Source organism: Alysiella sp., assembly GCF_030525755.1.
Classification (GTDB): domain Bacteria; phylum Pseudomonadota; class Gammaproteobacteria; order Burkholderiales; family Neisseriaceae; genus Simonsiella.
Window position 1 is genome coordinate 1 of the sequence record NZ_JAUNEC010000010.1, and the last position, 41,521, is coordinate 41,521.

37 protein-coding genes and 1 riboswitch are annotated in these 41,521 nt (G+C 45.9%); of the genes, 22 read left to right on the forward strand and 15 right to left on the reverse strand.

Features of this window, described 5'->3' with window-relative positions; translation table 11 throughout:
- The 6 genes from Q4B82_RS03370 to gcvT form a co-directional block, all read right to left on the reverse strand.
- Window positions 1-1,006: UbiD family decarboxylase (locus Q4B82_RS03370; protein WP_303065024.1), on the reverse strand; the 1,006-nt coding region annotated here is incomplete at its 3' end.
- Window positions 1,007-1,030: 24 nt separating this feature from the next.
- On the reverse strand, window positions 1,031-1,681 hold the full coding sequence (locus Q4B82_RS03375; protein WP_303065025.1) for a hypothetical protein: 651 nt from the start codon (window positions 1,679-1,681) through the stop codon (window positions 1,031-1,033).
- A gap of 28 nt (window positions 1,682-1,709) precedes the next feature.
- Window positions 1,710-2,657, reverse strand: coding sequence for a DUF1176 domain-containing protein (locus Q4B82_RS03380; protein ID WP_303065026.1), 948 nt, complete (start codon window positions 2,655-2,657; stop codon window positions 1,710-1,712).
- A gap of 31 nt (window positions 2,658-2,688) precedes the next feature.
- Complete coding sequence (gene hemW, locus Q4B82_RS03385; RefSeq protein WP_303065054.1) at window positions 2,689-3,858, reverse strand: radical SAM family heme chaperone HemW; 1,170 nt, start codon at window positions 3,856-3,858, stop codon at window positions 2,689-2,691.
- Between the two features lie 111 nt (window positions 3,859-3,969).
- The gene (gene gcvH, locus Q4B82_RS03390; RefSeq protein ID WP_097114612.1) at window positions 3,970-4,353 is read right to left on the reverse strand and encodes a glycine cleavage system protein GcvH; all 384 of its coding nucleotides are present in this window, start codon (window positions 4,351-4,353) and stop codon (window positions 3,970-3,972) included.
- A gap of 248 nt (window positions 4,354-4,601) precedes the next feature.
- Window positions 4,602-5,699 carry a glycine cleavage system aminomethyltransferase GcvT gene (gene gcvT, locus Q4B82_RS03395; protein WP_303065027.1) on the reverse strand — a complete coding sequence of 366 codons (1,098 nt, stop codon included), beginning with the start codon at window positions 5,697-5,699 and terminating at the stop codon, window positions 4,602-4,604.
- A 154-nt stretch (window positions 5,700-5,853) separates the two neighbouring features.
- A riboswitch (glycine riboswitch) is annotated at window positions 5,854-5,942 on the reverse strand.
- 174 nt (window positions 5,943-6,116) lie between these two features.
- Between gcvT and efp the strand changes: the two genes are divergently transcribed.
- Window positions 6,117-6,677 carry an elongation factor P gene (gene efp, locus Q4B82_RS03400; RefSeq protein WP_303065028.1) on the forward strand — a complete coding sequence of 187 codons (561 nt, stop codon included), beginning with the start codon at window positions 6,117-6,119 and terminating at the stop codon, window positions 6,675-6,677.
- Between the two features lie 109 nt (window positions 6,678-6,786).
- On the opposite strand, the gene Q4B82_RS03405 is transcribed toward efp, so the two are convergent.
- Window positions 6,787-8,178: an acyl-CoA dehydrogenase family protein gene (locus Q4B82_RS03405; protein ID WP_303065055.1), complete on the reverse strand. Its 1,392-nt coding sequence runs from the start codon at window positions 8,176-8,178 to the stop codon at window positions 6,787-6,789.
- Window positions 8,179-8,383: 205 nt separating this feature from the next.
- Here Q4B82_RS03405 and uvrB point away from each other — a divergent pair, with 205 nt between their 5' ends.
- Window positions 8,384-10,417 (forward strand): excinuclease ABC subunit UvrB, encoded by a 2,034-nt coding sequence (uvrB, locus tag Q4B82_RS03410; protein WP_303065056.1) that lies wholly within the window; start codon window positions 8,384-8,386, stop codon window positions 10,415-10,417.
- Between the two features lie 15 nt (window positions 10,418-10,432).
- Window positions 10,433-11,077, forward strand: a complete 645-nt coding sequence (locus Q4B82_RS03415; protein WP_303065029.1) for a hypothetical protein — start codon at window positions 10,433-10,435, stop codon at window positions 11,075-11,077.
- Between the two features lie 28 nt (window positions 11,078-11,105).
- On the opposite strand, the gene Q4B82_RS03420 is transcribed toward Q4B82_RS03415, so the two are convergent.
- Entirely contained in the window at window positions 11,106-11,270 is a 165-nt protein-coding gene (locus tag Q4B82_RS03420; RefSeq protein WP_303065030.1) for a hypothetical protein, read from the reverse strand.
- Between the two features lie 144 nt (window positions 11,271-11,414).
- On the reverse strand, window positions 11,415-12,071 hold the full coding sequence (gene cmk / locus Q4B82_RS03425; protein ID WP_303065031.1) for a (d)CMP kinase: 657 nt from the start codon (window positions 12,069-12,071) through the stop codon (window positions 11,415-11,417).
- Window positions 12,072-12,217: 146 nt separating this feature from the next.
- On the opposite strand from cmk, the gene queA reads away from it, so the two are divergent.
- Both queA and Q4B82_RS03435 read left to right on the forward strand, forming a co-directional pair.
- Window positions 12,218-13,249 carry a tRNA preQ1(34) S-adenosylmethionine ribosyltransferase-isomerase QueA gene (queA, locus tag Q4B82_RS03430; RefSeq protein WP_303065032.1) on the forward strand — a complete coding sequence of 344 codons (1,032 nt, stop codon included), beginning with the start codon at window positions 12,218-12,220 and terminating at the stop codon, window positions 13,247-13,249.
- A 9-nt stretch (window positions 13,250-13,258) separates the two neighbouring features.
- A complete protein-coding gene (locus Q4B82_RS03435) occupies window positions 13,259-13,495 on the forward strand; it encodes a glutaredoxin family protein (RefSeq protein ID WP_303065057.1) in 237 nt (78 codons plus the stop codon).
- Window positions 13,496-13,614: 119 nt separating this feature from the next.
- Here the strand turns inward: Q4B82_RS03435 and secF are convergent, their stop codons facing one another.
- From secF to Q4B82_RS03460, 5 genes are all read right to left on the reverse strand, one after another.
- Window positions 13,615-14,553: a protein translocase subunit SecF gene (gene secF, locus Q4B82_RS03440; RefSeq protein ID WP_303065033.1), complete on the reverse strand. Its 939-nt coding sequence runs from the start codon at window positions 14,551-14,553 to the stop codon at window positions 13,615-13,617.
- Window positions 14,554-14,556: 3 nt separating this feature from the next.
- The gene (gene secD / locus Q4B82_RS03445) at window positions 14,557-16,413 is read right to left on the reverse strand and encodes a protein translocase subunit SecD (RefSeq protein ID WP_303065034.1); all 1,857 of its coding nucleotides are present in this window, start codon (window positions 16,411-16,413) and stop codon (window positions 14,557-14,559) included.
- Window positions 16,414-16,507: 94 nt separating this feature from the next.
- A complete protein-coding gene (gene yajC, locus Q4B82_RS03450; RefSeq protein WP_303065035.1) occupies window positions 16,508-16,831 on the reverse strand; it encodes a preprotein translocase subunit YajC in 324 nt (107 codons plus the stop codon).
- Between the two features lie 114 nt (window positions 16,832-16,945).
- Window positions 16,946-17,383: a large conductance mechanosensitive channel protein MscL gene (gene mscL, locus Q4B82_RS03455; RefSeq protein WP_303065036.1), complete on the reverse strand. Its 438-nt coding sequence runs from the start codon at window positions 17,381-17,383 to the stop codon at window positions 16,946-16,948.
- A 167-nt stretch (window positions 17,384-17,550) separates the two neighbouring features.
- Window positions 17,551-18,765, reverse strand: coding sequence for a uracil-xanthine permease family protein (locus tag Q4B82_RS03460; protein WP_303065037.1), 1,215 nt, complete (start codon window positions 18,763-18,765; stop codon window positions 17,551-17,553).
- Between the two features lie 149 nt (window positions 18,766-18,914).
- Between Q4B82_RS03460 and Q4B82_RS03465 the strand changes: the two genes are divergently transcribed.
- From Q4B82_RS03465 to Q4B82_RS03485, 5 genes are all read left to right on the forward strand, one after another.
- On the forward strand, window positions 18,915-19,379 hold the full coding sequence (locus tag Q4B82_RS03465) for a DUF494 domain-containing protein (RefSeq protein WP_303065038.1): 465 nt from the start codon (window positions 18,915-18,917) through the stop codon (window positions 19,377-19,379).
- 316 nt (window positions 19,380-19,695) lie between these two features.
- Window positions 19,696-20,010 (forward strand): hypothetical protein, encoded by a 315-nt coding sequence (locus tag Q4B82_RS03470; protein WP_303065039.1) that lies wholly within the window; start codon window positions 19,696-19,698, stop codon window positions 20,008-20,010.
- Between the two features lie 150 nt (window positions 20,011-20,160).
- Window positions 20,161-20,355, forward strand: a complete 195-nt coding sequence (locus tag Q4B82_RS03475) for a hypothetical protein (protein ID WP_303065040.1) — start codon at window positions 20,161-20,163, stop codon at window positions 20,353-20,355.
- A gap of 19 nt (window positions 20,356-20,374) precedes the next feature.
- Window positions 20,375-22,702, forward strand: a complete 2,328-nt coding sequence (topA, locus tag Q4B82_RS03480) for a type I DNA topoisomerase (RefSeq protein WP_303065041.1) — start codon at window positions 20,375-20,377, stop codon at window positions 22,700-22,702.
- Between the two features lie 161 nt (window positions 22,703-22,863).
- A complete protein-coding gene (locus Q4B82_RS03485; protein ID WP_303065042.1) occupies window positions 22,864-23,496 on the forward strand; it encodes a sel1 repeat family protein in 633 nt (210 codons plus the stop codon).
- Between the two features lie 106 nt (window positions 23,497-23,602).
- Here Q4B82_RS03485 and Q4B82_RS03490 read toward each other — a convergent pair whose 3' ends face one another.
- Window positions 23,603-23,890 (reverse strand): hypothetical protein, encoded by a 288-nt coding sequence (locus tag Q4B82_RS03490; RefSeq protein WP_303065043.1) that lies wholly within the window; start codon window positions 23,888-23,890, stop codon window positions 23,603-23,605.
- 70 nt (window positions 23,891-23,960) lie between these two features.
- On the opposite strand from Q4B82_RS03490, the gene murA reads away from it, so the two are divergent.
- The 12 genes from murA (at window position 23,961) to speA (ending at window position 41,276) form a co-directional block, all read left to right on the forward strand.
- The gene (gene murA / locus Q4B82_RS03495) at window positions 23,961-25,223 is read left to right on the forward strand and encodes a UDP-N-acetylglucosamine 1-carboxyvinyltransferase (RefSeq protein ID WP_303065044.1); all 1,263 of its coding nucleotides are present in this window, start codon (window positions 23,961-23,963) and stop codon (window positions 25,221-25,223) included.
- 275 nt (window positions 25,224-25,498) lie between these two features.
- Window positions 25,499-26,638, forward strand: a complete 1,140-nt coding sequence (locus Q4B82_RS03500; protein WP_303065045.1) for an ATP phosphoribosyltransferase regulatory subunit — start codon at window positions 25,499-25,501, stop codon at window positions 26,636-26,638.
- 27 nt (window positions 26,639-26,665) lie between these two features.
- Entirely contained in the window at window positions 26,666-27,025 is a 360-nt protein-coding gene (locus Q4B82_RS03505; RefSeq protein WP_303065046.1) for an MmcQ/YjbR family DNA-binding protein, read from the forward strand.
- A 244-nt stretch (window positions 27,026-27,269) separates the two neighbouring features.
- Window positions 27,270-28,202, forward strand: a complete 933-nt coding sequence (locus tag Q4B82_RS03510) for a DUF1887 family CARF protein (protein ID WP_303065047.1) — start codon at window positions 27,270-27,272, stop codon at window positions 28,200-28,202.
- A gap of 66 nt (window positions 28,203-28,268) precedes the next feature.
- Window positions 28,269-28,646, forward strand: coding sequence for an immunity 22 family protein (locus Q4B82_RS03515; protein WP_097115168.1), 378 nt, complete (start codon window positions 28,269-28,271; stop codon window positions 28,644-28,646).
- Window positions 28,647-28,741: 95 nt separating this feature from the next.
- Window positions 28,742-30,040, forward strand: coding sequence for an adenylosuccinate synthase (locus Q4B82_RS03520; RefSeq protein ID WP_303065048.1), 1,299 nt, complete (start codon window positions 28,742-28,744; stop codon window positions 30,038-30,040).
- A 90-nt stretch (window positions 30,041-30,130) separates the two neighbouring features.
- Complete coding sequence (locus Q4B82_RS03525; protein WP_303065049.1) at window positions 30,131-34,018, forward strand: translocation/assembly module TamB domain-containing protein; 3,888 nt, start codon at window positions 30,131-30,133, stop codon at window positions 34,016-34,018.
- A 71-nt stretch (window positions 34,019-34,089) separates the two neighbouring features.
- A complete protein-coding gene (locus Q4B82_RS03530; protein ID WP_303065058.1) occupies window positions 34,090-34,362 on the forward strand; it encodes a hypothetical protein in 273 nt (90 codons plus the stop codon).
- A gap of 205 nt (window positions 34,363-34,567) precedes the next feature.
- The gene (locus Q4B82_RS03535) at window positions 34,568-38,407 is read left to right on the forward strand and encodes a DUF3683 domain-containing protein (protein ID WP_303065050.1); all 3,840 of its coding nucleotides are present in this window, start codon (window positions 34,568-34,570) and stop codon (window positions 38,405-38,407) included.
- Window positions 38,408-38,554: 147 nt separating this feature from the next.
- Window positions 38,555-39,040 carry a putative molybdenum carrier protein gene (locus tag Q4B82_RS03540; RefSeq protein ID WP_303065051.1) on the forward strand — a complete coding sequence of 162 codons (486 nt, stop codon included), beginning with the start codon at window positions 38,555-38,557 and terminating at the stop codon, window positions 39,038-39,040.
- Window positions 39,041-39,064: 24 nt separating this feature from the next.
- Entirely contained in the window at window positions 39,065-39,292 is a 228-nt protein-coding gene (locus tag Q4B82_RS03545; protein ID WP_303065052.1) for a DUF1653 domain-containing protein, read from the forward strand.
- 91 nt (window positions 39,293-39,383) lie between these two features.
- A complete protein-coding gene (speA, locus tag Q4B82_RS03550; protein WP_303065053.1) occupies window positions 39,384-41,276 on the forward strand; it encodes a biosynthetic arginine decarboxylase in 1,893 nt (630 codons plus the stop codon).
- Window positions 41,277-41,521 lie beyond the last annotated feature (245 nt).

Sequence of the window (41,521 nt, forward strand, 5' to 3'; positions counted from 1 at the left end):
CGCCCAACACGGCAGGTTCATCGGGCGGTGCGCCTGTGTAGGTGCTGTGGTAAATGGGGTTTTCGCGCATGGTAATGCGTTCCACCGTGAACACGGGGAAGGTATCTTGCTCATTGTAATAGCCTGTGTGGTCGCCATAAGGTCCTTCCAGCGCGGTTTCATTGGGGTGAATCACGCCTTCCAACACGATTTCGGCACGCGCTGGAACGTGCAAATCGTTGCCAATACACTTGGTCAATTCGGTGCGCGCACCACGCAACAATCCTGCGAATTGGTATTCGCTCAAAGTATCGGGAACGGGCGTTACTGCGCCCAAAATGGTGGCAGGGTCGCAACCCAATACCACCGAAACAGGGTAGGGCTGGTCGGGGAACAGGCGTTTGTGTTCTTGAAAATCCAATGCGCCGCCGCGATGTGCCAACCAACGCATAATCAGCTTGTTTTTGCCCAATAATTGCTGCCTGTAAATGCCGAGATTTTGGCGTTTTTTGTTGTAACCGCGTGTTACGGTTAAGCCCCACGTTACCAATGGCGCAACATCGCCCGCCCAACAATGTTGAATCGGCAAATCGTACAAGTTTACATTTTCCCCTTCCAAAACAATTTCTTGGCAAGGGGCGTTTTTGACGATATTCGGTGCCATGCTCCAAATGTCTTTGAGCAAGGGCAATTTGCTGAATGCGTCTTTTACGCCTTTGGGCGGTTCGGGTTCTTTCAAATATGCCAAGGTTTTGCCGATTTCGCGTAATTGGCTGATGTCGCTTGCGCCCATGCCCATGGCAACGCGCTCGGTGGTGCCAAACAAATTTGCCAAAACGGGGTAGGGGTATTTGGTGCCGTCTGCTTTGACCACGTTTTCAAACAACAAAGCCGCTCCGCCAGCACGCAAAACGCGGTCGCTGATTTCGGTGATTTCCAAATAGGGCGACACGGGGGCGGTGATGCGTTTGAGTTTGCCTTGTTGTTCAAGGATTTGGATAAATTCGCGTAGGTCTTTGTATTTCATATTATTTCTTTCTGATTTGAATTTTCAGGCTGCCTGAAACTGATGAATCCATATTTCGCGTTGTGCAGGGTCTTGGGTGGCAATCAATTGTGTGAACAATTCGCCCAATTTCTTTTCATCCACCGCCAAATTGTTCAAAGATAAATAAGCATTTTGTTGTTTTAAATGCGTTTTGAGGTAATTTTTCAGATTTTGCCAATTGGATTGGGGGTTTTCAGGCTGCAATCGTTCGTCAGACGAAGTGGGACGGTAAACCAAAATGAGAGAAACATTGCCTTTGTAGTTGCGAAACTCAAACGAAGCAATATTGTCCCAAGCCATGCTGATTTGTTCGCGGTGGCTGCTGATGTTGTAGGCATTGATGGTGATTTGCGGCTTTTTCTGAAACAGATAGATGATATTCCAGTATGTTTGGCGGAATGAAGACAAAATGCCCCAAAGCAAATTCAAAACCAACATTCCAACAAAAATAAGGAATATGCCCCACTCTGTATCCCATATTTTTTGCAGCCATGCCAACCAATTGATTTCTTTGAGTATCGGCAACATTTCACGCGCCTGTTGCTGCCATGGGCTGCCGTCAAACCACCAATATAATCCAGCCAATACAGCATACGGCAATAAAATATCAATCAAAAGACTGATTTTGCTGTGGTAAATATGGATTTCTCTCATCAAAAAAACCTTTCAGGCTGCCTGAACATTATTTCACATCGCTCACAAAAGTCGGCAAATGCCACGCGCCGCCCGCAAAACCGCGACACATACCCGTTGTATGCGCTGACGTTTGCACAAAACGGCGACCATTCCAAACATATTTTGCGCCCGACCAACAATCGCCCATACCGCGACTTTTGTGGTAATTACTAATCACGCCCTTTGCATAATCCGAGCCGTCTGTGGTGGGGATTTGGTGGATTTGGCGGCGCGAATTGTCCAGCACCGCATACGCGTAGCCCACATTATACGCGCCGCGCCAACATTCTGTTTCGGCTAACACATTTTGCGCGTTCAGGCGATAGAGCGAGACGGGGTGGCTGGATTCGTGTAATTCGTGGCAGGTGTCGTTGTTGATTTTGCCGCGCAATAATTGGCGAATGGCGTTTTGTTCGGCTGAACTGATTTTCAGGCTGCCTGAAAGCGTTTTGGCTGGTTTGATAAGGGGTTTGGGCTGCGGTTTGAGTTTACCAAATTGTTGAAATTCATCGGCTTTCAACCAAACTGCCGCCGCGCCCACATTGGACAATGTAAATATTTCTTTGCCTGCTTGGATTTGCACCGTGTCGCGTCCTTTGGTGGCGGCAATCACCATTTGTGCGATTTGGGGCGAAAGGCGATAGCTGTCGTGTTGCAAAATCAGTTTGCCGATGATTTTTTGATTAATCAATAGGTTGATGGTTTTTTGTGGCACAGATTCGCCAGCATAACTCAATTCGCCCGAAACGGCTGACGAACCCGCCATGCGCGTAAACAGCACCGAAATCCGCTTGTCGTATTCCGATTCGTGATGATAGCCCGCCACGCGGCAAGTGCCTGTGTTGTCGCAAGCGGTTTCCCAATCTTTATGTTCAAAATGAATGCCTTGCATAGGGGCAGCTTGAATATTTGCACAAAATATACCACATAAAAATACCCAATATTTTGTTTTCATGATGCTTTTTCTTTTTTTAGGCTGCCTGAAATCATAAAAATAAGCCAATTAAGTCATTTAAAAATCGTCTGCCTAATGGTGTGGGACACAAAAATGCAGGGTTGGCATCAAGCAGACCTTTTTGTTGTGCATGTTGCAACTGTTGTGCGATGACCGCCAAATTTTGCCCTGTTCGTTCAGCAAAATAATGGCTGGGGACGCCATCTGTTAAGCGCAGTGCATTCATCATGAATTCAAATGGCAAGTCTTCACTCGCAATATTTTTGCGTTCTATTGCATCATCTGGATTACTTTGCATGGCATATAAATAATTGTTGGGGTGGCGTTTGCGTGTGGTACGCACAATGCCATTGTGGCTGCTGATTTTGCCATGTGCGCCTGCGCCAATACCAATGTAATCACCAAATTGCCAATAATTTAAATTGTGGTGTGCGCGTTGATGTGGGTGCTTAGCAAACGCGCTGGTTTCGTATTGCTGAAAACCAGCGGCAAACAAAGCACCATGTACTGCATCTTCAATGTCTTGCATGGCATCATCTTGTGGCAAACCTTGTGGTGGCTGATGCCCAAATGCGGTATTGGGTTCAAGTGTAAGCTGGTAGGCACTGATGTGGCTCACGCCTGTATCAATCGCAGTTTGCACATCATTTAAGGCTGCCTGAACCGTCTGATGTGGCAAAGCATACATTAAATCAATGTTTACGCGAGCAAAGATGTTTGCTGCTGTTGTAATGGCAGACAGGGCTTCTTGACTGTTGTGTATCCGTCCCAGCGCGTGCAATTTAGCATCATCAAAACTTTGTACGCCAATAGACAAGCGATTGATACCTGCGTCTTTAAATCCTTGAAATTTAATCTTTTCAAAAGTACTGGGATTGGCTTCTAATGTGATTTCTGCTTCAGGTGTAAGTTTAACCAAAGCACGCACACCTGATAATAAACGGTCTATGGCTTGGGCAGAAAATATGCTGGGTGTACCGCCTCCGATGAAAATGGTTTCAACTGTACGTCCCCAAATATGCGGTAATTCACATTGTAAATCAATCAATAAGGCATCAATATATGCTTTTTCGTCCAGCGCAGTTTTGATTTTGTGTGAATTAAAATCGCAATACGGACATTTTTGAATGCACCAAGGAATGTGAATGTAAAGCGATAAAGGGGGTAAGGCGGTAAGTGGTTTAGTAAAAAACGGCATCATGGGTTTCAGGCAGCCTGAAAAGCAATAAAGAACCGATTTTACTTGAAATCCAATGAAAAAGCTGCCTGAAAAACAATCATGCATTTTTCAGGCAGCCTTATTTATCTGTTATTAACCAATTTCAGCAGCGTATTGTTCTGCGTTCAACAAGCCGTCCAAATCGGCAGGATTGGCAGGTTTGATTTTGAAAAACCATGCCGCGCCATAAGGGTCGGAATTGGCGGTTTCGGGGGCATTGACCAAATCTTCGTTAATGGCTACCACTTCGCCAGCAATGGGCGCATACACGTCAGAAGCGGCTTTGACCGATTCCACCACACCCGCTTGGTCGTCTGCTGCCAAGTTTGCGCCAATTTCGGGCAATTCTACAAACACAATGTCGCCCAACAATTCTTGCGCGTGGTGGGTAATGCCTACGGTAACGGTGCCGTCAGATTCAGGGCGCAACCATTCGTGGCTGGCAACGTATTTCAAATCGGCTGGGATATTGCTCATGGTGTGTTCTCCATAAAGGTTTTAAAATAAAGGGAAAAGGGGTTTTCAGGCAGCCTTACAGTTCACGACAATTTCTGATGTTGCCACTAACCTGCCCCCTCCCCCTATGTAAGGGGGAGGGCTGGGGAGGGGGTTAGAAAGCCAACGCGCCACCCCCACCCTAACCCTCCCCCGCCAGCAGGGGAGGGAACAGATTTCAGGCAGCCAAACAATTTTTGTCGTATACCGTAAGGCAGCCTGAAACCAAATCAATCAAACTGCTTTTGCCCATTGCGAACAAAAGGCAATCTCAACACGCGCACATCGGTTAAAGTGCCGCGAATGTCCACCTGCGCCGAATTTTCGGTGGCAACAGGCACACGCGCAATCGCAATAGACTGTTTCAAGCTGGGCGAGAATGTGCCACTGGTAATCACACCAGTGCCATGTGGCGTAACCACTTCCATGCCTTCGCGCAACACACCGCGTGTTTCCAGCAACAAGCCCACTTGTTTCACATCAACACCTTGATTTTTCAACGCAACAAGCGGCGCTTTGCCCACAAAATCGCGGCTTTCATCTTTCAAATCCACCGTCCAGCCCATGCCAGCTTGCAAGGGGCTGGTGTCATCGTCCATGTCGTGTCCATACAAATTCATGCCCGCTTCCATGCGCAAAGTATCACGCGCACCCAAGCCGCAAGGTTGCACACCAACCGATTGTAATTGTTTGAAAAATTCATTGGCGTGGTTTTCAGGCAACATCACTTCCACACCGTCTTCGCCCGTGTAGCCCGTACGCGCCACAAACCAATTATCGCCCAAATCCACGCCCTGAAACGGTTTCAACGCACGAACTTGCTCCGCCCATTCGGGTTTCAGTTGCAACAATTTATCAATCGCTTTGGGGCCTTGCACCGCGAGCATGCACAAATCATGGCGAGGCTTGATTTCAATGCCAAATGCCGCACCAATTTTGGTAAATTGCGCCATATCCTTTTCGCGCGTGGCAGCATTAGAAACAATGCGATAAGCCGTTTCCGCCTCATTGGCGCGATACACGATTAAATCATCAATGACCCCACCGTTGTCGTTGAGCATGGCGGTGTATAAGGCTTTGCCGACAAACGACAATTTTGCCACATCGTTTGCCAATAATTTTTGCAACCATGCTTTGGCTTGTTCGCCCGTGATGTCAGAAATGAGCATATGCGACACGTCAAACATGCCCGCGTCTGTGCGAACGGCTTCGTGTTCTTGAATTTGAGAGCCGTAATTAACAGGCAATTCCCAGCCAGCGAAATCAACCAATTTGCCGCCAGCGTCTTTGTGGGCTTGATGAAAGGGGGTGGTTTTTGGGGCAGACATGAAAAATTCTCCAAAACGTAGATACAATAAAAGGGCTGCACAAAACGCGTTTGTGTAACCCTATCTGTCCGTTTTACCTGAGATTTTCGTTTTCAAGCAGCCTGAAAACTTTGCCCCTTCGGTGAACGCGTGTAGCGTTGCTCTCCAGATTTTTGCTACTCATGCAGTCCTTTTACCTGAACGATTTTAGGGTTTTTGCGCCTTCGGTGCTGCCTGAAAAACAGTCTCTCCTGCATGATTACAGATTATTACAGAAAGGTTTTTATTTAGCAAGTTTTGTTTAAATTCCGTTAATTTTGATTACAGCCCCCCGAAAAAACCATATTGTACACAATTTTAAAGTGCAAGCATTTGATTTTCAGGCAGCCTTACACTAAAATAATGCGTTTTGACATTCCTACAACGAAAGAATACAACATGAAAACCGCTCAAGAACTCCGCGCTGGCAACGTCTTTATGATTGGTAATGACCCTATGGTTGTGCAAAAAACCGAGTACATCAAAGGCGGTCGAAGCTCTGCCAAAGTTTCCATGAAACTGAAAAACTTGCTCACAGGCGCAGCTTCTGAAACCATCGTGAAAGCAGACGACAAATTTGACGTAATTATTTTGTCGCGCAAAAACTGCAAATACAGCTATTTCGCTGACCCTATGTACGTTTTCATGGACGAAGAGTTCAACCAATACGAAATTGAAGCCGACAATATTGGTGATGCACTGAAATTCATCGTGGATGGCATGGAAGATGATTGCGAAGTAACCTTCTACGAAGGCAACGCCATTTCCGTTGAATTGCCCACTATCATCGTACGCGAAGTGGAATACACTGAACCTGCCGTAAAAGGCGACACTTCGGGTAAAGTCATGAAAACCGCACGTTTGGTTGGTGGTACAGAAATTCAAGTGATGTCTTACGTTGAAAACGGCGACAAAATTGAAATTGACACGCGTACTGGCGAATTTCGCAAACGCGCTTAATTTTGCGTTCAATCTTGTTAAAAAGCTGCCTGAAAATTTTCAGGCAGCTTTTTAACAATCATCAAATCAATTTTTCAATTAGCCATTTTTCAGGCAGCCTGAAAATCATTTAGCAATATTCACAATCCAATATGTCTTTGCGAATGTTTTTTAATAAAAATGCCGCGGTGTCTTCTTTGGCGGTTTGTCCAAAAATAAACAATTTTGCGACAACTTTACCCAAAAAGACTTTTTTCAAAGCATCAGCATCACTTAAAGTGTAACGTGATAAAAATTCGTTGATGTCTTGTGGCAAAACACGTTCTTTTAAGGCGGTTAAAGTGAAACGCTGGTCTGATTTGATACGCTCCAAAAGGGTTTGATTTTTATCCAGTTTAACGCCCTGTTCTTTTTCTTGACTGGTAGCACGGGTAAATTGGTCGTAAATTTCGGCGTAAAGCATATCATTTGGACCTTCAAAAATCGTAAACGGACGAAAATCAATGGCAATATTGCTTGCCACATGACCGCTTTCAAAACCTTTTGCTCCCAATAGCTTTTGCAAAATTTGGGCAGCGTCGTAGGTGTATTCTGTAGACAAGGTTTTGATGATATTGGCTTCCATCAATTTATCGGAAACAGAAGCATCAGGTGAGACGTGTTTGCAAGTGTAATCATACAAGACCTGTGAAACGCCATAACGGCGTTCAATTTCTTGGCATTCAAATGCGACAAATTTGATGTCTTTTTTGGCAAATTTACGCATGTTTTCCACAATGGATTCCATAATGCCATGCGACATACCCACCAGTTGCAAACGACTGCGAATGAAAATGTTTTGAAATGCACGCAAACCCAAAGCATCGTTTTCCGATAATTTCATCACGGCGTTGGCAGGAATTTTTGCGGCAACACGGTTAATTGCGTAACGTACAGCACGCAAACCTTCTGATTTTAAAACATCAAATTGAATGTATTGCTTGGGAACAAACAATAAATTAATCATTTTGGATAATCTGCCGTTTTTGCGCTCTTTCGCTGCCACCAACAAAAATTCACTTTGCGAATTGCCTTGCCAGTATTTTTCAGCCTCAACATAAACTGTACCGTCGCCCAAATCTTCGTAATATGATTGCATTTCACGCGCAATCGCTGAACCCGATGTTTTCGGTTCGGTAATCGCTAAGCCACCACCTTCGCCATTGAACACCCAATTTAAACCTTGCTGGATTTGGTTTTCATCGCCAAATTCCAATAAGGGTTGCAAAACCAAAGCCCCTTCAATTCCAGTTCGTAAAGTAACGGGTACGCCATAATGCCCTGCAATACGCAAAACCTCTTGGATTTCAAATTGGCTGTTTTTGCGTCCACCGTGTTGTTCTGATAAAAATGGCAACAATAAACCTGCTTGTTTTAATTCTAGCCATTTATTTTCAGGTAGGTACTCCATTAGATTCACACCGTCAGCAAAAATACGTTCAAAAGATGCTTTAATGTGATTTAAAAAAGAAGTGGTATCCATTGCCAATAAGCTGCTGGATGGGGTGAAATAAGTCATGGTGCAGTTCCAATCATTTTTAGAGCTAATTTTCTAATTTATAGCACAATCTGATTGAAGCAGCAATATTGTGCGTACTTTGAAGAAACGGCATACAGCAAGCTGCCTGAAAGCATCCGACACAAAATGCTATAATTTCGCCCATTTTTCCCTTTCAGGCAGCCTGAAAATGCAAATTATCCAATACGAAAATTCCCCCTTCAAACTCCACCAACCCTTCCCCCCAGCAGGCGACCAGCCCACCGCCATCGCCCAACTTTTGGAAGGCTTGTCAGACGGCTTGTCTTACCAAACCTTGCTTGGCGTAACGGGTTCGGGCAAAACCTACACCATGGCAAACGTCATCGCCCAAAGCGGCAGACCTGCCATCATCATGGCGCACAACAAAACCCTAGCCGCCCAGCTTTACGCAGAAATGCGCGAATTTTTCCCCGAAAATGCGGTGGAATATTTTGTTTCTTATTACGATTATTATCAACCCGAAGCCTATGTGCCGAGCCGCGATTTGTTCATAGAAAAAGACAGCGCAATCAACGAACACATAGAACAAATGCGCCTTTCCGCCACCAAAAACCTGATGACGCGCAATGACGTGATTATCATCGCCACCGTGTCCGCCATTTACGGCATTGGCGACCCCACCGAATACCAACAAATGATTTTGTCCGTGAAAGAGGGCGACATCATGAGCCAGCGCGACATCATTTCCACGCTGGTTTCCATGCAATACGAACGCGGCGATGTGGATTTTCAACGCGCCAGTTTTCGCGTTCGCGGCGATGTGATAGACGTGTACCCAGCCGAAAGTTCCGAATTTGCCCTGCGGATTTCATTATTTGATGATGAAATTGAACGCTTGGATTTGTTTGACCCACTTTCAGGCAGCCTGCACCAGCGCGTGGGACGCTACACCGTGTTTCCGTCCAGCCACTATGTTACGCCACGCGAAACCGTACTCCGCGCCTGCGAAGCGATTAAAGCCGAATTGCGCGAACGCATTGATTTTTATACCAAAGAAAACCGCCCCGTAGAACAACAACGCATAGAACAACGCACCCGATTTGATTTGGAAATGCTGTATGAAATGGGCTTTTGCAAAGGCATTGAAAATTACAGCCGCCACTTTTCAGGCAAAAAAGAGGGCGAACCGCCGCCCACGCTGATGGATTATCTGCCCAAAAACGCCATCATGTTCATAGACGAAAGCCACGTTACCATAGGGCAAATTGGCGCGATGTACAAAGGCGATGCGTCTCGCAAACAAAATTTGGTGGATTACGGTTTCAGGCTGCCTTCCGCGCGGGATAATCGCCCCCTAAAATTCCATGAATTTGAACAAGTTATGCCGCAAACCATTTTCGTATCCGCCACCCCAGCGCAATACGAAGCCGACCACGCAGGGCAAATTGTGGAACAAGTCGTCCGCCCCACAGGATTGATAGACCCGCAAATTGAAATCCGCCCCGTTGCCACCCAAGTTGATGATTTATTGAGTGAAATCAATATCCGCAAACAAAAAGGCGAGCGCGTACTCGTTACCACCCTAACCAAACGCATGGCGGAACAATTAACCGACTATTACAGCGAATTGGGCGTAAAAGTGCGCTATTTGCACAGCGACATTGACACAGTAGAACGTGTTGAAATCATTAGAGATTTGCGCTTGGGCTTGTTTGACGTATTGGTCGGCATTAACCTGTTGCGTGAAGGTTTGGACATACCCGAAGTGTCGCTGGTCGCCATTTTGGACGCGGACAAAGAAGGCTTTTTGCGTTCGCACCGCAGCCTGATCCAAACGATTGGACGTGCCGCGCGTAACGTGAACGGCGTGGCGATTTTGTATGCCGACAAAATCACGGATTCCATGAAATCCGCGATAGACGAAACCGAACGCCGCCGCCAAAAGCAAATTCAGTTTAATTTGGACAACAACATTATTCCCCAACAAATCAATAAGAAAGTGAAAGATTTGATTGATGGCGTGTATGCGGAAAACGGTGGCGAGCCAGTTTCAGGCAGCCTGAAAACCAAAAAATCCAGCAAAAAAACCGAAATCCACAGCGAAGAAGACGCGATTGCCGAAATCGCCCGTTTGGAAAAACAAATGCAGCAAGCGGCACGCGATTTGCAGTTTGAAGAGGCAGCGGTTTTGCGCGACCGCATTCGTTTGATTAAAGAGAATTTGTTGTTTGGGGCGGAATAAATAAAGGAAAAAATCATGAATCGTGATGATGAGGCAGCCTATATTCGCATGATTGCGGCAAAGTGGCAGATTGATGCTCATGATGTGCCAACGGTCTTGGCTAAATGGTGTGTTTTTGAGCAACAATATGGCGAATATTACGTTAAATTGAGAATAGAGAAAAACATAGATTACTTATCATTCTGGTCTAATAATCCTTTATTTCACAAGCATTTTTATCTATTTTCTGATTATCCGGCGAGCTTTGACCAATACGCCATTTGGCACGATGGCAGTCATCAGTCTTTGAGTGAAATGCCTATTGTGGCATTGGGTGATGATGGTTATTTGGGGGTGATTGCCGATAATTTGTCTGATTTTTTGAGAATGTTGGCGAGTGGGGATTTGCTGTCTGCAAGAAATCGTTATGAAACTAATGATGTTGAATTAAAAAGGTTTTGTTTGCCATTGGAATGGTTGCCGTTTGAAGTCGATGATTTACCACCAAATTGGTCTGCGTTTCATGATTTTATTCAAAATGAACTTCATCTAACGCCCGACCTTGAACCAAATGTATCGCTAATGAAGGCGTATTGCAAACATGGTTCTCGTTTTATTCAATGGTGTAATCAATATTTGGATTGGAAAATTGATGAAAAATACAGTAAAAGTAGCAAGTAGGTTGGGGTGAAAACCCAACAAAACCCATTTAAATCCCCAAATTCATGCTGGGTTTCCAACAAAAACTACGCAAAAATACCGTTGCCCAATCCAACTGGCAACGGTATTTTCCCTTTTCAGGCAGCCTGAAACAAAATAACCCGAATTGTTCTGTATGAAATGGTGGCTCATGCACCCACCCTACATAAGTCATTATGGTATGTTTAATTCTTTTGTCCTGAACTCATGCCATTTGAATTTTAGAACCTGTATTTTATGGGCTATTGGCAGCAAAGCGGTGTTTGTCTGAAAAAACCAACTTCGTGTTCACAATAGCCCTTAATTCATACCAAAAATTTCAGGCAGCTTTTGTATAGTAGGCATTCAATACAAATTGCACCGCTTCATCAATGTTTTTGTCCGAAGTATCCAGTAGCAAAGCGTCAGGAAGTTGTACTAGAGGCGCAACAGCGCGGCGGCGGTCGGCTTCATCGCGTGCCATAATGTCGGACAAAATGCGTTCAAATGCCAAACCTTTGCAAGTAATACCTAATTGTTTGGCGCGGCGTTCGGCGCGGATTTGTGGCGTAGCGGTTAGGAAAATTTTCAGGCAGGCATTGGGAAAGACAACCGAACCCATGTCGCGTCCATCGCCAACCAAACCTTTTTCATTCAGAAAATCGCGTTGGCGTTGTAATAGGGCAGTGCGTACTTTGGGTAAAGTGGCAACGGCTGATGCACCCATACCGATTTGTTCGCTGCGAATGGCATCGGTAACATCTTCGCCATTGAGTTGAATTTGGCTGCCTGAAAATACCGCGGGTAATTGTGCTGCCAAATTTGCTACGTTATTTTCGTCTGACCATTCTACATTTTGTTGTTGGGCGTATAAAGCAGTTAAACGGTAGAGTGCGCCTGAATCCAAATAATCCCAACCCAAAGCGGCAGCCACACGCGCCGCAACTGTACCTTTGCCAGATGCCGAAGGTCCGTCAATTGCAATCACTTTTTGCATGGTGTTTTTCTCTCAATCAAAACGCAATGATTTTAACAGGATTTTCAGGCTGCCTGAAAATCATTTGTTTAATTTGAACCTTTTGTCATGGCGGACAAACGCCTATAATGCCGTTTTTTGTTTCTTTAATATTCACGCGTTTTATCATGCACATTTCTGAATTTGATTTTTATCTGCCTGAACATCTGATTGCCCAACGGCCACCTGAAAAACGTGGTGGCAGCCGTTTGTTGCTGGGTTTGCAACAGCCTTTTGTGGACAGCGAATTTAGCCAGTTACCCGATTATATTGCGGCAGGTGATTTGCTGATTTTCAACAACACCAAAGTGATGAAAGCGCGTTTGTTTGGACAGAAAGAAAGCGGTGGACGCATTGAAGCATTGGTAGAGCGGGTATTGGACGCGCATACGGCGTTGGCACACATTCGTTCGTCTAAATCGCCCAAGGCAGGCAGTAAACTGATTTTTGAAGGCGGTTTACAAGCTCAAATGGTAGAACGGGCTGGGGAATTGTTTGTATTGCGTTTTTCAGGCAGCTTGAATGTGTATGAATTGTTGGCGCAATATGGTAAGTTGCCTTTGCCACCTTATATTGAACGTGCGGCAAATGATGAGGATGAAAGTCGTTATCAAACTGTTTATGCCAAGCATCAAGGTGCGGTGGCAGCACCAACGGCAGGTTTGCATTTTACCGATGAGTTATTGACCCTTTTACGCAATAAAGGTGTGCAGATGGCGGAAGTGACACTGCACGTTGGTGCGGGGACTTTTCAACCCGTGCGTGTGGAAAATATTGCGCAACACACCATGCACAGTGAATGGTTTGAAGTGTCTGATGACACGGTTGCCCAAATTCAGGCAGCCAAAGCGCGTGGCAATAAGGTGTGGGCGGTTGGCACAACGTCATTGCGTGCGATTGAATCGGCTGCGCGTTCAGGCTGCCTGAAGAGTGGGCATGGCGATACGGATATTTTCATTACCCCTGGTTTTGCGTTTCAAGTGATAGACCGTTTGATTACCAATTTTCATTTGCCCAAATCCACTTTATTGATGTTGGTGTCCGCGTTTTCAGGCAGCCAATGGATTCGTGATGTGTATGCTCATGCAGTACAACAAGAGTATCGTTTTTTCAGTTATGGTGATGCAATGATTTTGGCACGTGAAGAAGAAAGGGAATAGGGTAGTATGATGAAATTGACGGTGATGTTTCGCCCTTATTGTGGCTTGTGTCATCAAATGCTTGATGCTTTGCGCCCTTTTCAGGCAGTTTATGGTTTTGAAGTGGAGATTGTGGAAATTGATGATTTCCCTGAATTGGAGCAAAAATACAATGAGTTGGTGCCTGTTTTGCTGCATGGCGATACCGAAATTTGTCATTGGCATCTGGATGAAGTGGCGTTGCGACAACATTTAATACAAGTGTAAGATGTGAAGTATGGTCGTTTGAAATTAAAATATAGTAAATTAAAATAATGTACTATCAATTTGAAACGACCATACAAATAGGCTGCCTGAAACTTTTCAGGCAGCCTATTTTGATTGATTTACACCACAATTTCTTCTTTTTCCTCGCGCATTCTGTTCACATTGTTGCGGTTCAATCCAAACATCAGCAGCAAGGGACTGGCAACCAAAACCGATGAATAAATGCCAAATACGATGCCAATGGTCAATGCTACCGCAAAACCGTGTAAAGCCGCACCACCAAAAATCAGCATAGAAACCACCATGGCTTCGGTTGAACCATGTGTGATGACAGTGCGCCCCATAGTGGCGGTAATGGCGTTGTCAATCACTTCTGGCGCAGTCTTATTTCGCATTGAGCCTTTGCGGAAATTTTCGCGAATGCGGTCAAATACCACTACTGATTCATTGACCGAGTAACCTAATACTGCTAATACGCCTGCTAAAACAGTAAGCGAAAATTCCCACTGGAAAAAGGCAAAGCAGCCCAAAATGATGATGACATCGTGTAAATTGGCAATGATGGCGGACACAGCAAAACGCCATTCAAAACGCATGGACAAATAAATAATGATACCTACCACCACCATACCCAAGGCAATCAAACCATTGCTGACCAATTCATCACCCACAGATGGACCGATGAATTCCACTTGACGCAGGCTGACATCGGAGTTGCTTTGTTTCAAAATCTCCATCACTTGATTGGATAACTGCGCTGATGGCACATCAGCTTTATTGGGTAAGCGTATCATCAGGTGTTTATTGGTACCCAAAGCTTGAACTTGAATTTCGCCCATATTGAGTTTTTCCAAGCTCTCGCGCACTTGATTGACTTCCGCACCCTGTTTTTGGTACTCCACTTCCATGAGTGTCCCACCTGTGAATTCCACCGACAGATTTAAACCGCGTGTGAACAGGAAAACCACAGCCAAAACAAAGGTTGCCAAAGAGATGAATGTGGTAAGCTTGCCATAGCTCATAAAGGGAATATCGCGTTTAAACTGGAACAGTTCCATGATTTACTCCTTTTCATTTGCCGCAGTTTCGGCATCAACAACAGCAGGATAGGACACGCCGATGGAGATGTTTTTCAGTTTGCGGCGATTGCCATACCACAAATTCACCAATGCGCGTGATACAACCACCGATGAATAAATGGAAGTCATGATACCGATGCAATGCACAATGGCAAAACCGCGTACGGGTCCTGAACCAAAAATCAATAAGGCAACGCCTGCAATTAAAGAGGTTAAGTTGGAATCCAAGATGGTTGCCCAAGCGTGGTCGTAACCTTCTTTAATTGCAACTTGTGGTTTTTTGCCATCGCGTAATTCTTCACGAATGCGCTCGTTAATCAAAACGTTGGAGTCAATTGCCATGCCCAAAGTTAAGGCAATAGCAGCAATACCTGGTAAGGTTAGCGTGGCTTGTAAAGCGGAGAGAATGGCAAACAAGAACAATAAATTGGCAGATAAAGCCAAAGCCGAAAACACACCAAATAAGCGATAGTAAATGACCATAAACACCGCTACTGCAACAAAGCCCCACACAGTTGAATTGATGCCTTTGCTGATGTTTTCTGCGCCCAAAGAAGGACCAATGGTGCGTTCTTCCACAATTTCCATCGGTGCTGCCAAAGAGCCAGCACGCAACAGCAATGCCACATCTTGTGCTTCGGCTGGGCTGCCCATGCCTGTGATTTGTACGCGACCGCCTGTAATGGGTTCATTGATTTGTGGTGCGGTTACCACTTCGGATTGACCTTGGTCAATCAAAACCATAGCCATGATTTTGCCTTGATTGGCAGTAGTTAAATCCGCAAAAATACTGGAACCTGTGCTGTCTAAACTTAAATTCACGGTAGGGCGTTTGGTGTGGTCATCAAAACCTGCTTGCGCTGCATTGATGTTGTCGCCCGTCATTTCTACTTGTTTGCTGACCAAATAACTGCGGTTTTCATTGTCGCTCAATAATTCGTAACCATCAGGTACATTGCCATTATGGGCTTGTGCCAATAATGCACTGTCGGTGGAAACCATGCGAACTTCTAATGTGGCGGTGCGACCAATGATGTCTTTGGCTTTGGCGGTATCGGTCATACCTGGTAATTGCACCACAATGCGGTCGGCCCCTGCTTGTTGGATTACAGGTTCAGCCGTACCCAATTCATTGACACGATTGTGCAAGGTATTGATATTTTGTTGCACCGCATCTTTTTGAATTTGTGCCAATAAGGTTTCAGGTAGCGTAATACGTAATTCTGTGCCTTGTGCATTCAGTATTGCACCCTCCAACAAATGCTGTAAGTCAGGAAAAGCTTTTTGTAAATCGGCTTCATTGGCAAATGGAATCACAAGGCTGTTGTTGGTTTTGCGTATGCTGCCTGAACGGATTTTTAAGCGGCGCAATTCACGGCGCACATCACCTGTGTAGCGGTCTAATGTTTTTTCCAATGCCGCTTTCATGTCCACTTGCATGGTAAAATGCACGCCACCGCGTAAGTCCAAGCCCAAAAACATGGGCTGTGCACCAATTTGAGCCAACCATTTGGGGCTATTGGCAATTTGGTTTTGTGCCACAATGTAGCCTTCGCCCAATACATTATCAATTGCATCTCGCGCACTGATTTTGTCGGCATCGCTGACACGCACTTTCAGGCTGCCTGTGGCAATAAACATACCATGGTGTTTGATGCCTGCTTGTTGCAGTGCATCAGCGACTTTTTTCTCGGTTTCCGCATTGATGGTGAGTGATTGGCGATTGGTGGAAATTTGAATGGCAGGTGTTACACCATAAAAATTGGGCAAGGTGTAAATGAATGCCAATACCAGCGTAAACACAATCAGCAGGTATTTCCAAAGTGGGTAACGGTTCATAATCCAACCTTAAAAGTTCATTGGTTGTAAAAACGCGAGAAACCGCGCTGTATGTACAGGCGGTTTATTTCATTGTTGTCTTCTGATAAAAACATCATTCAACTTTATCAGATGAATTGTCGGATTCATTGGCTTTTGCCGCAATCGCATTGCGCTCCACTTCCACAGTCAAACCTTTACCTAAATCAATGGTAAAAATGTGTTCGCCTGCTTTAACCACGCGACCATAAAAGCCCGACATCAGCAAAACACGGTCGCCTTTTTGTAAGGCGCTTATCATTGCTTGACGCGCTTTTTCACGTTTTTGTTGTGGGCGAACCATCATGAAATATATTAAGGCAAAAATGCCAATCCAAGGCAAAATGCCCAGCCAAGCATTTGGTTGTGCGCCATTAGCAAGCAAAATGTTGGTAAACATTGGTGGTTTCCTGTATGAAATCAAATAAAACCCACATTCTAGCAGAGAGAGACACAATCGCAAAATGTTTCAGGCAGCCTGAATTTTGCCATGCTGCCTGAAAAACGGTTTGCCCTATTTTTTTAAAGCATCGCGGATTTCGCGCAACAGCAAAACTTCTTCGCTGGGGGAAACAGGTGCTTCTTCAACAGGTTCGGGTTCTTTTTTCAAAGTATTGATGGCTTTAACCACAAAGAAAATGGCGGTGGCGATAATTAAAAAGCTGATAACGGTATTGATAAATAGACCCAAGTTCAAGGTTACTGCACCTGCGGCTTTGGCAGCTTCCAAAGTGGCATAACCGTCTGTGGGTGGATTGGCACCGCTTTTTAGGGTTAAAAATAAATTGGAGAAATCCACGCCACCCAAAACCAAACCAATAGGCGGCATAATCACATCGTCCACTAGCGATTTCACAATCCCTGAAAACGCCGTACCTACAACCATGCCCACAGCCAAATCAATCACATTGCCGCGCATGATAAAAGCTTTAAATTCTTGTTTTATTGACATCAATCTTTTCCTATTAATGTGTGTGAAAATAAAAAATCAGGCAGATTTAAGCTGCCTGAACATGAAGTTAAATTATAAACCATTTGTTTTGAAAAAATGCGAATTTTCTCATGATGTTTTCAGGCGGCCTAAATTACCTCAATGAGGCTGCCTGAAAAGGAGGCATTTTAATGTTCTGTTTTATCAGGCAGCACGGCATTGAGCAACATCGCCACCAATGCACACAAACCCACGCCTGCCAAAGCAATGTCGCCAGCCTGAACCACCATGCCACCCAAACCAATCGTTAAGGTGCTGCTGACAATCACGAGATTTTTGGGTTTCATCAAATCCACTTGCGCATCAACCAGCGTTTTCAATCCCAAAGAAGCAATCGTGCCAAACAGCAACAACATCACGCCACCCATCACTGGCAACGGAATGGACGCCAAAAACGCATTGAATTTCCCCAAAAACGCCATGCCAATCGCAAAAATCGCCGCCCACGTCATAATCACAGGGTTGCTGTTTTTGGTAATCATTACTGCGCCTGTTACTTCGCCATAAGTGGTAACAGGAGGCCCGCCAAGCAAACCCGCCACACACACGCCCAAACCATCGCCTGCCAAGGTTTTGTCCAAACCAGGGTCTTTGGTGTAGTCCTTGCCCGTAACCGCGCCAATCGCCATAATGCCACCAATGTGTTCAATCGCAGGCGCAATCGCCACAGGCAGCATAAACAATGCCGCAGACCAATTCACTTCGGGCTTGGTAAACTCGGGTACGGCAAACCATGGTGCGTCCATCACAGCCTGAAAATTCACTTCGCCCATGATTGCCGCCAAAATGTAGCCAGCCGACACCCCAATCAAAATCGGAATCAATTTCATCATTTTGCTGCCAAACACGGTAACCACCACCGTTACCCCAAACGTGAATGCCGACAAAATAATCGCCGTGCCATATGCCACCACTTGCGTGTCGCCACCCTTGCCCACCGCCATGCTGCTGGCTGCTGCCGCCACCGACAAACCAATTACCATAATCACAGGTCCAATGACCACAGGCGGCAACAATTTATGCACCGCCTCCAAACCACGCCAGCGCACCAAAGCGGCAAACACAAAATACATGAAGCCTGCCGCAAACAAACCAAACATGGTTGCGCCCACGCCCCATTGCTGCTTGGCGGCAATAATCGGCGCAATAAAGGCAAACGATGAACCCAAAAAAATCGGCACTTTGCGTTTCGTAATCAACTGAAACAGCAAAGTACCGAGACCCGCACCCAGCAAAGCCAGCGCAGGATTCAATCCCGTTAATAAAGGCACAAGCACCGTTGCGCCAAATGCAACAAACAAAATTTGCGCCCCCGCAATCGCGGTTTTTGCGTGATGTAACATTATGTAAAGTTCCGTATGAAAAATGCAAACGGCGCGGATTATAGCGCATTTTTTGCCAATATACCAAAATACTGCCTGAAAATCCCCTGAAATGGTCAGTCTGATGTTAAAATAAGGTCGTTTTGTGTCAAAATTATGAATAAACTCAAATGAAACAAGTTGTTGCTTTTTTAATTGAACATTTCTCTGATATTCAAGCTTGCCCCAGTGGCAATGATTTGGGTGTAATATTGGAACATGCAGGTTTTGAAGCAGAAGACATTGGCGATGCCCTTGTGATTATGGAGCTGTTGTGTGCAACCCCCATGAGCAACCATTCAGGAAGTCAGACTCATTCGTCTGTCGCATTGCGTGTGTACCATGATGAAGAAATGGAAGTTTTATCGCCTGAAATACGCGGTTTACTGCATTTTTTAACCGAAAGCCATACTTTGAACGCAGAACAACGCGAATTTGTGATACATGCTTTGATGCACTTGCCTTATGAAGACATTACGTTGGAAACCACCAAAATATTAAGCATATTGATACTGTGGGCGCACCGTTCTGAATTACCCGTTTTGATTGGCGATGAATTGATGGCAGTATTGCATGGTAAAGGCATCATGCAATAGAACCGAGCCATCGCAAGTACATTTGTCTTAAACACGGTATTTGTTTTCTGCCTGATGATGTATCAGGCAGATTTTTTTACATGGGGCTTGCTAAAACTTTGTCTTTGTCATAAAAATATAAAAAGGTCTATTTTCAAGGCTGCCTGAAAGTTAAAAAATCATGAAGAAATATCTTTTTTTACTAACTTTATCATTTGGTATAAGTGGCGTTCAGGCAGCCCCACAATCCTGCAAATCCATGAAAGTGGCATTGGTGGTGTAACCCTTCAGTAAGTGAAACGCCAATTCCCACAAGCCCGTTTCAGCGCAACCCGTGATGTGGAAGGCGCACTATTTTACCGCCATTCAATTCGATCACCAAACCGAAATCCTTACCCATATTGATGAAGACATGGGCAAAATTGATTTTGTGGAGACTTTTTCGGAAGCCTGTAAAACAGCAGACGGAATACACCCGAAAATGCCTTTGTGCGAAGTGGCAAAACGCTGGGGCAGCCTGAAACAAATCACGATGAGCGAAATAGAAATGCGCCAATTTACCGAATTTTCACGCCAAGCCAAATGGCTGACGGTGCGCATGGACGTGGCGATTTTAGTGCGGTGGGTGATGATTTTACGCTGCCGTTATTGACACGAAAATTCAGTCGCTATGCAAAAGTATTGAGTTTGGAGGTGGCGAAATAATTTTCAGGCAGCCTGAAAATGTATTTGTAAATTGTGTCTGCATGCAGACACATTTGATACAAATAATAATGTAGGGTGCGTACCACGCACCAAAAATATGAAAATTAAAGAAAACGGTGCGTCATACGCCCCCTACAAACTTGACGAATTGAATATGCAAATTGCGAACGTGCTGCATTCGGAATTGGCACAAAAATGCAGGGTGGACACCGTCCACCATATTATTGATGATTTGAAAGATTTTTTCGGTGGACAATGTCCACCCTACACCAAACCCAATTTAACCATTTAATTTAAAAGAACAAAAAACCATGTCCAAAAACCTATTAATTGTAGAATCCCCCAACAAAATCAAATCCGTCAAAAAATACTTGGGCGGCGATTTTGAAGTGCTTGCCTCATTCGGACACGTCCGCGACCTGATTCCCAAAGACGGCGCGGTCAATCCCGATGACAATTTTGCCATGAAATACCAAATCATCAGCAAAAACAGCAAACACGTTGATGCCATCGTTGCCGCCGCCAAAGAAGCCGATACCATTTATCTGGCAACCGACCCCGACCGCGAAGGCGAGGCGATTTCATGGCACATTTATGAAATCTTGAAATCCAAACGCGGCATGAAAAACGTGGGCGACAAAATCCAACGTGTTGTTTTTCATGAAGTTACGCCAAAAGGCGTTCAGGCAGCCTTACAAAATCCGCGCGGCTTGGACGTGAATTTGATTGACGCGCAACAAGCCCGCCGTGCTTTGGATTATTTGGTGGGTTTCAATTTGTCGCCGCTTTTGTGGAAAAAAATCCGCTACGGCTTGTCGGCTGGGCGCGTGCAAAGCCCTGCTCTTCGCCTGATTTGCGAACGCGAAAACGAAATCCGCGCCTTTGAAACGCAAGAATATTGGACAGTCCACATGGACAGCCACAAAGGGCGCACCAAGTTTTCCGCCAAGTTAATTCAATGGCAAAACAATAAGTTGGAACAATTTTCCTTGCCCAACGAACAAGCGCAAGCAGACGTGTTAGCCCAATTGCAAGGCAAAACAGCACAAGTGACTGATGTGGTTAAGAAAAAAGCCACACGCAAACCTGCTGCGCCCTACACCACGTCCACCATGCAGCAAGACGCGGTACGCAAACTCGGCTTTACCACCGACCGCACCATGCGCACCGCCCAACAGCTTTTTGAAGGCATAGACGTGGGACAAGGCGCAGTCGGCTTGATTACCTATATGCGTACCGACAGCGTAACCCTGTCGCAAGACGCGCTGACCGAAATCCGCCATTATATTGACAACAAAATTGGCGCAGATTTTCTGCCATCTTCGCCCAAAATCTACAAAACCAAGTCCAAAAACGCGCAAGAAGCCCACGAAGCCGTGCGCCCGACTTCGGTGTACCGTTCGCCTGAAAGCGTGAAACCGTTTTTGTCGCCCGACCAATTCAAGTTGTACCAAATGATTTGGCAGCGCACGGTGGCGTGTCAAATGGTGGACGCGAAATTTGACGCAACAACGGTGGACATTAACGTGGGCGATGGCGTGTTCCGCGCGACTGGACAAGTGTTGGTTTTTGCTGGCTTTTTGAGCGTGTATCAAGAAGGCGCAGACGAAGACGATGAAGCCGAAGAAAGCAAAAAGCTGCCTGAAATGGCGGTGGGCGACACGCTGCCTGTGGACAAATTGTATGGCGAACAGCATTTTACCCAGCCGCCACCGCGTTTTAACGAGGCGACTTTGGTTAAGGCTTTGGAAGAATTTGGCATTGGTCGTCCGTCCACTTATGCCAGTATTATCAAGACTTTAAAAGACCGTGAATACGTTACGGTGGAACAACGCCGTTTCCAGCCCACCGACACGGGCGACATTGTGAACAAGTTTTTGACCGAACATTTTGAGCAATATGTGGACTACGATTTCACCGCCAAATTGGAAGACCAGCTTGATGAAATCGCCAACGGCAGCCGCGCTTGGATTCCTGTAATGGAAAAATTCTGGAAAGGTTTCCACAAGCAAGTTGTTGAAAAAGAAGGCATTGAACGCGCCAAATTCACCACGCAAGAATTGGACGAAACCTGCCCACAATGCGGCAAACACAAATTGCAAATCAAATTCGGACGCGCAGGGCGTTTTGTGGCGTGCGCGGGCTACCCCGAATGCGGCTACACGCGCAATGTGAACGAAACCGCCGAACAAGCCGCCGAGCGCGTTGCCCAAGAAGCCGCGCAACAAGCTGAATTGGAAGGCAGAAGTTGCCCCAAATGTGGCGGTCAGTTGGTGTACAAAACGGCGCGTTCAGGCAGCAAATTCATCGGTTGCGCGAATTATCCGAAATGCAAACACGTTGAGCCTTTGGAAAAGCCGAAAACCACAGGCGTCCCCTGCCCACAATGTGGCAAAGGGCATTTGGTGGAACGCAAATCGCGTTTTGGCACAACCTTTTACAGTTGCGACAGCTACCCCGATTGCAAATATGCGGTCAATCATTTGCCGCTCAACGAGCCGTGTCCACAATGCGGCTGGGCAATTACCATGCGGAAAGTAACCAAGCGTTGGGGCGTGGAGCGTGTGTGTCCGCAGAAAGAATGCGGCTGGAAAGAACAGCTTGAACCGCCTGCTGGCAAAAATCAATCGGAAGAGTAAAACAGTTCAGGTAGCCTGAAAGCCCTAGCGGACGGCAATTCAGGCTGCCTGAAATGGTATTTTGTTAAATTAAAATAGATAAATACATGAAAAATCATATTCTATTACTTCTTTTGGCATTATCTGCTTGTTCCGCAGAAACAACTGCTGACATACAAAATATGACTGCCAGCAGTCCTGCTCATACGCAGTTAAACTACACGGTTGAACAAAAAAATCTGTTGGCTCAAGCTGAAAAAGGCGATGTGGATGCACAATATTTCTTGGCTCAGTCGCTATTTGAAACGGCTGACCCTAACCGTATCAAAGAAAGTGATTTCTATCATTGGATGAAAAAGGCTGCCGATAATGGACATGAAGTTGCCCAAAATATTTTGGCTGATATGGCAGCAGATGGTATGAGCAGTCAAGAAACCGCAGATGAATTTGCGCCTAATGGCACACAAAAAATCATGGATGAAATTAAATTATTGGAAAAGCAGACACCTGTTGATTATCTAAAAATCATCGGAAAATTGCAGCAAGCTGCTACATTACAAAATTATATGGCGTTGTCTGATTTAACCGTAATTTATGGTATGGAGGAAAATGCCACCGTTTATGGTGTCAAAACCAATCCGCTAACAGCTTGTACATTGGCTTTATACAATAATCATTTATATGGTGATGTAAACAAAGGACATCTTGACGTGTATTGTAATGGTGAACAGGTTACCAATGCGCAATTTAAACAAGCAGAGCGATTGAGTAAGATGCTCATCAAGCACCCCAATCGTTTGAGCGAACTTTGGTAATGAAATAGCGTGCGCCATGTGCAATCAAATCGCCACCAAATTCATTTTAATGCAGCGAAATGGTGCAACGGCGCAAGCTACAAAGGTTTCAGGCTGCCTGAAAACATCAATGCAAATCACGTTGTCCAAATGTGGCTATCAGATTTTGCGCTGCGTCCATCGCCACAAACGCGCCCTGATATTTGCCCATTACCCCAAACACATACAATTTGCCGTGTTGTTTTTCCAAATCGGCTAGGGTTTGCTTGTCATCTTCATAATTCAAAGTTCGGCGCGTTGCTTCATCGGCTTTTTGCAAGCTGCTCAAATCCAATTTAACATATTGTGTTTGACTGGAATTGGATGTTCTGCGAATTGCGGCAATAGGCACACCTGCCAATTTATCAAATTCCACCAAATTTTCAGGCAGCCTTAAACTAAAAATACATATTTGATTAATTTTATTAACAGAAAGATTTTCTCAAATGGATAAATTAAAAATCATCGCCAACGGCAAATTAAATGGCGAAATCACCGTGTCGGGCGCGAAAAACGCCGCTTTGCCCTTGATGTGTGCAGGTTTGCTCACAAGCGGCACCTTGCGTTTGAAAAACGTCCCCATGCTGGCAGACGTGAAAACCACGCAAAAATTGTTGCAAGGCATGGGCGCACGCGTTTTGACCGACAACATTGCCGAATTTGAAATCAACGGCAGCACCGTAAACAACACCTGCGCCCCCTACGATTTGGTTCGCACCATGCGCGCGTCCATTTTGGTTTTGGGACCAACTTTGGCGCGATTTGGTCAAGCCGAAGTGAGTTTACCAGGGGGCTGTGCGATTGGGGCGCGACCTGTGGACCAGCATTTGAAAGGCTTGGAAGCCATGGGTGCACAAATCGTGATTGAACACGGCTATGTGAAAGCCACCGCGCCCAACGGCAAACTCAAAGGCGCGCGCGTGGTCATGGACGTGGTAACGGTGGGCGGCACAGAAAATCTGCTGATGGCAGCGACTTTGGCGCAAGGCACAACCGTGTTGGAAAATTGTGCCGTTGAGCCAGAAGTGGTGGATTTGGCAGAATGCTTGGTCAAAATGGGCGCAAAAATTCAAGGCATAGGCACACAAACCATGACCATTGAAGGCGTGGACGAATTGCACGGCTGCGAACACAGCGTGGTGCCAGACCGCATTGAAGCAGGCACATTCTTGTGTGCGGTGGCGATGACAGGCGGCAAAGTGGTGTTGCGCAACGCCGCGCCCAAAACCATGGACGTGGTTTTGGACAAACTGGTGGAAGCAGGCGCGATTATTGAAGCAGGCGATGATTGGATTAGCATAGACATGCAGCAACGCCCCAAAGCCGTGAGCATTCGCACCGCCGAACACCCCGCATTCCCCACCGATATGCAAGCGCAATTCATGGCAATGAACGCCATTGCCGAAGGCGCGTGTAAAGTAACCGAAACCATTTTTGAAAACCGCTTTATGCACGTTCCCGAGCTGAATCGCATGGGCGCGAACATTTCTGCCGAAGGCAACACCGCTTTGGTGCAGGGCGTGGAAAAATTGTCGGGTGCAACGGTTATGGCAACCGATTTACGCGCGTCTGCCAGCTTGGTGATGGCGGGTTTGGTGGCTGATGGCGAAACCATCGTGGAACAAATCTACCACCTAGACCGTGGCTACGAACACATCGAGAAAAAACTCGGTGGTGTGGGCGCGAAAATTGAGCGCATTCGCAGCTAAAATCTTTTTTCAGGCAGCCTGAAAACACAAGATGATTTTTTGAATGAAATTAGGTGGTACTTACCTTATCATATTACTCACACAAAATACTTGTAAAATCAAAAAAATCATGGGTAACAGCTGCTGAATAATACAGGCTGCCTGAAAAACACCATGGTGTTTCAGGCAGCCTTATTACCGCAAATACATTAAATTATGTTAAAGTTTACCCAGATTTCAATAACAGTAAGGCGGTTATCCGTCTTTTTTCATGCCATAGTATAGAAGGATACAGCATGCAAACTTGGCAACTTCCTGAACACATCGCCGATATTTTACCCGAACGCGCACGTCAGCTTGAAAGCATCAAAGAACGTGTGTTGTTGCAATTTCGCCTACACGGTTATGAATTGGTACATCCGCCTTTAATGGAATACAGCCAATCTTTGCTTACCCACATAGACAATGGTTTATCGCTTAAAACCATACGCGTTGCCGACCAAATCAGCGGTCGTCAGCTGGGTATCCGTGCCGATATTACGCCACAAGTAGCACGCATTGATGCTCATTTATTGTCTCAAAATCAAGGTATTAACCGATTATGTTATTCAGGCAGCGTATTGCACGCCAAACCCGATGGCTTCTTAACCACGCGTGAACCTTATCAAACTGGTGCAGAACTCTATGGTTGTACTAACACAGCTGCTGATATTGAAATCATTGATTTAATGTTAAAAACCTTAAAAATAGGTGGCATGAACAACATCATTCTTGCGCTCGGACACATTGGCGTTTTCCGCGCTTTAGCTGTAGCAGCAGCTTTGAATGAAACACAAAGCCAACAATTGCTTTCCGCTATGCAAAACAAAGACCGTGAAGCCGTTCGCGCATTGGCAAAAAGCTGGCAACTGGACGACATTTGGACAAACGCACTCGCCACTTTGCCCGAATTGTATGGCGGACGCGAAATTTTACAGGCAGCCAAACAGCGTTTGCCGCAATTGAGTGCGGTTACACAAGCCATTGAAATTTTGGAACAAGTTTGCGCGGCATTCCCCGAACAAGCCGTTCACATTGATTTGGCGGAAGTGCGCGTGGACAACTACCACACAGGCTTGCTCTATGCCGCCTACGCGCCCGAACACCATGACGCGGTGGCGCGTGGTGGTCGCTATGACGGTTTGGGCGAATATTTTGGGCGTTCGCGTCCTGCCACAGGTTTCAGTTTTGATTTGCGCGTATTTGGGGCGTATTTGGCAGCAAGTTCGCGCCCCGAAACGGTGCGTGTGGCACTTGCCGATTATGCCCAAGCCATTGAAAAAATCAATGAATTGCGCGAACAGGGCATTTGCGTGGTGGTGGATTATGGCATGAACGACAATTCAGGCAGCCTGAAACGTTTGGTTTGGCAAAATAATGAGTGGATTATTGTGTGAATCTTCAGGTAGCCTGAAAGGTAGGTCATGATTTCGCAAGTCCATTTCATTCACAATCACATATTTGAAAAATATGGTGTTTTACCTGAATACATTTTTCGCCAGCACCCTGATTGTGCGGTGTTTCGCCACACTCATAACCGCAAATGGTTTGTCATCACGCTTGCGGTTTCAGGCAGCCAAATTGGTTTGCCCTCGCAGGATAAAATCCCGATTATGAATGTGAAATTGCCACCCGAATGGGTTGCGCAATTAAGTGGGCAAGCAGGTTTTGCGCCAGCTTACCACATGAATAAACGCCATTGGCTGACGGTGCGTTTGGACGGCTCGCTGCCTGAAAAACAGTTGCTTGAATTATTAACGGAAAGTTTTTTACAAACGCAATAACAGGGTAAAATGGGGCTTCAGGTAGCCTGAAAATTGCCACCAAGCCAATGTAGGGTGCATGGTACGCACCCTAAAATTACCTAGCATAAGGATTTATTGATTTAACATAAATAAAAGGAGTAATGATGTTTAATAATATCCGAAATTTAATTGCCAAAGAAAATGACTCCTCCCCCCCCCCCCGCAAAATACCATTAAATTAGGTATCTATCGTTGCAATGCGTGTAAAATTTGGGGTGAAACGGTGAAAGGCGTTCAGGCTGCCTGTCATAAATGTGGTGCGGCGGTGGCGGTTTACGCGCCTTTGCAGGTAGTGGAGCAATTATCGGCACGTTACACGGCGGCTTTGCGCGAAATTGACAGCCTGAAAGCCCAACTAGACGACAGCGAACTTCAAGAAAATCTGCAAAATAATCCTTTGAATAATTTGGATTTAAACAATACCGATAAGCTTGCTACTGCCGCACAACACCAACCTTTGGCAAATTGGTTTACCAAACAAAATGTGAAAGCTGAATTTAATTATTCGGCTGTGGACATGAGTGGTTTTTATGACGAAGCGGCGCAGAAAATTGGTCAAAATTACGCTTTATTGGCAGATTTAATGCGTAAATTAAGTTGGTCGTATCACAAAAATGTGTTGAATTTGAATTTGGATTTGAAAAAATACAACCAAAAACAGCAACAAAAAATCAACCATATTTGCCGTGAATTTTACAGCCACACACTGTTTTCGGTGTATAACTATAAGAAACAAGATAAAATTTTATTTTTGAAACTACAAATCGCTACACCAATTCGTCAATTTTTCATGGGCGGTTGGTTGGAATGGTTCGCGCTCAACAGCGTTTTGCAAACCGTACAAGCAAAAAATGTACGTTTTTCTGTGGCGCGAAGTGTAAAAATTCATTTTCAAAATCAAGATTTACATGAATTGGACGTGGTTTTGTACACGTCAAACGGTGTGCCAATTGTGATTGAATGTAAAACGGGCGAATACCGCAAAGATTTGGATAAATATTTGAATTTAAGAAAAAGATTGAATATCCCAGCCAATAATTTCATTTTGCTGGTATTGGATATTGATGACGCACAAGCCAAATCGTTGAGCAGTATGTATGATTTGACTTTTGTAACATTGAATACTTTGCAGGCACATATTGAAAAAGTGGTATAAACATTTTCAGGCAGCCTGAAAAATATTTTGATGACATATTCATACATTATTTCAGGGTAATCAATCATGTTATTGACAGATGTGAGCAAAAGAATGGTGGCGATTTGGCTAGGTACTTGTGATAGAGACAGTGAAGCCGAATTACAATACATGAACAAAACAGGAAAACGCAAATCGCAATTATCCAAAGATTTGAACAGTCCCATTGATTTGGACTTATTTCTGTGGCAAACAACTGATAATGATGAAATTTTGCCTGTTGAGCAGTTGGTTAAGCAACTTCATTGTGATTATGATGTTGATGAAATCGTTCGCGTTGCAAAAGAAAAAGGTGTCTTGGCTGGCAATCGTATGTTCAGCTATCATTTTTCGGAATTTACTGAAAATGAGCCCAATAAAAGCTATTGCGGTTTAACTTTTATTGGCAATTTTAAAATGTTTTAATCTGTATTGTTGCATTTTCAGGCAGCCTGAAACCAAGTTCAGCGTAGCTAAAATTCCCAATTTCTTATTTTTATTAACCAAAAAGGTCAAACAAAATGACAAAAAACGTGGTCGTAATCGGCGCACAATGGGGCGACGAAGGCAAAGGCAAAATCGTAGATTGGCTCGCGGAGCAAACCACAGGCGTGGTGCGCTTTCAGGGCGGACACAACGCAGGACACACGCTGGTTGTGAACGGTAAAAAAACCATTTTGCGCCTGATTCCAAGCGGCATTTTGCATGAAAACTTGGATTGCTACATCGGTTCAGGCGTGGTGGTATCGCCCGAAGCCTTGTTGGGCGAAATTGACGAATTGAACGCGGCTGGCGTGAAAAATGTGGAACAACGCCTGAAAATCGCCCCCACCGCACCCTTGATTTTGCCCTACCACATTGCGCTTGACCAAGCCCGCGAAAAATCGCGCGGTGCAGGCAAAATCGGCACAACAGGTCGCGGCATCGGGCCCGCTTACGAAGACAAAGTGGCGCGCCGTTCGGTACGCGCTGGCGATTTGGCAAACCGCGATTTGGTGGCGGAAAAAGTCCGCAACAATCTGGCTTTGTACAATGTGCAACTGGAACATTTGCATGGCGCACAAGCCGTTGATTTTGATGAAGTGATGGCGAAAATTGACGCATTCCGCGAACGCATTTTGCCGATGATTGCCGATGTGTCGCGCACTTTGTACGAGAAAAATCAGCTTGGCGAACGCTTGCTGTTTGAAGGCGCACAAGGCACTTTGCTGGACATTGATTATGGCACTTATCCCTTTGTTACATCATCAAATTGTGTGGCGGGCGCGGCGGCGGCTGGCGCAGGTGTGCCACCGCATATGTTGAACTATGTGTTGGGCATTGTGAAAGCCTACACCACGCGCGTGGGTTCAGGTCCATTCCCAACGGAATTGTTTGACGAAGTGGGCGCAGGCTTGGCAGAACGCGGACATGAATTTGGTTCGGTAACGGGTCGCCCAAGACGTTGCGGTTGGTTTGACGCGGCTGCCTTAAAACGCTCAATCCAAGTAAACGGCATCACAGGCATGTGTATCACGAAATTGGACGTGATGGACGGCATTGAAAAAATCCAAATTTGCGTGGGCTACACCTTGCCAGACGGCTCCACCACCGACATTTTGCCCTTTGGCGCAGACGCGGTTGCCAACTGCACGCCCATTTACGAAACTTTGGACGGCTGGACGGAATCCACCTTTGGCGTGAAATCGTATGACGCGCTGCCTGAAAATGCGAAAAAATATTTGAAACGCATTGAAGAAGTGTGCGGTGCGCCGATTGCGATTGTGTCCACAGGCCCTGACCGTGAAGAAACGATTTTGATTCAACATCCGTTTGAATAAAGTTTTGGTATTGCAGTAGGCTGCTTGAAAAATGAGATTTCAGGCAGCCTGAAAGTGTTTTTAGATTGATTGTAAGTTCAAAATCCGATTATGACTGAACGCACCCCTATGAGCTCTGAACCCAAGCAACAGCCAGCTACGCTACCTGTTACCAAATCGCTTAAACGCATTTGGTTATGGCGTATGTTGATGCTGGGTATTGTATTGCTGGGTGGTTTATTGGTAAGTGGAACGTGGTTGCTGGGTACAGAAAGCGGTTTGCGTTTTGCTTTGGAAAAACTGCCTGCTTGGGTGGGTGTGCAAATTCACAGTCAGAAACTGCAAGGTACTTTGTGGCGTGGTTTTCAGGCAGCCAAAATCAGCGTCAATACGTCGTCCGTTCATCTTGAAATCAGCAAGGTGGAATTGGATTGGCAGCCTGAAAAATTAAAAAATCGCCATTTGCCCATTCATCGTTTGGTGGTGGGCGATATGATGATTGAAAACAAACCTACGCCACCTCAACCCGACCGCAAATCTGCCAAGCTGCCTGAAAACATCATGTTGCCGTTTACGGTGGCGGCAGAACATTTGGAGGTGGGCAGCATCCGTGTGCGTGCCAGTAAAACAGGTCAGGCGGATACCGAAATTTTGCGTGGTGTTCAGGCGGCTTATTATTATGACCACGCACGTCATGCTTTAAACATCAAATCCTTGCGTAATGAATGGTCTGCCAGTACAGGTGCATTGGCAATGGAAAGTCGTGCGCCGTTTGCTTTGGTGGGTGCATTGCACAGTCATGGCGAATTGGACGGCATTGCTGTGCAAAATGCTTTGGGTGTTTCAGGCAGCCTGAATGATATGCATACGCGCATTAATTTAACGGGGCAGGGCGTGGCTTTGCAAGGCGAAACCCGTTTGCGTCCTTTTGCTCCTTTATTGGGCGAAAAAATTGGTTTAATTCAGCTTAAAGGTAAACACATTAATCCGCAGGCTTTTCAAAGTAATTTGCCCAAAGCCGATTTGGGGTTTGATTTGATGGTGGTGCCAGATGAAACCAGCGACAGCATTGCTTTAACAGGCGGGATTGATATTGCCAATAATCAGGCTTTGCCTGTGGATAAAAATGGCATACCTGTTCGTGAAGTATTGGGTGCTTTTTCGGTAAACGATAAAGGTGTGTTGGACATTGAAGAGCTGGAACTGGGATTGATGCAGCAGGGTAAGATGTTCATGATGGGTAGGGTGGATACGCTTCAACAAACCCATGCGCTCAAAGCCCAAATTGAGAATTTGGCTGCAGCCGATGTGTTGGCACAAAATTGGTTGGGCAAAATTAATGGACAGATTCAAACTGAAAATACCTTTGCCGAACCGATTATTAAATGGCAACTGAACACAGGTCGCGCTGATGTTTCAGGCAGCCTAAATATTGCCACCGATAAAGCACAAGGGCAGCGCACATTGTGGCTGAAAGACGGACAAATCCTGCCTGAAAACGGCGGAAAAATGTTGCTTTCAGGCAGCTATGAATTGTTTCAAGACCAAAAAATCGTTGCCGAAATCAGTAGTGAAAACTTCAATCCTGCACGGTTTTACCCCAGTTTTCCCGAAGGCAGCGTAAATGGGCAAATCCAATTAACAGGTTTGGCGACCAAGCAACAATTTGCGGCACAAATGCGTTTTGGGGTATCGCAACTATCGGGTACTTCGCTTTCAGGAAGTGGTCAAATTCAGTATCAAAACCAACATTTTAGTCAAATCAATACCGATATCCGTTTGGGACAAAACCGCATTTTCACGCAAGGCGCATTTGGTAAAAAAGGCGAAGTCTTGCAACTGGACATCAATGCCCCTGAACTATATCGTTTTGGTTTTGGTATACAAGGTGCACTCAATGCCAAAGGCACGCTCACATCTGTGGCAGACAATTTTACCCAATTAGATGCCAAACTTTCAGGCAGCGCACGCCATTTTGCCGTTGGGAATGCCGTAAAAGCACAAAACTTGGATTTTATATTCATCGGTTCACCCGAACGCAACCGCACATTGGATATCTCGCTCAAAGGCAAGGGCATCAGTGCAGGTGGTACAGCGATTGACCACATTGATGCAACCTTAAAAGGTACGCTCAATCGCCATGCATTCCGCGCCACCAGCAGCTTGCAAGTGGATGGCAAACCTTTGACATTCAACGCCCAAGCCGATGGCGGATTGAATGAAAAAAACCAATGGTTGGGCATGATTGATGCTTTAAATGTGGGCGGTGCATTGGATTTGAAATTGCAAAACCGCATGAGTTTGGAAGCAGGGGCAGAGCGTGTGATACTGGGTACAGCACGTTGGCAAGCCCTTTCAGGCAGCCTGAATTTGGAACGTTTTTCGTGGGATAAGCGAACAGGTTTGACAACCAAAGGTCGTGCTGACAATTTGCATTTGGTGCAATTGCATCATTTTTACAAACCACCCATAGAACACAATTTGGTTTTGGCTGGCGATTGGGATTTGACATACAGTCAGAATCCAAATGGCTATTTCAATTTGCGCCAACAAGGTGGCGACATTGTGTTGGGTGATGTCCGTAAAACCGCATTGGCATTGAGTGGTGTGCTTGTCAATACCCAGCTCAATGGAAGGGGTATTTTAAACAAGTTCAGCGGTAATACCCGTTATGGCAAAGTCGAGGGTGTATTTGACATTTTACAAAATTTTGGTAGCGGCAATTTTATGCAAGCCCCAGTATCTGGACGAGTTCAAATCCATTCAGAAAATTTGGACACCTTGCGCAATCTGATGCCGATTGGACAAACTGTGAATGGTACGCTGCATGCCGATGTGCAAATTGGCGGGCGTTTAAATAATCCACAGTTTTCAGGCAGCATAACAGGACAAAATCTCAATTATCGCAACCGCGACATTGGCATCATTTTGGCAGATGGCAGCCTGCAATCGCGTTTAGAAGGACAACGTTGGTTGGTGGACGAACTCACATTCCGCCGCAAAAACGGTACCGTAACGCTTTCAGGCAGCGCGGCATACACCAACAAATCGCCTGATGTACAAGCCAAAGTGGTGTTTAACCATTATCAAGTTCTGGACAGACCCAATCGCCGTTTAACCGTTTCAGGCAGCAATGAACTGATTTACACCAATGAGGGCATGACGTTGGTCGGCAATTTGCAAACAGACGAAGGTAAATTCGGTTTTCAAGACAGCAGCGCGCCAGAATTGGACGATGATGTCATTATTCTAGGGGAAGAAGAAAAACCTGCCACCAAACCTATGCCGTTTAATTTAAACTTAACCTTTGATTTAAAAGACCATTTCTATTTTAGCGGACAAGGTTTAGACGTTACATTGGGTGGTAAATTGTCGCTCCATGCCAAACCTGGCAACAATGTACAAGGGGTGGGTAGCATTCATGTTGTTAAAGGGCAATACAAAGCCTATGGACAGGATTTGTACATCAAAAAAGGCATCATTTCTTTTGTTGGACCATTGGGTAGCCCCAATTTAAACATTCGTGCCGAACGGCGTGGTTCACCAGTTGGTGCGGGTGTGGAAGTGTTGGGTAATTTGGACGCACCACGCGTTACATTGGTTGCTGATGAACCCATGAGCGAAAAAGACAAATTATCATGGCTGATTTTGAACCGTGCCAGCAGTGGCAGCAGCACCGACCAAGCTGCCCTTGCTACCGCAGCAGGCGCATTTCTTGCAGGCAGCCTGAATGACAAAATCGGTTTAGTGGACAATTTTGGTTTAAGCAGCAGTCAAACCCGCAATGCCCAAACAGGTGAAATGAACCCTGCCCAACAAGTGCTGACATTTGGTAAACAACTCACACAAGATTTGTATTTAGGCTATGAAGCAGGCTTACAAACAGCCAGTCAATCGGTTAAACTGGTGTACCAAATCAGCCGTTCATTCCAAGCTGTATTCCGAGCAGGTACAGAATCATCAGGTGGCGAAGTGAAATACATCAAACGTTTTGATTGAATTTTTAGGCAGCTTGGCACAGAAATGGCTTGAATCAAACAATATGAATCATCACATTTGGATAAGGAAACATCATGCAACAATTTGAAATCGGTAATTACACCAAAAAACAAATCAATGAATACTTGCAAGCTAAACAAACTACGCTTCAAGAAGCCATGAACAATGAAATACAAAACCCTGAAATTGCAGCCATTTTGCATTCAGGTTTTCCCAAAATGGTACAAAAAATTTATTCTTTAAATAAATTTCAAACCTTTTTTTGGGAAAAACGTGAATTGTTGGAAGGCTACATACTAGGTCGTTTGAATGAAGCATTACAGCCCAAAAAAGGCAAAAAATAAGTTTATGTATCGCTTAAATTGAGTATTAGGCTGCCTGAAACGTTTCAGGCAGCCTTTATATTATGTCTCATATCAATCTGGTATGACTGTTATACAAAAAATTCTGATTGAATCAGACCTTTGATGGGTATAATATCCATGTAAAAATCAGCAACTTGCCTGTATTTATTCTCAATTACAATTCATCATTGGAATACCCACAACCATGACTGCCACCACCCACGCCCCCAAAAAACGCATACGCGAAATCCCCTACAACTACACCTCCTATTCCGACAAAGAAATCGTCTGCCGCTTGCTGGGCGATTATGCTTGGGACATTTTGGAAAACCTGCGCCAACACCGCAAAACAGGACGCTCCGCCCGAATGTTGTTTGAAGTGCTGGGCGACATTTGGGCGGTGGTACGCAACCCCTATTTGGTGGACGATTTGCTCGAACACCCCAAACGCCAAGCCGCGCTGGTGCAAGCCCTGCGCCATCGCTTGCACGAAATCAACAAACGCCGCGATGACAATGCCGAAGTGCTGAAACTGGTTCAGGCAGCCGAAAGCGCGGTCAATCAATTTGAAAACAGCTTTGCCACCACCCAACTCAAACGCGAACAAATCCTCAAACGATTGAGCCAAATCACCGCCAAACACAACATCATGTTTGACGGCTTGGCGCGTGTTACCCACGTTACAGACGCAACCGACTGGCGCGTGGAATACCCCTTTGTCGTCATCAATCCCGATACCGAACAGGAAATTGCGCCACTGGTTCGCGCCCTGATTGAGCTGGATTTGACGATTATCCCACGCGGCGGCGGCACAGGTTACACAGGCGGTGCCGTGCCTTTGGACGCAATGTCAGCCGTGATTAACACCGAAAAATTGGACAAACACAATGGCGTAGAATACGTTGAATTGGCAGGATTGGAAGGCAAACACCCCATTATCCATTGCGGTGCAGGCGTGGTAACGCGCCGCGTGGAAGAAACCGCCTCTGCCGCCAAACTCGTGTTTGCCGTAGACCCCACTTCCGCAGACGCATCGTGTGTGGGCGGCAACGTTGCCATGAACGCAGGCGGCAAAAAAGCCGTGTTGTGGGGAACGGCTCTGGACAATTTGGCGTGGTGGAAAATGGTGAACGCGCAAGGCGAATGGCTCAAAATTGAGCGCGTGAAACACAATTTCGGCAAAATCCATGACGAAGAAGTCGCCCTGTTTGACGTGCATACTTTGGCAGACGATGGCGAACGCATCATCAAAACCGAACGCCTTGAAATTTCAGGCAGCCTGTTTCGCAAAGTCGGCTTGGGCAAAGACGTTACCGATAAATTTTTGAGCGGCTTACCCGGTGTACAAAAAGAAGGCACGGACGGGATTATCACGAGCGTGGCATTCGTGTTGCACCGCATGCCGGATCACATTCGCACCGTGTGTTTGGAATTTTTCGGCACGGTTGCCAACGCCACGCCTTCTATTGTGGAAATCCGCGATTATATGCTTGCACATCAAACGGTTAAATTGGCAGGTTTGGAACATTTGGATTGGCGATACGTTCGCGCAGTCGGCTATGCCACCAAAGCGGCAGGCAAAGGTCGCCCCAAAATGGTGTTGCTTGCGGATTTGGTTTCAGACGATGAAAACGAAGTCGTGGCAGCCTGTAAACACATCATTTCATTGGCAAATGCGCGAGATGGTGAAGGTTTCATTGCCGTGTCGCCCGAACAACGCAAAACATTTTGGCTCGACCGCAGCCGCACCGCCGCCATTGCCCGTCATACCAACGCCTTTAAAATCAACGAAGACGTGGTCATTCCATTGGAACGCTTGGGCGAATATTCAGACGGCATTGAACGCATCAACATTGAATTGTCCATACAAAACAAGCTCAAACTGTGTGCCGCGTTGGTGGATTACCTTTCAGGCAGCCTGCCTGTGGAGCAGCTAGACAGCGATTTGCCCAAACACGAATTGCTGGGCGACCGCGCCAAACACGCCTTGGATTTCGTCCACCAAGTGCAAACACGTTGGCAATGGCTGCTGGACAATTTGGACGCACCTTTGTCTGAATATGCAAATCGTTATGGCGACAAAATCGTCTTCGCCAAAGAAGCCGACTTAAACGAAAGCTGTTTCATCGCATTCCGCGATTTCAGGCTGCGCGTTTCCATCAAAGAAGACGTGATGAAACCCTTGGAAGACATTTTCAGCAGCCAAGCCGACAGCAAAATCATGGCAGGTTTGGGCAAAATCCACGCCAAAACCGTGCGTTCGCGCGTGTTTGTTGCGCTGCACATGCACGCGGGCGATGGCAATGTGCATACCAATATCCCCGTCAATTCAGATGATTATGAAATGCTGCAAACCGCCCACCAAGCCGTAGCGCGGATTATGAAATTGGCACGCAGCCTGAACGGTGTGATTTCAGGCGAACACGGCATCGGCATCACCAAATTGGAATTCATGACCGATGAAGAAATGCAGCCGTTTTGGGATTACAAGCAACGCATTGACCCAAAAGGCAATTTCAATCGTGGCAAACTGATGAAAGGCGCAGATTTGCGCAACGCCTACACCCCATCGTTTGAATTATTGGGATTTGAAAGCCTGATTATGGAACAATCCGCATTGGGGCGCATTACCCACGCGGTAAAAGATTGTTTGCGTTGCGGAAAATGCAAACCCGTGTGTTCCACCCATGTGCCACGCGCCAATTTACTGTATTCGCCACGCAACAAAATTTTGGGCGTGGGCTTGCTTGCCGAAGCCTTTTTGTACGAAGAACAAACACGGCGTGGCGTGTCGCTGAAACACTTTCACGAATTGGGCAACATTGGCGACCATTGCACCGTGTGCCACCGTTGCGTCAAACCCTGCCCAGTGAAAATTGATTTTGGCGATGTAACGGTGGACATTCGCCATTTTCTCTTAAAATCAGGCAAGGCGAAATTCAATCCTGCGGTGGCGGCAGGCATGGCATTGCTCAACGCCAAAGACCCAACTGCCGTCAAAATCCTGCGAAAAGGCGTGGCAGAAACAGGCTTTAAATTGCAAAACTTGGGCTACGATTTGGCGAAAAAGTTTCATCTCAACACCGAAAAACAAAAAGCCACCCCCAAAGCCACCACGCAAAAAGCCCATATTCAAGAACAGGTTGTGCATTTCATCAACCGCCCCCTGCCGCGCCACATTCCGCTCAAAACATCTCGCGCCCTGCTGAATATTGAAGACAGCAAAACCATTCCCATTATCCGCAATCCACAAGTGGGCGAAGACGCGGAGGCGGTGTTCTATTTCCCTGGCTGCGGCTCGGAAAAACTGTTTTCGCAAGTGGGTTTAGCCACGCAAGCCATGTTGTACCACGCTGGCGTGCAAACGGTGTTGCCGCCCAGCTATTTGTGCTGTGGCTACCCACAAAATGCAGGCGGCGACAAGGACAAAGCCACGCAAATGGTTACGGAAAACCGCGTTTTGTTTCATCGCATGGCGAACACTTTGAATTATTTGGACATTAAAACGATTGTGGTAAGTTGCGGAACGTGTTACGACTCGCTGGCGGGTTATCGTTTTGAAGACATTTTCCCCAACAGCCGCATTATTGACATTCACGAATTTTTGTTGGAAAAAGGCTTGAAATTAGAAGGCATTAAGGGGCAACAGTATTTGTATCACAACCCTTGCCACACCCCCATCAAAACCATGGACGGCGCGAAACTCGCCAGCGAATTGATGGGCAAAACCGTGCCTTTGAGCGACCGTTGTTGTGGCGAAAGCGGCATGTTTGCGGTAAAACGCCCCGACATCGCCACGCAAGTGAAATTCCGCAAACAAGAGGAAATTTCCAAAAATCTCAAAGCCTTACCGCAAGGCGAAAATGTGAAAATGCTGACTTCCTGCCCTGCCTGTTTGCAAGGTTTGAGCCGCTATTCGGACGACAACAACTTGCCAGCCGATTACATTGTGGTGGAAATGGCAAAACACATTTTGGGCGAAAATTGGCAAAATGAGTTTGTGGAAAAGGCGAATAATGGGGGGATTGAAAGGGTGTTGTTGTAAAAAAATGTGTAGGGTGTGCCATGCGCACCAAATTGCTACCCAAAATTGAATTTTGTGTGAAAAAATAGAGCGCACGGCACACCCTACAGAATGATTTTTCAGGCTGCCTGAAAATCAATAATCCAATTAAAAACAAGGATTTTTCCCATGCTCAAAATCGTCTCTGGCGGACAAACTGGCGTAGACCGTGGCGCACTCAACGCGGCATTGGCGGCAAATGTACCGTGTGGCGGTTGGTGTCCCGAAGACCGTTGCGCGGAAGATGGCGAAATCGCGCCACATTATCCGCTTACGCCACTTATCGGTGCAGGCTATCGCAAACGCACCAAACAAAATGTGATGGACAGCAATGCAACCGTCATCATTTATCACAGCGAAATTGTGTTGGGTGGCGGCACAGAATTGACCTTGAAAACCTGTATTGCTCAACGCAAACCGTATTTATTGATTGACGCAGCTTGGGTGCAGCCTGAAACGGCTGGTAAACACATCGCTGATTTTGTCCAACGACACCATATTGCCATTTTGAATTTTGGTGGACCACGCGCTTCGGGCATTCCGATGATTGAGCCATTTACAGAACAGGCAGTTTTAGCGGCTTTGTGCTGTTTGGGCTATGTTCAGGCTGCCTGAAACCTATTTTTCAAAGAAAAAAATATGCAAGAAAACCCAATTGTGCGCGGCATCTACCGCCATTACAAAGGCAATCTCTACGAAGTGTTGGAAATCGCCACCCATTCCGAAACGCAAGAAAAACTGGTGGTTTACCGCGCCCTGTATGGCGAATACGGTGTGTGGGTGCGACCGCTTGTCATGTTTGCTGAAAATGTGTGTTTGGACAACCAATACCAGCCACGTTTTGTTTTACAACACGCCTTTGCCTAAAATTGTTTTCAGGCTGCCTTTTTGTGTACGACAAAAATATTCAGGCTGCCTGAAAAATTAAGAAGTATAAATCATATTGGGAATCAATAAATTGGATAATTTAACCGTTCAAAAAGTCAGCAATCTCCTCTACTGGGGCATGAATTATTATCAAGCTAATGAAGCTGGCGAGATGACCGTCTGCCCCAATCCAGAGCAGCCTGAAAATCAGATTTCGTTGGTGGCACTCACACAACACGTTCAACAACATCATCAAGCCCATTTGCCGATTTTGTTTTGTTTTCCGCAAATTTTGCAACACCGTTTGCGAGCCATCAATCAAGCGTTTGCCAATGCGCGCGCGGAATTTGGTTATCGTGGCGATTATTGCTTGGTGTACCCGATTAAGGTCAATCAACACCGCCGCGTGATTGAAAGCCTGATTCACAGCAAACAGCCACATGGTTTGGAAGCAGGCTCCAAAGCCGAATTGATGGCGGTGTTGGCACACGCAGGCACCACCCAAACGCTCATCGTCTGCAACGGCTACAAAGACCGCGAATACATTCGTTTTGCCTTAATGGGCGAGAAATTGGGTCATCAAGTGTATTTGGTCATTGAAAAGCTGTCTGAAATTCAAATGGTTTTGGAAGAAGCGGCAAAAATTGGTGTAAAACCGCGTTTGGGGGTACGGGCGCGTTTGGCATCGCAAGGTTCGGGCAAATGGCAGGCTTCGGGTGGCGATAAATCCAAATTTGGTTTGTCCGCTTCACAAGTTTTGCATTTGGTTAATGTATTGAAAGAGCAAGACAATTTAGATTGTTTACAATTATTGCATTTCCATTTGGGTTCACAACTGGGCAACATTCGTGATGTGGCGACAGGCGTGCGCGAATCGGCACGTTTTTATGTGGAATTGCACAAATTGGGCGTGAACATTCGCTGCTTTGATGTGGGCGGCGGCTTGGGCGTGGATTACGAAGGCAATCGCACCCAATCCGATTGTTCCGTGAATTATGGTTTGAATGAATACGCCAGCACGGTGGTGTGGGGCATTGGTCAGGCTTGCGAAGAATACGGTTTGCCACACCCAACGATTATCACAGAAAGCGGACGCGGCATCACGGCACATCATGCGGTTTTGGTGGCAAATGTGATTGGCGTGGAACGCTACAAAGCCGAACAACTGCAAGCCCCTGCCCCCGAAGACCCACGCGTTTTACACAGCATGTGGGAAACGTGGACGGATATTTTCGCCTCACGCGAAAAACGTTCGCTGCGTAGCTGGATACACGAAAGCCAGTTTGATTTATCAGATGTGCATAATCAGTACAATGTGGGTTTGTTGAGTTTGCAACAACGCGCTTGGGCAGAGCAGTTGTATTTGAATATTTGCCACCAAGTTGGCGAATTATTTAATGCAAAACACCGTTCGCACCGCACGATTATTGACGAATTGCAAGAACGGTTTGCCGATAAATTGTATGTCAATTTTTCGCTGTTTCAATCGCTGCCTGACGCTTGGGGCATAGACCAATTATTCCCAGTTTGCCCGATTACGCAGTTGAATCAGCCTGTTGCCCGCAGAGCGGTGTTGTTGGACATCACTTGCGATTCAGACGGCACGGTAGACCATTACATTGACGGCGATGGCATTGCCACCACCATGCCCATGCCCGATTACCCCGAAGACAATCCGCCATTATTGGGTTTTTTCATGGTGGGCGCGTATCAGGAAATTTTGGGCAATATGCACAATTTGTTTGGCGACACCACAACGGTTGATGTGTGGTTGCACGACAACAATCGCTTTGAAATCAGCGATTACGACAAAGGCAACACGGTGGCGGATATGTTGGAATATGTGTATCAAGACCCCAAAGTCTTGTTGCAACGTTACCGCGAGCAAATTGAACATTCGGATTTACCTGCTTCACAAGCGATTGCGTTTTTGAAAGAATTAGAAGCAGGATTAAATGGTTATACTTATTTGGAAGACGAGTGATTTTTCAGGCTGCCTTCTTTGAGATGCCACCATCTACCCCCTCTCCTATGGGAGAGGGCTGGGGAGAGGGAAAAATCGTTGAACATTGACAGCTTTACCCTCTCCCTAACCCTCTCCCACAGGAGAGGGGATAGGTAGGCAAAAATTATTAGGGTAGTAATCAAGTTGCCTGAAAATATGCACGAAACAAATTTTTCACAAAAAGGAACACAAAATGACTTTGACCACCTTAAATGGACAAACCG

Excerpts from the sequence above, each read along its gene's own strand:
- Q4B82_RS03525 (WP_303065049.1), top strand. The coding sequence starts at position 30,131 with ATGACTGAACGCACCCCTATGAGCTCTGAACCCAAGCAACAGCCAGCT.
- Q4B82_RS03485 (WP_303065042.1), top strand. The coding sequence starts at position 22,864 with ATGACTGCCAGCAGTCCTGCTCATACGCAGTTAAACTACACGGTTGAA.
- Q4B82_RS03535 (WP_303065050.1), top strand. The coding sequence starts at position 34,568 with ATGACTGCCACCACCCACGCCCCCAAAAAACGCATACGCGAAATCCCC.
- Q4B82_RS03405 (WP_303065055.1), bottom strand. The coding sequence starts at position 8,178 with ATGGATACCACTTCTTTTTTAAATCACATTAAAGCATCTTTTGAACGT.
- Q4B82_RS03460 (WP_303065037.1), bottom strand. The coding sequence starts at position 18,765 with ATGTTACATCACGCAAAAACCGCGATTGCGGGGGCGCAAATTTTGTTT.
- topA (WP_303065041.1), top strand. The coding sequence starts at position 20,375 with ATGTCCAAAAACCTATTAATTGTAGAATCCCCCAACAAAATCAAATCC.
- yajC (WP_303065035.1), bottom strand. The coding sequence starts at position 16,831 with ATGTTTACCAACATTTTGCTTGCTAATGGCGCACAACCAAATGCTTGG.
- efp (WP_303065028.1), top strand. The coding sequence starts at position 6,117 with ATGAAAACCGCTCAAGAACTCCGCGCTGGCAACGTCTTTATGATTGGT.
- Q4B82_RS03420 (WP_303065030.1), bottom strand. The coding sequence starts at position 11,270 with ATGACTTATGTAGGGTGGGTGCATGAGCCACCATTTCATACAGAACAA.
- Q4B82_RS03505 (WP_303065046.1), top strand. The coding sequence starts at position 26,666 with ATGATTTCGCAAGTCCATTTCATTCACAATCACATATTTGAAAAATAT.
- Q4B82_RS03540 (WP_303065051.1), top strand. The coding sequence starts at position 38,555 with ATGCTCAAAATCGTCTCTGGCGGACAAACTGGCGTAGACCGTGGCGCA.
- Q4B82_RS03415 (WP_303065029.1), top strand. The coding sequence starts at position 10,433 with ATGAATCGTGATGATGAGGCAGCCTATATTCGCATGATTGCGGCAAAG.
- murA (WP_303065044.1), top strand. The coding sequence starts at position 23,961 with ATGGATAAATTAAAAATCATCGCCAACGGCAAATTAAATGGCGAAATC.
- Q4B82_RS03470 (WP_303065039.1), top strand. The coding sequence starts at position 19,696 with ATGTGGAAGGCGCACTATTTTACCGCCATTCAATTCGATCACCAAACC.
- gcvH (WP_097114612.1), bottom strand. The coding sequence starts at position 4,353 with ATGAGCAATATCCCAGCCGATTTGAAATACGTTGCCAGCCACGAATGG.
- Q4B82_RS03475 (WP_303065040.1), top strand. The coding sequence starts at position 20,161 with ATGAAAATTAAAGAAAACGGTGCGTCATACGCCCCCTACAAACTTGAC.
- secF (WP_303065033.1), bottom strand. The coding sequence starts at position 14,553 with ATGGAACTGTTCCAGTTTAAACGCGATATTCCCTTTATGAGCTATGGC.
- secD (WP_303065034.1), bottom strand. The coding sequence starts at position 16,413 with ATGAACCGTTACCCACTTTGGAAATACCTGCTGATTGTGTTTACGCTG.
- Q4B82_RS03500 (WP_303065045.1), top strand. The coding sequence starts at position 25,499 with ATGCAAACTTGGCAACTTCCTGAACACATCGCCGATATTTTACCCGAA.
- Q4B82_RS03380 (WP_303065026.1), bottom strand. The coding sequence starts at position 2,657 with ATGAAAACAAAATATTGGGTATTTTTATGTGGTATATTTTGTGCAAAT.
- Q4B82_RS03465 (WP_303065038.1), top strand. The coding sequence starts at position 18,915 with ATGAAACAAGTTGTTGCTTTTTTAATTGAACATTTCTCTGATATTCAA.
- Q4B82_RS03520 (WP_303065048.1), top strand. The coding sequence starts at position 28,742 with ATGACAAAAAACGTGGTCGTAATCGGCGCACAATGGGGCGACGAAGGC.
- Q4B82_RS03545 (WP_303065052.1), top strand. The coding sequence starts at position 39,065 with ATGCAAGAAAACCCAATTGTGCGCGGCATCTACCGCCATTACAAAGGC.
- mscL (WP_303065036.1), bottom strand. The coding sequence starts at position 17,383 with ATGTCAATAAAACAAGAATTTAAAGCTTTTATCATGCGCGGCAATGTG.
- queA (WP_303065032.1), top strand. The coding sequence starts at position 12,218 with ATGCACATTTCTGAATTTGATTTTTATCTGCCTGAACATCTGATTGCC.
- uvrB (WP_303065056.1), top strand. The coding sequence starts at position 8,384 with ATGCAAATTATCCAATACGAAAATTCCCCCTTCAAACTCCACCAACCC.
- gcvT (WP_303065027.1), bottom strand. The coding sequence starts at position 5,699 with ATGTCTGCCCCAAAAACCACCCCCTTTCATCAAGCCCACAAAGACGCT.
- Q4B82_RS03375 (WP_303065025.1), bottom strand. The coding sequence starts at position 1,681 with ATGAGAGAAATCCATATTTACCACAGCAAAATCAGTCTTTTGATTGAT.
- hemW (WP_303065054.1), bottom strand. The coding sequence starts at position 3,858 with ATGATGCCGTTTTTTACTAAACCACTTACCGCCTTACCCCCTTTATCG.
- Q4B82_RS03515 (WP_097115168.1), top strand. The coding sequence starts at position 28,269 with ATGTTATTGACAGATGTGAGCAAAAGAATGGTGGCGATTTGGCTAGGT.
- cmk (WP_303065031.1), bottom strand. The coding sequence starts at position 12,071 with ATGCAAAAAGTGATTGCAATTGACGGACCTTCGGCATCTGGCAAAGGT.
- Q4B82_RS03435 (WP_303065057.1), top strand. The coding sequence starts at position 13,259 with ATGAAATTGACGGTGATGTTTCGCCCTTATTGTGGCTTGTGTCATCAA.